This is a genomic window from Streptomyces sp. NPDC001822 (assembly GCF_042892135.1).
In the GTDB taxonomy this organism is placed as follows: Bacteria; Actinomycetota; Actinomycetes; order Streptomycetales; family Streptomycetaceae; genus Streptomyces.
In genome coordinates this window covers 55,772-109,655 of the sequence record NZ_JBIATW010000020.1, presented here as the reverse complement: position 1 = coordinate 109,655, position 53,884 = coordinate 55,772, and the positions used below count along the sequence as shown (strand labels likewise).

43 protein-coding genes (1 of these 43 only partly in view) are annotated in these 53,884 nt (G+C 68.9%); 22 read left to right on the top strand and 21 right to left on the bottom strand.

The window, feature by feature from the left end; all coding sequences use genetic code 11:
* Positions 1-419: 419 nt before the first annotated feature.
* The 5 genes from ACFYY2_RS32120 (at position 420) to ACFYY2_RS32100 (ending at position 5,382) form a co-directional block, all read left to right on the top strand.
* Positions 420-635 (top strand): hypothetical protein, encoded by a 216-nt coding sequence (locus tag ACFYY2_RS32120; protein ID WP_388749565.1) that lies wholly within the window; start codon positions 420-422, stop codon positions 633-635.
* 7 nt (positions 636-642) lie between these two features.
* A complete protein-coding gene (locus ACFYY2_RS32115; RefSeq protein WP_388749563.1) occupies positions 643-2,142 on the top strand; it encodes a helix-turn-helix domain-containing protein in 1,500 nt (499 codons plus the stop codon).
* An 895-nt stretch (positions 2,143-3,037) separates the two neighbouring features.
* Positions 3,038-3,619, top strand: coding sequence for a hypothetical protein (locus ACFYY2_RS32110; RefSeq protein WP_388749561.1), 582 nt, complete (start codon positions 3,038-3,040; stop codon positions 3,617-3,619).
* Positions 3,620-3,632: 13 nt separating this feature from the next.
* Positions 3,633-4,646 (top strand): helix-turn-helix transcriptional regulator, encoded by a 1,014-nt coding sequence (locus ACFYY2_RS32105; protein ID WP_388749559.1) that lies wholly within the window; start codon positions 3,633-3,635, stop codon positions 4,644-4,646.
* A 418-nt stretch (positions 4,647-5,064) separates the two neighbouring features.
* Complete coding sequence (locus ACFYY2_RS32100) at positions 5,065-5,382, top strand: hypothetical protein (RefSeq protein WP_388749557.1); 318 nt, start codon at positions 5,065-5,067, stop codon at positions 5,380-5,382.
* Between the two features lie 403 nt (positions 5,383-5,785).
* Here ACFYY2_RS32100 and ACFYY2_RS32095 read toward each other — a convergent pair whose 3' ends face one another.
* From ACFYY2_RS32095 to ACFYY2_RS32075, 5 genes are all read right to left on the bottom strand, one after another.
* Complete coding sequence (locus ACFYY2_RS32095; RefSeq protein WP_388749555.1) at positions 5,786-6,364, bottom strand: hypothetical protein; 579 nt, start codon at positions 6,362-6,364, stop codon at positions 5,786-5,788.
* Positions 6,365-6,494: 130 nt separating this feature from the next.
* Positions 6,495-6,665 (bottom strand): hypothetical protein, encoded by a 171-nt coding sequence (locus tag ACFYY2_RS32090; RefSeq protein WP_388749553.1) that lies wholly within the window; start codon positions 6,663-6,665, stop codon positions 6,495-6,497.
* Positions 6,666-7,228: 563 nt separating this feature from the next.
* On the bottom strand, positions 7,229-8,038 hold the full coding sequence (locus tag ACFYY2_RS32085; RefSeq protein WP_388749551.1) for a hypothetical protein: 810 nt from the start codon (positions 8,036-8,038) through the stop codon (positions 7,229-7,231).
* A gap of 705 nt (positions 8,039-8,743) precedes the next feature.
* Positions 8,744-9,547, bottom strand: a complete 804-nt coding sequence (locus tag ACFYY2_RS32080) for a hypothetical protein (RefSeq protein WP_388749549.1) — start codon at positions 9,545-9,547, stop codon at positions 8,744-8,746.
* 92 nt (positions 9,548-9,639) lie between these two features.
* Positions 9,640-9,831 (bottom strand): hypothetical protein, encoded by a 192-nt coding sequence (locus tag ACFYY2_RS32075; protein ID WP_388749547.1) that lies wholly within the window; start codon positions 9,829-9,831, stop codon positions 9,640-9,642.
* Positions 9,832-10,344: 513 nt separating this feature from the next.
* Here ACFYY2_RS32075 and tpg point away from each other — a divergent pair.
* Positions 10,345-10,902 carry a telomere-protecting terminal protein Tpg gene (gene tpg, locus ACFYY2_RS32070; RefSeq protein ID WP_388749545.1) on the top strand — a complete coding sequence of 186 codons (558 nt, stop codon included), beginning with the start codon at positions 10,345-10,347 and terminating at the stop codon, positions 10,900-10,902.
* 19 nt (positions 10,903-10,921) lie between these two features.
* Here tpg and ACFYY2_RS32065 read toward each other — a convergent pair whose 3' ends face one another.
* The 4 genes from ACFYY2_RS32065 to ACFYY2_RS32050 form a co-directional block, all read right to left on the bottom strand.
* Positions 10,922-12,124, bottom strand: coding sequence for a hypothetical protein (locus ACFYY2_RS32065; protein ID WP_388749543.1), 1,203 nt, complete (start codon positions 12,122-12,124; stop codon positions 10,922-10,924).
* Positions 12,121-12,870, bottom strand: coding sequence for an AAA family ATPase (locus ACFYY2_RS32060; protein WP_388749541.1), 750 nt, complete (start codon positions 12,868-12,870; stop codon positions 12,121-12,123). Before ACFYY2_RS32060 ends, ACFYY2_RS32065 begins: the two co-directional genes overlap by 4 nt.
* Positions 12,870-14,690 carry a Mu transposase C-terminal domain-containing protein gene (locus ACFYY2_RS32055; RefSeq protein WP_388749539.1) on the bottom strand — a complete coding sequence of 607 codons (1,821 nt, stop codon included), beginning with the start codon at positions 14,688-14,690 and terminating at the stop codon, positions 12,870-12,872. The genes ACFYY2_RS32060 and ACFYY2_RS32055 overlap by 1 nt, the downstream gene beginning before the upstream one ends.
* Before the next feature lie 82 nt (positions 14,691-14,772).
* Positions 14,773-16,059, bottom strand: a complete 1,287-nt coding sequence (locus ACFYY2_RS32050) for an AAA family ATPase (RefSeq protein ID WP_388749537.1) — start codon at positions 16,057-16,059, stop codon at positions 14,773-14,775.
* Positions 16,060-16,416: 357 nt separating this feature from the next.
* Here ACFYY2_RS32050 and ACFYY2_RS32045 point away from each other — a divergent pair, with 357 nt between their 5' ends.
* Entirely contained in the window at positions 16,417-18,828 is a 2,412-nt protein-coding gene (locus ACFYY2_RS32045) for a preprotein translocase subunit SecA (RefSeq protein ID WP_388749535.1), read from the top strand.
* A gap of 494 nt (positions 18,829-19,322) precedes the next feature.
* Positions 19,323-21,122, top strand: coding sequence for a Helicase associated domain protein (locus ACFYY2_RS32040; protein ID WP_388749533.1), 1,800 nt, complete (start codon positions 19,323-19,325; stop codon positions 21,120-21,122).
* A 61-nt stretch (positions 21,123-21,183) separates the two neighbouring features.
* Here the strand turns inward: ACFYY2_RS32040 and ACFYY2_RS32035 are convergent, their stop codons facing one another.
* The gene (locus ACFYY2_RS32035; RefSeq protein ID WP_388749531.1) at positions 21,184-23,229 is read right to left on the bottom strand and encodes an ATP-binding protein; all 2,046 of its coding nucleotides are present in this window, start codon (positions 23,227-23,229) and stop codon (positions 21,184-21,186) included.
* A 191-nt stretch (positions 23,230-23,420) separates the two neighbouring features.
* On the opposite strand from ACFYY2_RS32035, the gene ACFYY2_RS32030 reads away from it, so the two are divergent.
* Positions 23,421-24,302, top strand: coding sequence for a DUF3800 domain-containing protein (locus tag ACFYY2_RS32030; RefSeq protein ID WP_388749529.1), 882 nt, complete (start codon positions 23,421-23,423; stop codon positions 24,300-24,302).
* A gap of 12 nt (positions 24,303-24,314) precedes the next feature.
* On the opposite strand, the gene ACFYY2_RS32025 is transcribed toward ACFYY2_RS32030, so the two are convergent.
* Positions 24,315-24,488, bottom strand: a complete 174-nt coding sequence (locus tag ACFYY2_RS32025) for a hypothetical protein (protein WP_388749527.1) — start codon at positions 24,486-24,488, stop codon at positions 24,315-24,317.
* 530 nt (positions 24,489-25,018) lie between these two features.
* Between ACFYY2_RS32025 and ACFYY2_RS32020 the strand changes: the two genes are divergently transcribed.
* Positions 25,019-25,762 carry an HNH endonuclease family protein gene (locus ACFYY2_RS32020; RefSeq protein ID WP_388749578.1) on the top strand — a complete coding sequence of 248 codons (744 nt, stop codon included), beginning with the start codon at positions 25,019-25,021 and terminating at the stop codon, positions 25,760-25,762.
* 151 nt (positions 25,763-25,913) lie between these two features.
* On the opposite strand, the gene ACFYY2_RS32015 is transcribed toward ACFYY2_RS32020, so the two are convergent.
* Both ACFYY2_RS32015 and ACFYY2_RS32010 read right to left on the bottom strand, forming a co-directional pair.
* Positions 25,914-26,036: a DUF6233 domain-containing protein gene (locus tag ACFYY2_RS32015; RefSeq protein WP_388749525.1), complete on the bottom strand. Its 123-nt coding sequence runs from the start codon at positions 26,034-26,036 to the stop codon at positions 25,914-25,916.
* Positions 26,037-26,166: 130 nt separating this feature from the next.
* Positions 26,167-27,426: an MFS transporter gene (locus tag ACFYY2_RS32010; RefSeq protein ID WP_388749523.1), complete on the bottom strand. Its 1,260-nt coding sequence runs from the start codon at positions 27,424-27,426 to the stop codon at positions 26,167-26,169.
* Between the two features lie 674 nt (positions 27,427-28,100).
* Between ACFYY2_RS32010 and ACFYY2_RS32005 the strand changes: the two genes are divergently transcribed.
* Complete coding sequence (locus ACFYY2_RS32005) at positions 28,101-29,363, top strand: MFS transporter (protein ID WP_388749575.1); 1,263 nt, start codon at positions 28,101-28,103, stop codon at positions 29,361-29,363.
* A gap of 479 nt (positions 29,364-29,842) precedes the next feature.
* Here the strand turns inward: ACFYY2_RS32005 and ACFYY2_RS32000 are convergent, their stop codons facing one another.
* The gene (locus ACFYY2_RS32000; protein ID WP_388749521.1) at positions 29,843-30,016 is read right to left on the bottom strand and encodes a hypothetical protein; all 174 of its coding nucleotides are present in this window, start codon (positions 30,014-30,016) and stop codon (positions 29,843-29,845) included.
* A 572-nt stretch (positions 30,017-30,588) separates the two neighbouring features.
* Here ACFYY2_RS32000 and ACFYY2_RS31995 point away from each other — a divergent pair.
* From ACFYY2_RS31995 to ACFYY2_RS31985, 3 genes are all read left to right on the top strand, one after another.
* Complete coding sequence (locus ACFYY2_RS31995) at positions 30,589-30,816, top strand: hypothetical protein (protein ID WP_388749519.1); 228 nt, start codon at positions 30,589-30,591, stop codon at positions 30,814-30,816.
* 209 nt (positions 30,817-31,025) lie between these two features.
* A complete protein-coding gene (locus ACFYY2_RS31990) occupies positions 31,026-31,880 on the top strand; it encodes a hypothetical protein (RefSeq protein WP_388749517.1) in 855 nt (284 codons plus the stop codon).
* 1,071 nt (positions 31,881-32,951) lie between these two features.
* A complete protein-coding gene (locus ACFYY2_RS31985) occupies positions 32,952-33,650 on the top strand; it encodes a HemK2/MTQ2 family protein methyltransferase (protein WP_388749515.1) in 699 nt (232 codons plus the stop codon).
* A 1,507-nt stretch (positions 33,651-35,157) separates the two neighbouring features.
* Here ACFYY2_RS31985 and ACFYY2_RS31980 read toward each other — a convergent pair.
* Positions 35,158-35,538 (bottom strand): chaplin, encoded by a 381-nt coding sequence (locus tag ACFYY2_RS31980; RefSeq protein ID WP_388749513.1) that lies wholly within the window; start codon positions 35,536-35,538, stop codon positions 35,158-35,160.
* Positions 35,539-36,623: 1,085 nt separating this feature from the next.
* Between ACFYY2_RS31980 and ACFYY2_RS31975 the strand changes: the two genes are divergently transcribed.
* The 5 genes from ACFYY2_RS31975 to ACFYY2_RS31955 all read left to right on the top strand — a co-directional run bounded on the left by ACFYY2_RS31975 (position 36,624) and on the right by ACFYY2_RS31955 (position 41,426).
* Positions 36,624-37,226: a hypothetical protein gene (locus tag ACFYY2_RS31975; protein WP_388749511.1), complete on the top strand. Its 603-nt coding sequence runs from the start codon at positions 36,624-36,626 to the stop codon at positions 37,224-37,226.
* Positions 37,227-37,335: 109 nt separating this feature from the next.
* Positions 37,336-38,022 (top strand): class F sortase, encoded by a 687-nt coding sequence (locus ACFYY2_RS31970; RefSeq protein ID WP_388749509.1) that lies wholly within the window; start codon positions 37,336-37,338, stop codon positions 38,020-38,022.
* Positions 38,023-38,427: 405 nt separating this feature from the next.
* The gene (locus ACFYY2_RS31965; RefSeq protein WP_388749507.1) at positions 38,428-39,336 is read left to right on the top strand and encodes a DUF4394 domain-containing protein; all 909 of its coding nucleotides are present in this window, start codon (positions 38,428-38,430) and stop codon (positions 39,334-39,336) included.
* A gap of 378 nt (positions 39,337-39,714) precedes the next feature.
* Positions 39,715-40,296, top strand: coding sequence for an ECF RNA polymerase sigma factor SigK (gene sigK, locus ACFYY2_RS31960; RefSeq protein ID WP_388749505.1), 582 nt, complete (start codon positions 39,715-39,717; stop codon positions 40,294-40,296).
* Between the two features lie 221 nt (positions 40,297-40,517).
* Positions 40,518-41,426 (top strand): response regulator transcription factor, encoded by a 909-nt coding sequence (locus tag ACFYY2_RS31955; RefSeq protein ID WP_388749503.1) that lies wholly within the window; start codon positions 40,518-40,520, stop codon positions 41,424-41,426.
* A 590-nt stretch (positions 41,427-42,016) separates the two neighbouring features.
* Here ACFYY2_RS31955 and ACFYY2_RS31950 read toward each other — a convergent pair.
* Positions 42,017-42,775 (bottom strand): aminoglycoside phosphotransferase family protein, encoded by a 759-nt coding sequence (locus tag ACFYY2_RS31950; RefSeq protein ID WP_388749573.1) that lies wholly within the window; start codon positions 42,773-42,775, stop codon positions 42,017-42,019.
* 766 nt (positions 42,776-43,541) lie between these two features.
* Between ACFYY2_RS31950 and ACFYY2_RS31945 the strand changes: the two genes are divergently transcribed.
* On the top strand, positions 43,542-43,862 hold the full coding sequence (locus tag ACFYY2_RS31945; RefSeq protein WP_388749501.1) for an STAS domain-containing protein: 321 nt from the start codon (positions 43,542-43,544) through the stop codon (positions 43,860-43,862).
* A gap of 992 nt (positions 43,863-44,854) precedes the next feature.
* On the opposite strand, the gene ACFYY2_RS31940 is transcribed toward ACFYY2_RS31945, so the two are convergent.
* Together ACFYY2_RS31940 and ACFYY2_RS31935 are read right to left on the bottom strand one after the other, a co-directional pair.
* Positions 44,855-45,736, bottom strand: a complete 882-nt coding sequence (locus tag ACFYY2_RS31940; RefSeq protein WP_388749499.1) for a replication-relaxation family protein — start codon at positions 45,734-45,736, stop codon at positions 44,855-44,857.
* Between the two features lie 703 nt (positions 45,737-46,439).
* Positions 46,440-47,069: a TetR/AcrR family transcriptional regulator gene (locus ACFYY2_RS31935; RefSeq protein ID WP_388749497.1), complete on the bottom strand. Its 630-nt coding sequence runs from the start codon at positions 47,067-47,069 to the stop codon at positions 46,440-46,442.
* A 123-nt stretch (positions 47,070-47,192) separates the two neighbouring features.
* On the opposite strand from ACFYY2_RS31935, the gene ACFYY2_RS31930 reads away from it, so the two are divergent.
* Both ACFYY2_RS31930 and ACFYY2_RS31925 read left to right on the top strand, forming a co-directional pair.
* On the top strand, positions 47,193-48,140 hold the full coding sequence (locus tag ACFYY2_RS31930) for an NADP-dependent oxidoreductase (protein WP_388749495.1): 948 nt from the start codon (positions 47,193-47,195) through the stop codon (positions 48,138-48,140).
* Between the two features lie 117 nt (positions 48,141-48,257).
* Complete coding sequence (locus ACFYY2_RS31925) at positions 48,258-49,190, top strand: NmrA family NAD(P)-binding protein (protein ID WP_388749493.1); 933 nt, start codon at positions 48,258-48,260, stop codon at positions 49,188-49,190.
* Positions 49,191-49,729: 539 nt separating this feature from the next.
* On the opposite strand, the gene ACFYY2_RS31920 is transcribed toward ACFYY2_RS31925, so the two are convergent.
* The 3 genes in view from ACFYY2_RS31920 to ACFYY2_RS31910 are tightly spaced (at most 4 nt apart) and all read right to left on the bottom strand, a layout consistent with a single transcriptional unit that may run on beyond the window.
* Entirely contained in the window at positions 49,730-51,181 is a 1,452-nt protein-coding gene (locus tag ACFYY2_RS31920; protein WP_388749491.1) for a TniQ family protein, read from the bottom strand.
* Positions 51,182-51,185: 4 nt separating this feature from the next.
* Positions 51,186-52,457 carry an AAA family ATPase gene (locus ACFYY2_RS31915; RefSeq protein ID WP_388749489.1) on the bottom strand — a complete coding sequence of 424 codons (1,272 nt, stop codon included), beginning with the start codon at positions 52,455-52,457 and terminating at the stop codon, positions 51,186-51,188.
* Positions 52,450-53,884, bottom strand: the 3' portion of a protein-coding gene (locus ACFYY2_RS31910) for a transposase (RefSeq protein ID WP_388749487.1). Its footprint extends 821 nt past the window's final position; 1,435 of the gene's 2,256 nt are visible here — the last part of the coding sequence; its start codon lies beyond the right edge, outside the window; it ends in the stop codon at positions 52,450-52,452. The genes ACFYY2_RS31915 and ACFYY2_RS31910 overlap by 8 nt, the downstream gene beginning before the upstream one ends.

Genomic DNA, 53,884 nt, shown 5'->3' with positions numbered 1-53,884 from the left:
TCAGCCCCAACGAATACGAACGCCGCCACCACGCCGCTAAGCTCACGCTCGCCGCGTGATCAAAGACGCGTGTCCACCACCACGGGGGAAGGCCCAAATGCCCGTCGAAAGGTGGGACGCAACTGCGGAAAGAAGCCCGCACCACCGCGGTTGAGCAGGCACGATCCTCAAGAAGGGGCCGACCTGGGACTGGACCGCCTAAGGGACACACCTGCGGATTGCGTGCCTGGGGGTTAGTGCTGCGGGCCGGGATGCTGCAACATCGCTAACCACCCCGGGGCGGCGGCAACCGTCCCGGCGCACCATCAGCACGGCCCGCAATTCCTGCAGTTGAGCCCGCAGTACGTGTAGTTGAGTCCTTCCGTCCGTGCAGTTGAGCCCTTCCTTGTAGTTGAGCTCTCAAGTAGTTAGGCAGTGAGTTGAACAAGGAAACGTGCGGCACCTCGCGTCCGCTGACGGCGCCCGAGGCAGCCGTCCTCATCGTGATCATTATCGTCGCCGCCGCCCTGGCTGCCGCCGGTCTGCCGGCCGTCAGCGTGCTCGTCCTGGTCGTGGAGGCCGTGTCCCTGGGGCTCCGTCTCCTGGTGAGGCTGCGGCGCGATCGTGCCGTGGCGGTGCGGCCCGCGCAGGCCTGAGCGTCCGATGGCGCGCCGAGAGAATCCGGTTCCTCCGTGCAGCCGGTCACTGCTGGCTCTGGTGACCTGGCTGCGCAGCGGCAGGGCCGATGCTGCTTTGACCTATGGGCAGCTCGCCGCTCGTACCGAGTACAGCGCGGACACTCTCGCGCGCGCCGCTTCGGGGCGCAGTGTGCCGCAGAATCTGACGGTGGTCCTCGCCTACGCCGCGGCCTGCGGTCTCAGCACGAAGGAAGCCGAGCGGCTGTGGAAGCACGCCCGGCGCGACGAGGCCCGCACGCAGAGCGTGCTCAGTGGCCACCGGTCCGGCGTGCACATCAGCGTCGTCAAGGACTTCGCCGACCTGCACGGAGCGATCGTCGACCTCCACCACGACGACGGCAGACCGCCCCTGCGCTCCCTGGACGCCCGTCTGGGCGGTCTGGGGCGGCTGCCGCACAGCACGGTCGGACGGGTCCTCAAGGGCAGCTCCACGCCCACCCGGACGTTCGTGGCGGCCTTCGCCGAAGCGTGCAACGTCCGCAGGAGCGAGCTTCCCGAGTGGACCAAGGCGTGGGACCGGGCGGACGCCGACCGGCGCAGCAGCCGGCTGCGCTCACGCCGGCGCCCGGCCGCGCAGCAGAGCTGGACCGTCCACGACCGGGTCACCCCGAGGGACCTTCAGCTGCTGATGAGTGAGCTGGAGTCCACTGCGCGCAAGGAGCCCGCTCTCAAGATCCTGGTGCACGTGCCCGATCCGTCCACCGCCGACGAGGACGCCGCCGCGCGGATGAGCCGCGAACTCCTCATCGACCAGGCGCAGCGCCGCGGGGAGCTCGCCTGCCCCCAGTGCCGCCGGCCTTCGTTCGGATACGACGACGGACAGGGCTGGGTACCGCAGCTGTGCTCAAGCTGCGCACCCGAAGCCCTCGCGTCCGGATCGCGCGGTGCCCCTCCTTCGCGCCCCGGCACCGGCACTCTCCCGCTGGATCCGCACACCCTCGCCGGCATCACCCCGCCCGTCCCCCCAGTGGACACCCCCACCCTGTCCCTGCGCGTACCCGGCCTCGGCGGACGGCCTCCTCTTCCCCGGCGGACCTCCGGGGCGTGGCCCCGTCCCGCAGCCCCACCGACGGCGCCACCGCTGAACGGCGACTGGATGGCGCCCCGGCGCGGACCGGCAGCGCCCCACCCGCGCGCCCCTGCCCAGACTCCTGCCTTCGCCGAAGGGCCTCCCTCAATGTCCTCCCTTCCGCCAGAGGTCTGCACGATGGGGGCCGACTGCCCCGTGCACGCCGAAGGCCATCAGCCGCAGGACCAAGCCCCCCGGACGGAATCGACCCTGACCACTCGGATCCGCATCAACCTCCCCGGGTCCAGGGTCATCCCGCCCATCGTGATGCGCGCTCCCCCCAAGCCTGGGCCAGGCACGCCTGCTCCCAGCGCATCACCCATGGCCAGCCCGTCCGGCACGGCCCGTCTTGATGGAAAGGAATCCTGCGGCCCGGCCGCGCAGGAGGACGGCTGACTCTCTGGTGCTGTGCGTCGGTGACGTCCGGCCTGTCAGGGACCAGCGGCAGCAAGGGGTGCGGGCACGGAGGGTGGTCGCCTCTCGGCGGAGGGCTCCATGGGGCTTCAGCCGAACGATCTTCCCCATGGGCTATAGGTGAGGCCCGGGGACACTGTCCCCTCCGCACCCACAACCAGTTGAGCCGACAACAGGCCGGGGTTGTTCCAGAGCGTGCTGCCACCGGCCGGTGATCCGGACCACAGGAATGCCGGTAGCCGGCCGGTCATTGACGGGATCGAGCAGCGGGGCGCGCCACCGGTGCCCGGAGCCGGGACGGGAGAGCGGCCGCCGCGCCTCCTCCCGGCCAGGTCGAACGACTGTCCGGCTTCGCGAGGTGATGGACGTGGCGCGGGCGGTTGCGGGCCTGGCGGTGTGTAGCGCTGAGGTGACGGTGCCGGTCGCGGGCGGGGGGCGCTCTGCGAAGTGGACCCGGGTGGTGTGTACATGGATGCGACGTGTCGTCAGAGTGCGCCGGAGCGCCGGTGGTACGGGCTGGACGATGCTGGTCGGGAGGTGGCGCCATATGCATGGTCGCATGGTCAAGTCCAGTCAATTCGAGCCTTGTTCACTCGTAAGTGATCAATGACCGCACTCTGACCTGGCCGTACCGGGCCGTAAACATCGAAGGCGGACAAGAAGCGGCTATCTGGCGTAGTCACGCGCGCCTGCGGTAGTGCAGACTGAGAAGGCCTTCGAACGTCGGGGGCACTCTTTGCCGAGAGTGCCCAGTGAGACCGGTGATCGCTGGCGAGTCCAGGTCGGTGAAGGGGCCTGCGCAGATCGTCGGCGCAGGCCCCCGATCCTCAGTTCTGCATCAGCAGATACGACAACGAGGATGCTCATGTTCAATCCCATGCGCCGTCGCTCTGCCGCGGCCGCCGCCACCCCGCTGCGCCGTGCGTTGCACGCCGCAGCCGTGACCTGCGCGAGTGTCGCGCTCGGGGCGGGCACCACGCTGCTCGGCGCGAACGCGGTCGAGGCCACGGGGATCGGTCTGGCCACCCTCCCGGTGGTCACGACGTTCTTCCCCGTGCCGCCGCGCGGTACCCGTACGGGCCGTCAGATCGCCTCCGGCGTGCAGGACTCCAAGGTGATCGACCAGACCGGGGCCTCGGTGACCGGCGCTGACGGGTCGCCGGCCGCGCCCATGGGCGAGGACGCCAAGGAGGCCTCCGCGCCGGCGCGCCACACCCCTGCTGCCACCGGGTCCCCCGCGGTCGCTGCGGCGGACGCCGGCACCGGCGCCGTCAACCCCGCGGTGGCGGACGAGACGGGGTACGACGCGGTGATGATCTGGGAGCCGAGGCTGCAGATCAAGCCGCGGGTGACGGTCTTCCCCGCCCACATCGAGGAGGAGAACACCGCCTCCCCGGCGCCGGTGCCGCCGCCCGTGCCCGACACCGGCACCGATGCCACGTCCGGCAACGAGAGCTGACGGGGGGATCGTCGTGAGCTCGGCACAGGGCCGCCCGCAGAAGCCGCTCCCGGCGGAGGGCGACCCCCGTGTCGCCGCCGTGGCGGAGACCCTCCGGGGTCTCCGCCACCGCGCGGGGCTCTCCCTGCGCCGCCTGTCCCTGGTGTGCAACTACTCCGCAGCCACCCTGTCCAACGCCGCCTCAGGCAAGGCCCTGCCACGCTGGGAAGTCATCGAGGCCTACGCCCGGGGCTGCTCGGCCACCCCCGCCGACCTGCAGCGCCTGAGGACGCTGTGGGAGCGGGCCACGGCCCCCACGGAATCCGGGGCCGGTGCCGAGGACAACGAGCCCTCCCCCACCGCCGGCGACCGCCTCCGGCCCGCCAAGACCCCGTCCAGGACCTCGGAGGACGACCCCACAGGCGTCAGGCGCAGCTGGCGTCCGCGCAAGCCGCACGCCAGTCCCGAGCTCTCCTTCGCCGACGCCGTCGCCACTCCCGACGAAGCATCCGGCAGGCCCCCCGCCCCGCACACCGTCCCCTCGCAGCAGCGCATTGGCTCCCCGCGCCCGGTGATGAAGCTGCGTGATCCCGGTGACTCCCTCGCCGGTGTGGTGCAGCAGGCGCACATGATCAGCTCTTCGAACCACCCCGCGCTGCAGTACTGCAGCACGCCCAAGCACTTCATCGACCTGATGGAGAAGCTCCGCACGACCAACGGGCTCTCGTTGCGCGAGCTGAGCGACCAGTGCAAGAAGAACGGCTACGCCGTCTCCAAGAGCACCCTGCACGACCTGCTCAACGGCCGGGAACTGCCAAGCACCGAGCTCCTGCACGCCTTCCTCCACGCCTGCGGGTCCGACCCCAACGACTGGATGGCCTGGCACCAGACCCGCACCCGCCTCAAGATCGCCCAGCTCCTCAACCGCCGCCAGGAGCCCCGTCACGTTCGCATGCTCTCCAGAGACCGCTTCACCCGTACCGCGGCCCTGAGCCTGCTCATGCTCATCCTCATAGCCGCCCAGGTCGTCTTCACACTCACCACCTGACCCGCCCGCCCGGAAGGAAAGGTCGCCCTCCGCCGGCGAGGGGCGGGCCGGGTCACCTCAGGGCTGCCGATTGTCGTCCAGGTCGAAGGGAGCGACGCTACCAAGCGCAGGCCAGGGGGCGAGAAACGTCGGACGCCCTGGTGGAGGCAGTTCACGACTGGGTCAGTCAGAAGCATCGCGAGCATGCGTAGGGCGTGTCCACCGGAACGGCAGCCGGGGCAGCGACATGGGCGGACGCCTGGATTCCTACGGACGGACCGGCGAAGCACCCGAAGACTCACGAGGCTCCTGGGTGGTGCTCACAGCACAAGGGAGCGCCCAGTGAACGGAGTTGGCGCGCCGAGAAAGTCTCACCCTTGGGTACCTTGCTAGGGTTAAACCCTTGCGATCAAGGCAAGGGTTACATCACGCTCAGCTCATGACAGAGAAGAAGCCCCGCCTCATCCCCACCGGTACGTGCTGGTGCGGTTGCCAGAAGGAAGTCGGCCTCGGCAAGTTCTTCGCTCCCGGGCACGACAAGGTCGCCGAAGCCGCTCTCGTCGCCATCAAGTACGGGGCCTCCGTACCCGAGTTCCTCCATAACCACGGCTACGGGCCCCACCACTCCGTCAGTGGCGCCGCTGTCGAGGCCGGCATCTGGGAGGAGTGCACCGAGTGCTCCAGCAGGCCTGGGTACCGAGGCACCGCCGAGAGCATCGCCAACCATAAGCGCAAGTACCACCGCGCCGGGCAGTAGGGATCGCAACCGCCTCGGAGACCGCCGCCCGCAACACCGTAGAGGCCGAGACGGCCACGGCCACCGCCGACCGGATCACGGTCGGACGTAGGCCGAGGGAATGGGGTGAGTGGCTCCGCTGGGTCCCTACCAGTGAGGGCTGGACCTCCCAGTAGCCACACACCACGGTGCCCCCGGCCAGGTTCAGTGGGGCCGGGGGCACCGCCGGAACGGCGGTGGTGCCGTCGGCCGGGCCGCAGCGTCATCCAGGTTTGTCCACGACGTGGCCTCCAACAGCGAGGCGAGCAAGTACGGCCAGCCGGACACGAGCTGCGATGCCGGGCTTCGCGTGGCCCTACAAGCCGCTCGGGCGGGCATCGTAGGTCTGATCGCAGCCGCGGCAAGGCGGCGAGAGCCGGATCCCCTACCAGCTGACGGCGCTCAGCCCGTTGCTGAGATCCGTCACGTCGGCTCCGGCCAGGACGTCACCGGGGACGGAGCCGAGCCGGTCCGTCGGCAACCGCACCTGGTCCGGGCGCGGACCGCTCGGCAGCCGGCCGTACAGGACCAGCGCGTCGTCGTCCTCCTCCGCCGTCTCGCCGCCCACGTCGACGAGCAGCGCGAGGGTCACCTCCAGCTCCCGCTGGACCAGTCGCTCGATGGCGTCCTCCACCCGCTCACGCTCCTTCTGGCTCAGCCCGCTGAGTTCGAAGGTAAGGATCTGAACCCCCGGCACCACATATCGGACATGGCACACCACATCCGTGTCGGCCGACAGCCAAAGCTGCAGGAAGAGCGGTCCGACCGACAGGCCGACAAGCTCGAGGATGCGCTCCGGGGGCAGCTTCACCTGCTCCCCCTCGACGTCAAGCAGCATTCCGCAACCCAGTGCCGGGTGTTCGACGCTCATGCCGCACTCGGCCAGGAGGCCGGTGACCGAGCGGAACCCGGACTCGTCCATCCGGCCGTCCCGGTACCAGGCCAGATAGGTCTTCGCAGCCACCGCCGGCACTCCTTGTCGTCATGGCCTCGCCTGCGGACACAACCGGCTCACGGACACCGGTCACCCTTCAAAGGCATCTGGCCGCAAGGGCGGCACGGGCGGCACGGGCCATCATTGCTCAGGCGGACGCCTAGGTCTCGTTCCGGTGGAGGTAGCACATCGAAGGGTCGTCCTCGTCACCGAAGAGATAGACGTACACCTCGCAGCCGTCAGCTAGGAAGACCAGCGACAGAGCAGGGCGAGGACGCAGGGCAGTCCGGCCGTCCCGGGGAACGAGGCGAGCGGAGTGAATCGCTGCCATGGGCGCTCGCCTCCACGTCATCGGCCTGGTCGGCTCCGGATGCGGCGAAGAAGGACCAGCTGCCGGACGACTGGGCCGCGGGGCTTTCGCAGTCCGACGCGACGGGCAACGCGTCGAAGTCCTCGGCGGTGAAGGTGTGATCTTCATGGAAGGTCAGGGACGTGCCCGCCTGGCTGGTCCACCGCCCCTCGACCTGCTCCTCGGACACCTCCGCTGCATAGATACCCGCAGCCCACCCGCAGGACACCGTCAGCACAACCGCCAACCCGAACAAGGCGACCGAACGCCACAACCGCTGGCACACACCAGCCCCTCCCTATATCCGCCGGGCAGCTGCCCACTGATGGTCTCACCGCCCGAACTCTGACCAGCCCCGCTGTGCAGACCTCTTCAGGTGCTCGCGAGGATCGTCGGACTGTGCCCGCAGCCTCCCGAGTCGGGCGGCCGGGAGGGAAGGCCCGGCAGCCGGACGGGGTGTTGTGCCCGCTCCCCGGCAGCCGGTTCCGGGCCGGCCGGGACCAGGGCAGGATCGATCATTTCGTGGAAGACCGCCTGACACCCGGCTACGGAGAGCCCATGACGGCCGGCCTCTCCCTCGTCCAGCAATCCGGCATGGTCGCTTCGCTTTTGCCTGTGGTGGGGGCAAGGGATGCGGGGGTGGTCCAGCACAGGACGAGGAGGTCCTGCTGGTAGCACAGCAGGACCAGGAGGAGGGGGCCTGCGGGCAGAGCCGCGAAAGCCGGGCAGGGCGGAATGCTGTGCGCGGGGGCGCCGGGTATGCGGCCGGCGGCGGGCGACAGGCTGGGCATCGGGGTGCGGCCGGTGCGGTCGGCGGCGGGCGGCTGCCGGCGGCCGTCGGTGGCGGTCGCGGGTGCCGTGTCGGAGGCGGTCGCGGTGCGGGGGGCCCGGCGGGCGGGGGTCTCGTGGGCGGTGATCGCGTAGGCGAACAGCACAATCGCGAAGACGGTGGTCAGGGCAGGGATCTGGCGGGCGAGAGGGCGCACGGTGCCGACCAGCACGGCCGTCCGCGGGGGGCGAGAGGGGCCGGGGCAGGTTCCGAACAGGTGGTGCATCTGGATGGAGTGCAGGCGGCGGCGCCAGTGGTGTGCGTCGAGCAGCCGCGCCGGGGGTGCGGGGCGAGCGTGGGCAGCACTGTGGTCGAGGCACGCCTGGACCAGGAGGGTAATCCGCTCGGCTGTACGCGGATCTGGTTCGCGGAGCCAGCGGCGCAGGGTGGCGGTGGATTTGTTCACCAGGCCGGCCAGAGCGTGGAGGGTCAGGCCCGCGTGCTGGGCGAGCTCGAGGACCTCGTGCCTGACCGTGTCCAGGCTCTGGTGGCATCCGCATCGGGGGACGACGTCTTCGTCGTTCACGTGTCTGTGGTTCCTTCACGCTCTGGGCAGTTGGCGTCGCGTATTGCGGTGCGCCGTCCCAGTTCCCCCGGCGTGCGGAGGTCCTGTTGGATAGCAGAACCCCTGAGCTCCTTCCAGGGTTCCCGGCCGGGGCTTTGGGCGGGAACTCTCAACAACTCCCCTGAGCGGTGCGGTGTTTGGGTGAAGGTGTTGTCCATCCGCTCCGGGTGAACAAAGAGGTGAGCGGGTGAACAATGCCAGGAGCGTAGGCATGTTGGCTGCCGTCACCGCAGGTCAGGGAAGCGGGACTGTTTGTACTGTTCAGAGTTGCCGTTGAAATGTCCGCTTGCCTAGCCGAACAAGGTCTGCGATCGTTCTACTGTTGTCATCACCTCGTGTGGTGCATCGCCGACTCGTTGTCTATTGACCTGGACGCCAGCGGCTCTGAGGCCCTTCGCCGGCAAGCGGAGGGCCTCAACGCTTGTCCGGCCACGGCGAACCGCGGCCTGGCACTCTCGCCGGCCTGGTATGCCCATAGTCGTTGTCCCGCGTGTGCCCCCGATCCGGACGCCCACGCCTGCCCAGCACCCTCTTTTCCCCTTCCTCCCCGGCAATACGCATGCACCCTTGCCTGTGGCCGACTGCGGCCCGCGGGGATGTGCCGAAGGGGCCCGCAGCGTGAGCTGCGGGCCCCTTCGTGGACGTTGTCGTGGGAAAACTGACGGGCTACGACATGGCGGCCACCCGTTCGCCCTTGGAGGTCAGCTCCAGGTCGACGACCGTCTCCTCGCCGGGAGTCTCCTGCATGTCCTCCACCGAGACCAGGCGTTCACGCCTGAGCGTGCGGATCGACTCGCTGACCGTATGAAGACGGCTGTCGTAGACGGCGCGCACATGACCCTCATGGTGGCTGACCATGAGCTCCGCGGTACGCGAGCCCTGGTCCCGGTCCGGCAGCGATGCGCGGACCGGGTCGGACGAGGAGGCGGCCCAGGCCGCCATCAGATACCCCAGCAGCTCCCTCTCCGGCGGAGTGAGGGCGACCGGCTTGATGGGCCTGCCGCCATGCCGGTCCCATCGGGTCTCGAACCCCCTGACCTGGGAGGTCAAGAAGACCGGGCCGGCCTTCAGCTGCGCCACCGCCGGCGGGAAATCCTCACGCTTGGCCAGCTGGGCCGCGCGCTGGCGCCCCACACCGAGCATGTCGGCGATCTCCGAGACCCCGGCGAGCTCAGGGACGATCGGCTCGGCATTACGCCGGTCGAGCTCCGCCTCGCTCATCAGCTCAACCCCGACCACGCTCTGCCCGGCGCCAGCAGCCTTCGCGGCAGCGGTGACCTCCCTAAGAGCGATGTCGATGGCCTGACGGGCGGTACCCGTATCCACCCACACCCGCGCCGACAGATTCCCGTTCGGCGCCATCCCCACGGCGGGCTCGCAGTCGGCCAGGCGCTCGCACAGATCCTCGATCACCGAATCGGCAACGTCGCGAGCAGCCAACTCGACGTAGACGCTCCACGCCTGAGACATTGTGTTCAACTCCTCTTCCTGAATTTCCTGTTCGTCATGGTCGAGGGGTTAACGGTCCGCCGGGGTGCCACCCGGCGGACCCCCCCTCGCTGCTACTCGTGGAACCCGTGCCGCTTCAGCGCGGCCTTCACATTCTTGATGGTGCGCGAACTCGACGGCGTACACGGCAGGTTGACCACCCACACCTTGTCCGCGAACACCGCGTAGTAGTTGCTCTTCAAGGGCCTGACCTCGAAGTTCTGGCGCTCCAACTTCTTGATCAGCTGCTGGATATCCTTGTTCAACAGTACCTCTTTCCCGCGACAACGTCCACCTTAATTATACCACTACCCTTGACAGCGGTAATAGTAAGTAGCATCCTGGCAGTACGGCCCTGACCCCGCCGCTCCCCCGCCCCGCACGCCGTGAGGCACCCGACGACAGCTTCCAGTCGCGACTGCCGCAGTCCCGCCGCGGCCCACGTCCCACCCCGCTCCTTCCCCGCCCGGCCCGGGGCAGGAGCCTCGCTCGCCGGGGCGCCCCGCGCAGGGCCCTGCCCCCAGAGCGTGGGCGCGGATCCGTTCAACAAGCCCCCCCTCCCCCGGCCGGGCCACAGCAGGAGGCCGCACCCCGGGCCGGCGGACGACAGGAAGCTGCCCGAGGGCTGTGGCGCGACAGCGGGGCCGGCAGGGGACGCTCTACCGCATTCGGGCCGCCGCGTCCCGGATACCCCGATTGCGGCCGCCCGGGCCCGCGGGGTGTGGGACTCATGGACCGGCAGGACTTCGAAACAGGTGCGGCAACAGGAGGACAGGAGCGTGGAGGAGATAAGCCAGGGACTGGAGCGGCTCCTGCACACACAGCCGCTTCCCCCGACGACAGCCGGCCGGCTGGAAACACTGCTGCGCTGGGAAGACGGCTCCACCCGGAAGGTCGCCGCCCTCCTGGGCGTCTCACAGCGGACCGTGCAGCGCTGGGTGACCCGCAACCCGGCGCGCCCCACCCGCCCCAGCGCCCGCCACCAGGAGACGATCGCGGGCCTCGTGCGGGCACGGTGGCAGCCCCGGATCCGCGCCCGCCGCCGGGCCGAGGCCGAAAAGCACGGGGTGATCGTCCACACCCGGGCCCGCTTCGGATTCCGCGCCGGTGCCGGCACCTCCGACGACCCCCGGCTGCGGCTCCTGACCGTGCACCTGGCCGGTGCGGTGACACGGGAGATGTTCACCGCCCTGGACGCCGGCGCCGACGAGGAACGCCACCGCCTGGCCCTGTCCCGTGCGCTGTCACACGCCTACTTCCGCAACAGCGGGCAACGCGCCCACCACCTGCACGTCGTCCTCGACGACATCGACTTCATCGACTTCACCCTCCCGTGACCGGGACCCGCACTCCTGGTCAGCGCACGGCCGCGGGCCCCCCGCCTGCCGAGCGCGTCTCGCTCCAGTCCCACACCACCGCCGAACGCCTCCTCGTACACCCGGGCAGGGGCGGCTGGGGCGGGCGCAGCCGGGCCGTTTCGGCCAGGCGCAGCACGGCGGGCCGCTGCCCGGGGGCCGCCAGCAGGTGCGGGGTGTGGGTCAGGTGGGTGTAGCGGGTGGCCGCGCGCAGGAACACGGCGGCCCAGGGCGGGACGGGGTAGGCGGCGCAGCCGTCGGTGAAGCGGGTGCGGTCGTGCAGGGCGAGCGTGGCCGGGTTCTCCTGGAAGTCGCCGGGACGGGCGGTGGTCAGCTGCTGGAAGGAGGCGCCGGTGAACAAGGCGGTGGCCAGGGCCGCGGCCAGCTGCGGGTGGGAACTGGCGCTGTGGATACGCCGGGCAGCCTCGGCGGCCTGTGCGGGCGTGAGCGCCACCGGTGCGGGCCGCTGTGCGAAGTGGATGGGGCCGGGTGTGCAGGGGCCCGGGCACGGGCTCGGACTGTCGAAGGAGACGAGCCGGTCCAGACAGGCCAACGTCATCCACCGGCCCGGTCCCGAGCGCACTGCCGCCGCGGCCTGCAGGACGGCCGCGGCCCCGGCTGCGGCGACAGTCCCGGGCACGGCCAAGGCAGAGGGCCCAGCGGCGGTCCCGGGCAGGGCGGCGGTGGGGGGTGCGGCCGCCGCCTGCAGGGCAGGCAGGGTGGGGGGTGGGGGGCTGCCGTAGTAGAGGGCGCAGGCCTCGGCCAGAGTGACGGCCACCGTGTGCGGCCGGTGGGCCAGGACGCGGTCAAGGACTGATGTAAGGCGGGGGCGGTGGAGGACCAGCGTCAGATGGATACCGGCCGTCTCCTGCAGATGCAGAAGCCGCTCGATGCGGCGGGAGGTGAGCCGGTGGGCGCGCAGCACGGTGAGACGGGTGACGGGCAGCGCACCCATCCAGGCAGTCGCGGCCTCCCAGACCGGCTGGCGGCCGCCGGGGAAACGGCCGGGCAGCTGCGGCGGCTTGCCCAACGCGGCCAGCAGGTCGTGCCCCAGAGCTGTTTCACCGCTCGTGCCCGGCCCCGGATGCAGCGTGACCCGGCCTGCGGCCAGGTCATGGGCGGCCAGCGCACGGTGGGTATGCGCGGCATCATCCGCGGCGTCCAGGACCACGGCCAGCCCGGACAGGTCCCCGGGGCTGTTCATGCCAGACGGCTGAACGCCCAGCGCAGCAGCTCCCGGTCCACCCGCGGGCGCCCGGTGCGAGCCAGGGCGGTGCGCAGGTGTGCGGTCAGCTGCGCCCAGGCACGGAAGTTGCCGTGCGCGGCCCGCTCGTCAGCGAAGACGAGATCAGCCGGATCCACGCCCTCCCACAAGGGGTGGAACAGCGGAATCACCTCCAGGACCTCGGTTGGGGTCAGACGGCTGAACTGCTGCCAGATGAACACGCGGGAGGACAGCATCGGCTCCCGGCGCAGCACCGTGTGCGCGCCGGCACCGCCGACGAAGACGATCGCAAGCTGGGTTGCGGGTTCGTCCCACAGGTAGCGGAAGTACTCGAACGCCTCCCCGTTCAGCCACTGGGCCTCATCCACGAGGAAGGTGCGGGGGCGTTCGGCCAGAGCGGTTTTCAGCAGGCGGTCGAACTCGCTGGGGTGGCGCGGTGGTTCACCGGCCAGGTCGAGTGCGGTGAACAACTCGTAGCGCACCGCACGGGCGGTCGGACGGGCCCGGAAAGTAACCCTGCGGACCTCCTCACCCCCGGACTCCTCCAGCTCCCGCAGACAGGTGTTGACCGCGAGGGTCTTGCCGTAGCCGGCACCACCGTGGATACACATCATGGCGCGGGCGGTGACGGTGTCGGTGATGTTCTCCCGCGCGGTGAGCAGGGCCCGGGTGGTGACCACGGAAGCGTCGGGCAGGTCGACGTACTGGTAGGTGGCCGCGGTCATCAGGCGTCTCCTGCGGGTCGGGAGTCGGGCTCCGGCGCAACGTCCGCCGACGGGTCGGCTGGAGCGGAGGCGGGCGGGGGTGGCGCTGTGCCGGCCGCAAGGGCGGGCGGGGTGCGCCAGTGCGCCGGAGGCGGGGCGGGCGGGATCAGGTCGGGCAGTGCCAGCCGTGCGACGTCGGTCCAGTCGGCGGCGAGTTCACGCTCGGCCTGGGCGGCCGTGACGGCTCCCAGCCGCTGGGCGGGCTCCGCGGTGGTGGTGGGGGCGAATCGCTGGCGGCGCAGGCGTTCGGCGGCCTTCGCGTCGGCGCGCAGGCGCCGGGCGCGCTCCGCGCGTGCCTCGCGCAGCGCCTGCAGTTGCTCGGGGGTGGCCGCGTCCGCGAGGTGCGCCGGGCCGAGGTGGCGGCCGCGGGCGTCGCAGACCTCGATCTCGTGGTCGTGGTGGGGCATGTAGCGCACGCGGACCTGGCGGCCGGCCTGGCCGGTCATCCACGCGGCGGTGTAGGTGCGGCCGCGCCAGCTCACGCCGTGGCTGGTCAGCTTCCGGGGCCGGCCGTCGTCCTCGAGGGTGAAGGCCCACAGGTCGGCGGCGGGGATGTCGGTGACAGGGGTCGGATCGGCCTGCCACGCCTCCAGCGGCGTACGGCCCGACAGGGCTTTCGGGCGGTGCACGGTGTTCCACCAGGTCGTCCACTCCAGGACCTCCGCGGTGAAGTCCTGGAACGACAGCGCGGACACCGCCCCCGCAGTACGTCCGCGCCGCTCCGAGCGGGGCCCGGTGGGCCCGGCGGTGTAGCCGGGCAGGGCAGCGAACAGCATCCGGTCCGCAGCCCGGTTGAGGCTTTCCACTGTGCCCTTCAGATGCGGGCTGTAGGCGGGCAGGTCCTTGACCGTCACGCCCATCGCGCCGAGCGCGGTGGTGACGGCGGCCGACAGGAAGTCCTTGCCCCGGTCCATCCTCACCAGTTCCGGCACTCCCCCGGCCGGGCCGTAGGGCTCGTCCCGCACCACTGCGGCGCGCAAGGCGGCCAGTACCGACGCGCGGGAGGGATGGCCCGGGGTGACAGCGGTACCGGTGATGACCTTGGTGGCGGTGTCGATGAACCAGGTGATCCACGGGCGCACCAGGTCGCCGTCGGCGTCGACCAGCAGCGGGGCCTGAACGTGGTCGGTCTCCCAGGCGTGGTTGCGCCATGACGGCGGCCGCTTGCCGAACACGTCATGGGCGCGTGCTGCCTCCGGTCCGATGGCGAGACCGGCGCGCTCCCCCGCCGTCAGATCGCGGCGCAGCGCGCGCAGGAACGTCGACAGGGACGGGACCGGATCCAGCAGCGGCACCTGCGACAGGGCTGCCCCGCCCGGAACAGCCACCAGGTCCGGCGAGACGGACACGCCAGTACCGGACGTCTGCGCGCGTACGCCCCCTGCCTCGGCCGCGGCACGCTCCATGAGCTGGCGGTGGACCGCGGAGGCGTTGCCGTGCCAGTACGCCAGCAGCACCCGGATCTCCGCGGTGATCTCGAACCTGCTCGTGTGGCGGGCTCCGGGGTGCGCAGCCGCCGCCGGGCTCCGGGACGCCTCGGCCAGCCACCGCCACACCGTGCGCTCCGACGCCCCCAGGCACTCCCCCGCCAGCCGCACGTGCTGCCGCGAAAGACCGCCCCGGGCCCGCAGCGCCAGCAGGCGGCGCACCGCAGGCGCCCGCAGCGCAACCAGCGACTGCTTCCCGAGCACGCCGGCCGGATCCCCCGGCGGCGGCAGCCGCTGCCCTCCCGCGTCAACGCCGAGGCCGCCGTTGATGTCCTGCGGTCCGCTGTCCGTCATCGCGCCGCTTCCCCTCCTCGCCGAACGGAGTGAGGTTGTCTGCCGTCGGAATCGGTGCGTCCCGGGCGCGTGAGAGGGGCGGTCATGAGTACGGGCCGAGCCTGGCGCAGGCCTGGTCGATCGCGTCCCGATCCGCACCCGCACCGGGATCGCGGCCCCGGGCGGCGCAGACATGCGAGGTGATCTTCGCCCAGGTACGGAAGTTGCCGCGGGCGGTCTGCTCATCCGCCCGCCCCAGGTCGGCCGGGTCAGCGTCCTCCCACACCGGGTGGAACAGACCCAGCGTCCGCGGCACATCCTCCGTGTCGAGGCGGCTGACCTGGTGCCAGGTCAGGACCCTCGAGCGCATCGCCGCTGCCCGGGCCAGCGCCCGCTCACTGCCCGCCCCGCACAGCACCAGGGCAGCCGCACAGCCCGGCGAGTCCCACAGCTGCCGCAGATAGTCCAGCACCGGCGGCGACAGACGCTGCGCGTCATCCAGGAACAGCACACCCGGCTCGGCCAGCGCCTCCGCCAACGCCTGGTCGGCCGGTCCGGCCCGGTGCGTCAGGGACCCCGACGGCAGCCCCAGCGCCTCGCACAACGCGGCCCGCACCTGCGGCAGCCCAGGCCCGACCCCCACCACCGCCCGCCACACAGGCACCCGGCCCGGCAGCAGATGCAGAGCCTGCTCGACCGCGACCGTCTTCCCCAGCCCCGTATCCCCGTACACACAGCCGATCCCCCGCGCGGCGACCGTGTGCCCCACCGCCTCCATCACCCCGGCCACCTGCCGCGTGGACACCAGCCGCGCCCCCGGCGCGTACAGGCGCACCCCACCCGACACCCGGGTACGCGAAGCGGTCTTCACCGCGCCGGGCCGCTGTTCACCGCCCGTGCCGGACGGCATGGCATCCGGGCCATCCACGACCGGCGGACCGTTCGCACCCTCTGCGAAGCCGAGTTCGGCCAGCGCCCGGTCGTACCGGCTCGGCTCCACCCGGCCCGACGCCGCCCGGGCGACCTGAAGCACCCGGCCCGCCCGCAATTCGTCCTTGATCGCACGGTGCAGGGTCGCCAAGGACGGCACAAACTCCGTCCCCCAACGCTCCAGCACGCCCTCGTCCTGCGCCCGGAGCATCCTGCGGCGCAACTCGGCGACGTTCCCGCCCACCTGGGTCAGCACCTCCCACAAGGCGTCCCCCACCACGAACCCGCCCTGCCGTGGCCGCGCCTCCAGCCGCCCCTCGCGTCCCTCGGCCAGCCACCGCCATACCGTCCGCTCCGTCACGCCCGCCAAACCGGCCGCGATCCGCACGTGCAACGACGACAGACCGCCCTCACCCCGGTCCACCACGAGCAGCCGCCGCACCACCACAGCCCGCACCACCCGCCCGGCCTCCGCCGAACCAGGCGGACCCGGCGCCGTCTCCCCCACCGGGGTTCCCGAACCCGTCACAAGGCCAACCCCACCGCCCCGGCCACCCCCTCCACACGAAGACCGGCAAACCCAACACAGCCGGGCCGCGATCTGCTAGCCGCACCGTGACAGCCACCCGGTCACCCCATGACAGCAGCGGTCTCCCACCCGCGACCGCCGACCACCCGGCTAACCGCAGACAGCTGTCGAAGGTGGCTGCTGTGCAACGCCAAATCCTTTGCTGGCCGCCCGTATTGTGTGGTGAAGTGCTCCATGGGCTCCCGTACGAAGCGACGCGAAGCGCGCAACAAGAGACATCGCCGTTCCGTGCCGGAGACGCTGGTGCTCGATCCGCACGCGCAGGTCATAGCGGATTCCTTGACCACCATGACCACGCTCATGGCCTCCTTCACTGGCGACGACCCTGCATCTGAGGCTGACGTGGCCTTCGCCACGGCGATCGAGGAGTTCGTCGTGGAGGTGCGGCGTTTCGACGCGATGCGGCTTATCGAGGTGGCTCGTCAGCGATTCCTGTCGATGGCCCGCGAGGGCGAGATACCTGTCACTGCGGAAGCGGGCGCGGTCCACGTCGAACTGCTGGCGCTGATTGCTCTGACCGCCCGGCAGGAGGCAGGGACGACGGTCGGGCCCGAACCCGGATTTCAGGAGATGAGCCACTTCGTCTCCAGCGCGAAGGAAGAGCTGAGCAAGGTCCTCCACCTTGCTCAGCTGCGTTCATTCGCACGTGCTGACCCGACCGACAAGCTCGCCATGGTGTCTTTGCTCATTCGGGGCGCCGAAGTATGGATGCGCAATCCGTCATATCCGGAAATGGTACAGGAAACCGATCTGGCGCTCCTTGACGGCGTGGAGAGCGTCCGCGCAGCCCTGCAGGCGCAACTGGGCTTCGACGCCGGGGATGCAATAGCCGTCCTCAACGCCTGCCACGACCTGCAGCAGGACAGACTGAACGACCGTATTGAGGCGATGGGCAATGCGGTCCTGGACGCGATGGCGGCGGAGGACGAAGGCCGGGCGGACAGGCAACTGACGGAGCAGGCCATGCTCAGCGTCACGTCGATGTTCGAGCCACCTGCCGAGCAGGCCACTGTCACGATCGACGACATCGTTGCGCATACGAGCCTGCCGGAAGAATGTGTCCGGGCCGTTGTCGACCGGTTCCGCCTGGACCTGGGGACGGACAGTCCGATAGATGTCGTCGAGGCGTTCACCAGCGGAAGGAACCCGCTGCGAACACGGCCACTCATCGTGGGCGCAGACGGGCGTCTGATGCTGCCGCACCCGGCGTTGAACGTGTTCGCTGTGCGGGAGAACCTCGAGGAACACCTGAAGAAGACAGCTCCGGTGTGGAGCCAGTACGCCAAGCATCGCGGAGACCTTCTCGAATCCCGCACACACGCCGCGCTGGAGCGTGTCCTTCCCGGCGCTCGTTTCCGGGACGGACTGGAGTACTACCTACCCGCGAGCGATGATGAAGCTGAGGCCGCCGACCCGTCGAAGTACACCAAACGGGCCGAGGGCGACCACCTCATCGTCCTCGACGATGTCGCCATCATCGTGGAGGACAAGGCCGTCGCTTTGAGCGCCCTATCCCGCGGGGGCAAGGCGGCACGGATCCGTACCGACCTGACCGGCATCATCACCAAAGCAGCCGACCAGGCCGGGCGCATGCGCGACGCCATCGAGCGGGACGGCGGCCTCCGCACCAAGAACGAGGGATGGATCGACCTCAGCCAAATCCGTGAGATCCACACCATCGCCGTCAGTCTCGATGACCTATCAACGGTCCTGACTGCCACCGCCGAGCTGGTACGGGCCGGCCTGCTGGCCGAGGGCAACATTCCATGGACGGTATCTCTGCACGATCTCGAGCTGATCACCGAACTGGTGGCACGTCCGGCCGAGTTCCTGCTGTACCTGCGTCGGCGCCGCAACCCCGACGTCACCGTGATGTTCCACGCGCCCGACGAGATGGATCTGTTCCTGTACTTCTTCGAGGCGGGCCTTTGGGTGGAACCCGACCCGGTGCAGGTGCGTGCGGCGTTCCCCTTCCTGCCCGAGCCGGCCACAGCCGAACTGCGCCGCTACCGAACAAGAAGTCCTGCGTTCCTGACCAGCCGAACCGATGCGCTGGACCAGTGGTTCCACACCCAAGACCGCGACGGCGCACGCTCAGCACTGACGCCCAAGCCGGCGATGGTGCCATCACCGCTCGCGCCACTGGTCGACGAGTTGCAATCCCGCAATGTCACTGGATGGCTGAGCATCGGCGCCACGCTGCTGTCTGGGGCAACCGACGTGCAGCACAAATTCGCCCGCCACGGCAGCGAACTCCTCGACAGTCCGAGCTCCAAGGGCCGTAGCCTGACCGTGCCGCTCACGGCCAGCGTCGACCCGGCAGAGGGCTGGCTGTTCGTGTGGGCCACCCATCCGGCTGGAGCCGATTCCGAAGAGACGGACAGGAGGCTCCGCAACTACCTCCGAGCTAAGAAGCACCAACTCGGTCTGCCGCGAGGCGTCGTCTTCCTCTACGACCAATCAACCCGCAAGCTCCTCGATATTTGTTACGACGGGCACACCGGACCGCTTGATGCTGCTCAGACGGCCATCTTGTCGTCCTTGCGGCCGTCCTCAGAGCTTCATCGCTCGATCCACCCGAACGCCAAGCGGCCGCAAGGCGGCACGAGGAACGCAACACGGCACAAGCGGAAGCGATAGGAACAGCCCTCGCCAGAAGCCCCTCCGGCGACACCAGCGCCGCCGATCATGGGCCTACGCCACATCTCGACGCACTGCGGCGTCGGTGAGCAGCCGGATCCGTAGGACAGGCTTGTGCGCCTTCTGCGGCCCTCGACTTCGTCCACGAGCGCCTGAAAAGATCTCCGTCGCGGTATGCCGACAACATCGGCCTACGACAAACCCCGACAGGAACAGCCACCCCCACGACAGCGAACCTGCCCCACCCCAGCTGCTCAACGGCAGCCATCTGGTCACCTCATGACAGCAGACCAGCACACATCCACAGCGCATAACCAGGCAATCAACAACCGAACACCGCTGACGCACAACCCCTGCCACTAACACGCCCACTCACAGAGGCCATCGAGCGGGAGATCCTCGCCGGGTTCGAGATCGACGTCCTGGAGATCCGCGACCCCTCCCCCGTTTTCGGGGAATCGGAGGAGGCCCGGCGGGGCCGGCGCCTGGCCCTGTTGCAGACCGCCCTCCTGGAGCACGCCGCCGCGTACAACCTCCGTACGGTCATGACCTTCCACCAGAAGGTCGAAGAAGCCGCCGCGTTCGCGGACAAGCTCCCGGAGACCGCAGCCGCGCTGTACGTCAACGACGCATCTGACGCCGACCTGGCCGCCGCCGACAAGCTGCCGAAGTCCTCGATCGACGCGGAGTTCTACGAGCTGGAGGCCGGCCGCCACGTACCCCCGGACCGGGTGTGGTCGGCGTGGCTGTGCGGCGACCACCTCGTGTCCGAGCGCCGCGAGGTACTGCGCCAGTTCGCCAACGGCATCGACGCGGCCGGGCGCCGGGTGCACCGGGCGTTCCTCGCCAGCGTTCGCGTGCTCGGAGAGGGCGTGGACATCACCGGCGAGCGGGGCGTGGAGGCCGTGTGCTTCGCGGACACCCGCGGCTCGCAGGTGGAGATCGTGCAGAACATCGGCCGGGCTCTCCGGCTTAACAAGGACGGCTCCACCAAGGTCGCCCGCATCATCGTGCCGGTGTTCCTGGAGCCCGGTGAAGACCCGACCGACATGGTGGCCAGTGCCTCGTTCCGCCCCCTTGTAGCGGTCCTCCAGGGCCTGCGTTCGCATGACGAACGTATGGTCGAGCAGCTCGCTTCCCGGGCGCTCACGAGCGGGAAGCGCAAAGTCCACGTCCGGCGCGACGAGGACGGGCAGATCATCGGTGCCGGCGGCAAGAGCGACAGCGAGGACCAGGAGGACGACGACACCCAGGCCGCCGCCGAAGCCGCCCTCCTCCACTTCTCCAGCCCGCGCGACGCGGCAACCATCGCCGCCTTCCTCCGGACGCGGGTGTACCGGCCGGAGTCGCTGGTGTGGCTGGAGGGATACCAAGCCCTGATCCGATGGCGGGCGGAGAACGAGATCACCGGCGTCCACGCCGTCCCGTATGACGTCGAGGTCGAGGTGGGGGTGACGAAGGCGTTTCCTCTCGGCCGCTGGGTGCACCAGCAGCGGAAGGCGCTGCGGGCCGGTGAGCTGGAGGAGCGGCGCAAGACCCTGCTGGACGCCCCGGAGGCCGGGATGGTCTGGGAGCCGGGCGAGGAAGCGTGGGAGAACAAGCTCGCCGCGCTCCGGTCCTACCGGCGGGCCACCGGGCACCTCGCGCCGCGTCAGGACGCGGTATGGGGCGAGGGCGAGACAATGGTGCCGGTCGGCCAGCACATGGCCAACCTGCGCCGGAAGGGCGGCCTGGGCAAGGACACGGACCGGGCCGCCGTGCGCGCGAAGCAGCTGGCGGCGGTCGATGAGGACTGGGACTGCCCGTGGCCGCTGGACTGGCAGCGGCATCACCACGTACTCGCGGACCTCGTCGACGCTGACGGCGTTCTGCCGGCCATCGAACCGGGGGTGCTGTTCGAGGGCGACGACCTGGGCAAGTGGCTCCAGCGACAGAAGAACCCCGGCACCTGGGCGCAGCTGTCGACCAAGCAGCAGCAGCGACTGTCTCTGCTGGGCGTGCAGCCCGACCAGGCATCGCCCCCCGCCCCGGCAGCCGCTCGTACGACGAAGGGCCCGGGCAAGGCTCAGGCGGCGTTCCAGCGGGGCCTGGCGGCCCTCACGCAATGGGTGGAGCGGGAGGGCGTGGACCGGCCGGTGCCGAGGGGGCACAGCGAACAGATCGCGGTCGACGGCGAGGCGGAGCCGGTGGTCGTGAAGCTGGGCGTATGGATTTCGAACACAAAATCGAGGAGGGACCGGCTGGATGCCGAGCAGCTCGCCGCACTGCGGAAGCTGGGCATCGACTGGGCGTGAACCGGCTACTGTCCGAGTTCTGGGTCAGATTGCATGAGGTCCCAAACCACGGCTCGGGACCTCACTCCTCCTCTTGTGTAGTGGCTTCCGGGCCGGCCTCGTCTGCTCCGTCTTGCGGTGTTGCCAAGGCGTCAGGAATGAAATGCGAGTAGCTATCACGCAAGTGCTGAGTGACGCGGTCGTCGGTAGCCTCGTAGTTCAGCTGCTCCTGGAAGAAGCGCAGCTTTCTCTCTCCAGCGTCGAGGATCTCGCCCCAGCTCTTGACCCAGACTTCGTACTCTTCCTGCACGATGGCGAGACCTGCGGGACGGTCCTTCTGCCGGATGTCGCGAAGGATCTTGTCGGAGTAGTCATAGGTGACGAGGTAGAAGCGCCACTTGCAGCCAACTCCGCTGTACTGGGGATCGTCGATGATGGCTTGGGCGTAGCCCTTGATCTGCGCGAGTTCCTTCGGGCCAACTTTCACTGTGGGCCGCTTGAGCTCGATGACAAGGCGTTCGGTGGAGTTGTCGTCCCGGCGGCTACGGAACATCAGGATGTCGACCCGGCCGCTGCGCCCGTCCGGCTGGGTCACGGCCTCGAGTTCGTGTTCCAGGACGACGTCCTCACCGAGGTGGTCCTCCAGGTGGGCTTGCAGGACGTTGGTGAGCCCCATCTCGCTCCTGGTCATGTGCCAGTCCTCGCCGAACAGCCACAGGTTCTTGTTGACCATGGGATGGAGCTGGTCGACCTCGCGCAGGTTCTTGCGCAGGTCTTCGTCGGCGAGAATCTTGCGCAGTGCCTGGATGAAGTTCAAGCGGTTGGTGACCGTGGTGGCCGCGCCGATGACGTGTGTGAGATCGGTGCTGTCGAGCAGGTTCTTCAGGTGCCGGCGGTCATCGTCGCTGAGCGCCAGGACCTTCTCAAGAATGGTGTGGAGGTCGCCGGGGCTGCTCTCCAGGGCGGTACGGATGAGGTTGACGGATAGATTGCGCGCCGGCCCCCTAGTAGGCAGCGCATGGCGAGCTGCGGTGACGACGACATCGAAAGTCTGGCGCTCTATGGCGAGTGCGCCGGCGGCCGGCTGGTCGTCGTAGGGGTAGATGCCTTCAGTCTTGAGCTGCCGCACAACTTCTGCCGAGATCTGGGCCCCGCGAACCGCCAGGTGCTGCTGGACAGCCTTGACCGCTGCGTCCAGGAGTCCGGAGTGGGACAAGGTCAGGCCGTGCAGGTCATCGACCGATAGCCCATTGAACAGATTGGCACGCAGGTAAGGGGTGAAGCTGATGATGCCGTCGGACCAGTCGCTGCCATGCTCGCCCAGGGCGATACCGTCGGCATTGCAGAGGAGCATCTTGCGGTCGCCCATCCGCTTGTTCCACTCGACAAAGGTGACGACCGGAGGCGGGTCTTCACCTGCGTACTCCTCCGGCAGGTCCAACTGCAGGTCCACGGGTTCGCCCACGATGATGTCGCTGGGGTCGAGCCGTCTGCCGTCGAACGTGACCTGCACGTGCGGGTAGGCACGGAGGTAGAACGCCAGCTTCGCAGTGAGGTTCGCGGCGGCGTCGTCGCGTTCCAGACGGCTGAGCGGCTTGCCTTGGGGCACGGAGATCCGGACAGTCGTGCCGGGGCTTTCCCGGGGCGGCGCAGTCTCCTCCACCTGCCAAATGGTGGCGTGGTCAGCGTTGCCACGCGTCCGAACCCCGACTAGGGCGTCGTGGACTACAGCCGCCGACTCCCAGATGAGCTGGTCGCCCAGGGCGAAGGCGAAGAGGCGACCTTCACCGTTGCGGCCGTGCAGGATCCTCTCTCCGCCCTCGGTGTGTGTCCTGCTGGTCTTCCAAGTAGTGCCGTATGCCTGGAAGGCTGTACGTGCTCGATCGGGCGTCATCCCGTGACCGTTATCGGTCACCACGATGTCGGTGATCGCCTTCATATCGGATCGGCGCAGTTCGACGTGGACCTCGGTGGCGTTGGCGTCCAAGGCATTCCAGACCAGTTCGGCGACAGCCGTGATCTGAGGTTTCCTCTTGAAGTGGAGGATCTTGCGCTCGCCGACCGATAGCTCGAACTCCGTCAACGGCGGCCTGCTCTGCGTCGGCAGCTCAGTGCTGACCACGCCCACGCCAACTCCCCCGCGAGCAACGCCCTGTGTGTTCTGCTCCCCAGACATGCGGCGACCGTACCGGTTGCGCACAGTTCGGTACACATCGCCGCGTGTAAGTGGAGCTTGCCCGGACTCAGATCTGCCGTACGGCCGGAGGTTGCACAAAATCTCGGCCCTGATCCACTCCCTCGCTCATAGGCTCTACCACCATGTACTTCGCATTCATGGACGACAGCTCACGTAAGCAAAAGGACGTGCCGAGGCAGGATCTGGGGGCACTGCACGCCTACGGAGCGGTGATCTTCCCCCAAGAGTCGCTGCAGCCCTACCGCGAGGAGCTCGCCCAGCTGCGGCAGGATCTGGGTGTCCCGGCCGGGACCGAATTCAAGTGGTCGCCGGATGGGGGGCCTCTCCACAAGAAGTGGACCGAGTTGCATACCGCTCGGGTAAGGATGCTGGAAGCCGCCGCGTCACTCGGAGTCCGGGCCTGCGTCGTCGTATGTGCGCCCGAGCTGATGCCCGAGTGGTACTCCGAAAGCAAGTTGAAGAGCGAGATGCTGGAGTACCTCTACGAGCGGGTCACCTACATACTCGGTGAGAACCAGGGCGTCCTGATCGCCGATCAGCCGGGCGGCGGCCGAATAGACGAGACCCGCTGGCTGGCCGACGCACTGGCGTTGGATACCGATGGAACCCAGTACGTGAAGCCAGCGGACAAGCAGATCCTGCTGCCCATCATCACCACACGCTCCGACCACGTTGACCACCTACAGCTCGCGGACCTCGTAGCAGCCGCCACCACTGCCCTCATCGCTGGCGCCCCCGCAGCCGATCGCTACAAGGACCTCGTTTACAAGCTGCTCGCCAAGAACTACCGCGACTACGCGGGCGGGGCCGGCCTGAAGTTCATGCCCAGCGCCACGTACAACTCGAAAGCGCTGATGAACCTTGCCCACTGGGTGTTCGGCGAGGACGCGTACGTACTCCCTGACACCGCCAGCTCGGTGGGCACAGTGCTACCCCACGGCGGATGGCTCTTCGCGAGCAGCGGCGGTCTCCAAGCCCCGAACACCGCCGAGACACAACAGTGAGCTGTCCGAATTTCAGGTGCCGAGCTGGCAAGAGCGCCAACCTCGCCCATTGCGGCTGATCAGTCCAAGGTCTTCCAGTCGACCGAGCTGGTAGGCGCCGGAGCTGGTGCTGGACAGGCCGACCCGTGCTCCGATCTGCCTGATCGAGGGCCCCTCGCCGTGATCCGCGATCCAGTTTCTGATCACCGCGACTGACCTGCCGATCGGTCGGGGCGTCCATACTCATGCCGCCCTCGCTACGCGACGGTCACCGCGGGCCTGACGGCACAGCTCGGTCCGGTCCGCCAGCCTGCCGGACGGTCGGGTGTTCCAACAGGGGTGCCACCAATTGCGGGCGGGCAGGAGGAGCAGACGGTGGCGCAGTGCCTCCTGCACCGGAGACATCTGGGTGTAACAGTGCCCCAGTCACCCGCGCGCGGCATGGTGATCCGGTGCCACGCGCTACGTCGAAGCCTCCGAAGCCAACCGGCCTCGGAGGCTTCGGTGCGAGCAACACCTGAGTCGCGACCCAGCCGCGGACACCCCATGGAGTGGTAGCGCTGCTGGGGCTTGGCCGTTGAGGAGGCGGGCCCGGGTCAGGGGCGGCGGACAGCCCACCCTCCCCCGGGCCGGAACAGATGTGCCGTTTCTTCAGGTGAACCCGTGCCCGCGACCGGGTGACAGGGCATCATGACCGCCCATTCCGGCCGGGAGCGGCTGCTACACCACGTCCCGTGATGATCTCGCTGATGCGGCGCAGCCTGCCCGCGCTCGCCCTCGCCGTCCTGCCCCTGCTCGCCACGACCGGCCCGGCCGGCGCCCTGATGGCGCCCACCCCGGTGGACGAGCTGCCCTTCACCTCCTACGCCCCCGCCCAGCCTCCCGCCGGCGCACCCGGTGCCCGGATGGCGCTGCCGCTGTTCGACGCGATCGACCGACTCCCGGTCGCCGCAGAGCACCGCGCGGGCTACCAGCGGACCCTGTACAAGCACTGGAACCGCGGGCTGAACGCCACCGACGGCTGCGACACCCGCCGGGAAGTCATCCTCGCGGAAGCTGTCGACGCACCCGGGGTCGCGGCCGGCTGCAAACTGACCGGCGGGTCGTGGCGCAGCGCGTACGACAACCTGGTGGTCACGGACGCGGGCCGGCTCGATGTGGACCACTTCGTGCCGCTGGCCGAGGTGTTCGACTCCGAGCAGACGCCATGGAGCGCGGAGCGGCGTGAGGCGTACGCGAACGACCAGGACAGCCCCGACACGCTCATCGCGGTGTCCGCAGCTTCCAACCGGTCCAAGTCCGACAAGGACCCTGCGCAGTGGATGCCCACCGACGGGACCTACCACTGCACCTACGCCGCGACCTGGGTCGCAACGAAGCTCCGCTGGGATCTCGCCGTCGACGAGAACGAGCGCCAGGCCCTGCTCGGGGCCGCGGAAGACTGCGGCGACACGACCGTCACCTACGCACCCGCGCCGTAGATCCCAGCCTATGCGGCTTCCCGCCGGGCCGGAGGTGTTCATACGGCGGCGCCGGCCCCGGGCTATCGCCCCGGGGTCCGGAGCCGCCGTCGGTCAGGCGCTCCGGGCGTGAGCGCCTGCAGGAAGCGTTCGGTGTGATTCGTGTACTTGCTCAGCCCAGCAGTCCGGTCTGCGGCCGGCAGGCCTCGCACGGCTCGATGTCAGGGCCCGCCAGGGCCACCATGGCGTCCTCGCGGGACAACAGTCGCTGTCCGCCAGCCTGGTCGCCAACCACCTTGCGACACGGCAGCGGGCCTTCGTTCGTGCGGTGAGGTCAGGGAGTGGACCGACACGCGGCCGCGTTGACCAGGTGATGTTGCGTGCGCTGGGCCTGCAGGGGTGGGCCGGATCATGTGCCGGGCCTCCTACCTCACGTCGCTTTTGTCTGCGGGCGGTTCAGCGTGCGCGGCCTCGAGGGCGAGGGTCCTGCGGCGCAGGACGGTCATGACGGCGATCGCGGCGACGACGGCGAACGCGGTGGTGACGGTGAGGGTGGGCCCTTGGAATTCGAGGAGTACGCCTGCGGCGGCGCTGCCAGCGGCGAACCCTCCGTTGTTGGCCGTGGAGACCCAGGTGTTGGCCTCCGTTGGCGCCGTCTTCGATGTCGTGACCAGGTCGTTGACCAGTAGGTAGGCGGTGATGAACAGCGGGGCGAGGCACAGCCCCACGAGGAAGGCGAACACCCCGACCAGTACGGGACTCTCGGTCAGGCACAGCGGCAGCACCGTCAGGGTGAACCCGGTGACGAGCACGGCGAATCGCTGCACCGGTGTTGAGCGCCAGCTGATCCGCCCATAGGTGAGCCCGCCGACCGCGCTGCCCGCCGACAGCAGCGCCAGCAAAACCCCGCCGGCACTGGGCGAACCCGCCTGGTCGGCGATGAACGGCAGCGCGACCTGGAGCACCCCGATGACCAGGCCCACCCCCGCGAAGGACATCACGATCGTGCGCATCCCCGGCAGTGCCATCGGCCGGCCGGTCGGCCGGTCCTCATCGAGCTCGTCCGAGGCAAGGGCAGCGGCGGTCGCTGCTGATAGCACGAAGCAGACCGTGCCGGCCGCGACCAGCGCCATGACCGCGATCATCGACGCGAGTGGTGCCGCGACCGCGATAAGACCGCCCGCCAGCAGGGGTCCGATGGTGAACACCACTTCCTCGGTGACCGAGTCGAGGGCGTAGGCAGTGGGCAGGAGGGGCTGGCGGGCTTTCAGGATCTTCGCCCACAGGACACGCATAGTCGGCCCGAGCGGCGGTGCGAACATTCCCGCGACCGCAGCAGCGCCAAGGAGCGCTCCGGTGGGTGCCCCCGTCTCGGCCAGCGTGATCAGTACGGCGAGCCCTAACAGGTAGGGGGCGGTCAGCCAGATCAGTCCGGTACGCGGGCCCTTGCGGTCGATCAGCCGGGCGCGGGCGGGCGCGAACAGGGTAAGCGTGGCCGACAGCGCACCGGAGGTGAGCCCGGCAACGGCGAAGGATCCCGTCGCACTGCGGACCGACAGCAACAGCGACAGCGGCAGCACAGCGAAGGACATGCGGGCCAGGCAGCTACCGAGGAGCGGCATGCGGGCCTCGCGCACGGCCAGCACCGCGAGGTAGGTCGGTTTCGTGTCGACGTACGTGGTCATGCCACCACCGTTTCTCTAGGTGCGACCGTCGGATTTCACGCCCACATCAGGAGTGCCATGACGGGCCATTCGCCGCGCAGGCCACTCACTTGGACGGGACGCCCCTGCCCGTCCCGGCAGGGGCGAGTCAGCGCAGGAAACCGAAGAGGCCGTTCCCCCTGGCCTCTTCCCGGCCTTCCCCCTCCTCCTCAGCGGCCCGGGCCGCGGCGTCCTCCTGCTCACGCCTTCTGATGCTGGTGCAGACACTGCAGTCACTGCCCGGGGGCCGGGGCTCCCAGCCGTCGTCGGGCCAGACATCGCGGCCGCAGGTCGGGCACGGCCACCCGGCCGCCTTCCGCCGGCGCTCAGCCTCTTCCTCCTCCTGGCGCTCACGTTCCTCCTGGGACGTTGCACTCGAGGCGGCGTTGTTCTTCGCGGGTGTGGTGGGCGCGGGAGTCGTCGGGGTTGTCGAGAGCGTGCTCAAGGCTTTCGAAGGCGGGGTGTCCGAGAGTGTCGAAGGCGGGGTGCCCGAAGCGCCAACAGACCGGGCCGTGGGGTCCGTGCTGCTGGAGGAGGCGGGTCAGTTCCCGCTACGGGCACGGCCTGCCTTCGCCCTGGTGCTTGCGGACAGAATGCTTTTCATGCGCTGGGCGGGGGTGCGCGTGGGTCTTCGTGGCGGTGGAAGGGGCAAGGGGATGGGCTGGGGCGGGGGGCGGGTCTTACGCGACCGCAATGTGGTGCTCTACCTGAGCGGTGTGGTGGTTTCGGGCTTCGGTAGCTCGGCTATGGCCCTGACAGCCGGTGTGTGGACCAAATCGCTCACCGGATCGGACAGTCTGGCTGCCCTGACGACCTTCTGCGTATGGGCACCCATTCTGTTCGGCCCGCTGATCGGCACACTGGCCGACCGGGCGCGCCGGCGGCCGTTGCTGATCTGGACCAATCTCGGCATGGCCGCTGTGCTGCTGCCGCTTCTAGCCGTGCGTTCCAGCGACCGGATCTGGATTCTGTTTGCTGTACTGATCGTGTACGGCACCAGCTCGGTGCTGCTGGATGCGGCGGAGGCCGCACTGGTAGCGACCGCTGTACCGGAGACACTGCGCGGCGACTTCAACGGCCTGCGGATGACGGCGAACGAGGGCATGAAACTGGTCGCCCCGCTTCTGGGCGCGCTTCTGTTCGTTCAGTTCGGCGGCACCGCAGTGGCCCTGCTGGACGCGGTCACCTTCGTGCTTGCCGCGATAGCTTTCGCCCTCATACGCGTGTCGGAACCCGCGCCCCGCCCGGCTGAAGTCCAACGATGGAGCGCCCAGGCCGCCGAGGGAATCCGATATCTGCGACACCACCCGGTTCTGTGGCGGCTGGTGCTGGCCGGGGCCGCGACCATGGGCGTGGCCGGGCTGAACGGAGCGTCGGTCTATGCGGTGGTCGATACCGGTCTTCACCGTTCGCCCGCCTTCGCTGGGGTCCTCTACGCCGCGCAGGGCATCGGCTCCGTGGTCATCGGGCTGTTCGCCGGTGCTCTGCTGCGGCGGATGCCCGAACGGGTCTTCGCCGCAGCCGGGATCATGCTGTTCGCAGTGGGCGTCGCCCTGCGCGTCATCCCCTCGGAGCCAGTTGTTCTGCTTGCCAGCGCGATGATCGGCGCGGGGCTGCCCTGCGTGCTGATCGCAGCTCTGACGGCCGTCCAACGCGAGTCCCCGGACAATCTTCTGGGCAGAGTGGCGGCCACCGCCAACACCCTCCTCTATGCCCCCAATGCCGTTGCCCTGGCTGCCGGAGCGGGTCTGCTTGTGCTCGTGGACTACCGCGTCCTGCTACTCGTTGCCGGGGCCGCAGCAGCCACCGCCGCGATCGGCTGCCTCCTTGGTAGCAGTGGGCGGACACCGGTAGCAGCCCCCGACCTCGGAGAATCAGATCGCGTCGAGGACCGGGACAGCGATGACGTCACCAGCTGACGGGTGTCGACAGCTTTCTCGGCGAGGCTGGTGGTGGGAAACGATCTCTGACCATCTGGGAAGCGATCTTCGGGCTGCTTCTTCGATGCTGGTCAGACCCACTCGTGAACACCCCTGATCCCGGAGCAGCAGAATCGGGGCGTCGGCACAGCCGCGATACGGGAGGGCAAAGGCTCATGGGGGTGCAGGACGTGTGGGTACGGGCGCAGAGCATCGTCTCCGGCAGCCGGACCGGGCGGGCGGACACGATCGTGCAGGTCAAGTGGGGGCGTCAGTCCTCCCAGTAGCTCACGCTCATCGTCAAGGGCGGCGGAGGGGTCCACCACCAGGTGCGTCCCTACGGATCGGGCGCAGAGCCGCTCACGGAGGAGAACGGCACCGCGCTGGCCGACGGTCTGCTGTCCGCCATGGCCAAGCTCGCCGACACGATGCACACCCGCCCCCTTGACCGAAACATAGGGGCACCCCCCGGGCAGGGCTCAGTGGCGGAAGCGATCCTTCGCACCCTCCTTGGTCGCCCGGGCCTTCCCCCGTGCCTCCAGAGCGGCCCCCTTGACTGCGGTGGTGTTCTTACCCATCGCGTAGGCCAACTTCCTCACAGCCTTCCCGACAACCTGCTCGGTCGTGGCCTTCGCCTTCTCTCCGGCGCTCATGTCAGCCCTTTCGCCGATGCTCTGCGATACGCCTGCCCCGTTGACGGGTAGATGCGTGTGTCGTGAGATCACTAACCTGGCCTTGCGGCGAGCCGCTGGACCGGCGACCCCGCTCGAAATGATCTTGATCCCCGTCCCGCCGCCCTTGCATAGCCGTTCAACGTCCTTCCCCGCGGCACAAACGGTCGCTCCCCTCGAAACCTTGCGTCCTCACCCGCAGGGTTTCGATGCCGTACGGCGACTGGTCGTCGCCAAACTTGTAGGCAAAATGTACTATTTATAACCATACTAAATATATCGAATACAATTCGAATAAGAGGTGCAGGATTTCTCGTCGAAGGGCCACTCGCTCTCCGCCGACGGCATCACTAAAGATCGTTTTGACGGCATCACGATGTGACCGTGCGGTGCGGAAGACGTGGGCTTCGCTCCGGAGCCGATGACGGTCTGGAACAGAAGACGAGATCACGGTTGGCGACGCGAAGCCGGCCCCATCAGGAGGACGAATGGGGAAGAGCGGCAGCCGGTCCGGTGGAAGGGAGTGGACCGCTGCTTGAGCGAAGGAGCATGTGATGAGTAGAGCTATGGTCGGCTTGATGGCCGGAATGGCGCTGGGTTTCGCCGCGTACTTCGGAGATTTCTGGGCGTTCCTGCTCGTGCTGGGGCTTGGTGTCGTCGGTCTTGTGGTCGGGCGTTTGCTGGAAGGCGATTACGGACCGGGGGACTTCGTCCGCCGCCGAGACCGACAGGAGCGGATCCGCGACGACCGCCGACGGACGCGGGGAGACTGGCGGTCCTGACCCAGAAAGTTCCCCAGCGAGGGCGCGTGCGATCAGTTGAATAGAGGTGATCGTCACCGGCAGCGTTGTGGGTCCGGAGCGAGCGACTGGGGGTCGCGGGCCATCACTGCGTGGCGTGGCCTACGCAGCGGGCGTAGCGTGGGGCGGGGGCGAGATACGGCACGCGGGGGTCTGCGTGCAGCAATCCGATTCCGCCGGGAGGTCACGGCATGGGACGGGGTATCCGCAACACCATTGGACTGATCTTGGCGGTCATCGGCGCTGCTGCAGCGCTCTGGGCGCCCTTCCGTAGTTGGTACAGCGGTCGGCTGGGTGAGGACTTCCGGGTCGGGGAACTCTTTACCGGAGCCGGGGTGACGGACGCCGGCGCGGGCCTGTTCGCGTCCATGTTCTTGCCTCTCCTGGTCGCCGCGGTCCTCACGCTTCTCGGCGTGGTGTTCCGATCGAGATTGCTGGTTCTTGTCGCCGGAGTCATCACCCTCGGGTTCGCCATCCTGTGGATGATCCGACAGGGTCAGGCACAGGGCGGCCTGACTGTCTCCGGGGAGAGCAACGGGCTCGGCATCGGAATAGGACTCGCCCTTCTCGGCGGTGTCCTGATGCTGATCGGATCGGCCATCATGGAGGGCCGCGAGCGCCGGGCCGTTCGTCAGGAGCGCCACGGGCAACAACAGCAGGAGCGCGACGCGGTGTACGACGACGACCGGGATCGCCGCGGCGTCGAGGCCGATCGCCCATATGGCGTGGCGGCCCGGGACCGGAGCATGCCTGACTCAACTGGGCGGGGCAACGCCGAGGATATGCGGCCCGTGGACACGTCCTCTGCCGGACAAGACACAACTGGCACGGGCACGCCGCGGGGGTTTGCCCGGAAACCGCAGCAGCAATCATCGGCGCCGCTCGGCCGGCCGGTCCCGGCCAGGGAGGCGGACGGCGAAGCTCGCGGGCACGGTGATCGCGACCGCACCCAGTACGAGGAGAATGACGATGCCAGGGGCGGCTCCCACCCCGCCGACGAGCACCGCTCGGGCCGAGGGTCCACGTACCGCGGGGACCAGTTCTGAGGGTTGCCGGTCCCGGCCGGAATTTAGGCAGAGGGCCTGCGCGAGGTCGGAGGGACTGGTGCCAGTCCCTCGAGGCGGGGAGCCGCACGCGGACTCCTTAGCCCTGGACGAGGTCGGTGCATCCTGCTTTCCGGCTGCGGGACGGGACGCACGACTCGCCCACTACGGCCGTGCTGGGCATCGCCCGCAGCATCATCCGCTTCATCAAGAACGTCATCCCCGACCCGATGACCACTGAGACACCCACGCCACCCTGGAGACCATGCGCGACGGACAATTGGAGTGTGCCCGCACCGTGCAGTTCATGACCGCGCGCCTGCAGCCACTCCGATGCGTGGCGAACACGCGGTCAGCACCGTGGAGTTGTAGCGGTTGTCCCTGCCCCGCGACCCCGGCGATGTCGCCCACTTCCTGCGCACCCGCATCCTGCACCCCGGCTCCGAGGTTTAGCTGAGCGGCTACAACGCCCTGCACACATGGGTGCAGGAAACCGGCGACGCCCAGGTACCGCAGACGGAGTCGCGGAACGCGAGAACGGCATCGCGTATGCACTGAACTCATGGGTCAGCGAGCAACGCCGCGCCTGCCGGCTCGGCACGCTCAGGGCACTGGCAACGCCACTACGCAACCGCCCGCATCCGGCCCCACAACACGATGGTCCGTGCCCACCGGGGGGTGGTGGACACGGACCATCGTGTTCGGTTCATGAGCGGAACCACTTTCAGGCTGCGCGCCCCAGGCGGTCTCCGCAACTGGTGCTGCCGCCGGTGGTGTGGTGAGGTGCCGGATCGGAAACTCACCACGTTTCCGTGCGGGACGAGGGGCTGGTCAGCCCACGGTTTCAAATTCCGGCCCATGTTCAAGCCCCGGCGCCGATGGGGTGGCACAGCGGTCTTTCACATTCCCGACTCACCCGCCTGAGCCTCACCGCTTGTGAGACACGCTCAAACGCCCTGGTTTTCGGGGTGGTCGCATCGGTCAACGGGAAACCTGCTCATCGACGAGGCTCCAGTGGCATGTTGCCCGTGTGCGGTAAAAGTGGTGAGGGGTCATTGAAAGGGTGGCGCAAGCATGCGGGTCACTGCAGCGGCGAGGACTGAGGCCTGGGCACGGCCCAGCAGAGTTCTGAGACTGCCCGGTGTCTACCGGGCGCAGGCAGATAGTTCTTTCCTCGCGGCCGCTATGCGACGTGAGGGCATCGGGTCGGGCATGGAGGTGCTGGATCTGTGCACGGGCAGCGGGTCCGTGGCTCTGCACGCAGCCCGTCTCGGTGCGCAGGTCACCGCGGTAGATATCAGCCGCCGGGCGGTGATCTCCGCTCGTGTGAACGCTTCGGTCGCCGGGCTCCAGGTCGCCGTTCGAAGAGGCGACCTTTTCTCGGCGTATCCCGGCCGTCGCTTCGACGCTGTCGTCAGCAACCCGCCCTACGTTCCCTCACCTGATCCGCGAGTACCTCGGCGGGGGGCGAGCAGAGCGTGGAACGCGGGCTGCGACGGCCGTGCTCTGCTTGACCGGATTTGCGATGCCGCCCCGGCTGCCCTCCGGCCTGGAGGCCTTCTGCTGCTGGTGCACTCGGAACTCAACCGCCCTGAGGAGACTGTGCGTCAACTTGTCATGGGTGGGCTGAAGGCTTCAGTCATCGACCATGCCTCCGTCCCCTTCGGGCCGATTATGCGGACACGGATGAACTGGTTGAAGGAACGGGGCCTGGTCTCTGCAGCCGAGCGTAGGCGTGAAAGGCTCGTCATCATCCGTGCAGACAAGCTCTGAGCTCGTCTTCGCTGGAGCAGGGCGCCACCGGGAGGTCGCCGGGTGGCCCCGTGATGCCGACTACTCCAGTTCCGGGGGCGCCGAAGAGTAGCGAACACCCGCGCGGAAACGATTGCCCGATGACAACTGATGAACCCCCACACCCGGTCCACGGTGTGCTCGTGCTCTCCCCCACCGGTGAGCTCGACATGGACTCCCTGCTGCCGTGGAGGCTGAAATTCGATGCTGCTGTCGCTCAGCACGCCGGCGTCGTCCTGGATGCAAGCAGCATCACCTTCGGCGACTCCACGTTCCTCAGGCGCGCCATCTGCCGCCGCACCGACCTGCGCATCACTACGTCGTCGCCCGCCATCAGCCGACTGTTCCGCAGCATCGGCAGCTGCGGATCTGCCCCACCCTCAACCACACCTCAGAGGTCCAGAAACATCAGAAAACGTCCTGGCGCGGCACCATTACAAAATCGGCGCGGGGCGGGAAAGTGGGAGCCAGCTGTGCCAATCCTTTCGTCCCTGGCGCAGTCCTCCGCGGTCTCTCCGGGCGGTGTTCGCACCACTGCCCGGAAGCCGCGGTGGCCGTGGCAGGCCAGGGAATGACCGGCGAAGTCACTCCCTGACCTGCCATCTGGCCCGCCCTGAACGCACCCGGCAGGCCGGGGAAGAACCCCTTCACTGAGGTACGTCCCATCGACCTGCCGTGGCGGCTACAGGGGAAGTGGTCTGGAACACCGGTCCGGTAGCCATGAGCTGACGCCGTTCCTGACCGCACGGCGCAGCTCTGGTTCAAATCTCGCACTCTCGCTGGGAGGTGCTTCGGTGCCACGCGGGAAGGTGGGCCGGGATCACCTCATCGGCTGCCCGCGGTCCGCGCAGGAAGCCGACGACTTCCTCTTGGCGCCTCTTCCTGGCCTTCTGCTTCTTCGGCGGGGTAGGCGTGTCGTGCCCGGATGGCAGGACCGCAAGTGGGACATACTGTCGGCAACCGCCATTTACTCGGTTGGCAGAGACCAGCGTGGTGCGGTGTTCGCCCCACGGCCCGCGCCCGCTGTACCGGCCGGCGGCCTCGAAGCCTGCCCGGCCACTGAGGCTGCCGGACCGGCGGGTCTTGTTGGTCCCCCTTCCGGCCCGGCAGCCTCCCGCCGCAACGAACGAGGCCGTGGCGTCGTTGACCTGGTCGTGGGTGGGTACACCTGTGCGCCCCGACGATGAACGGGTGGACCGACGGCCGGCTCGTGACGGAAGCCGGATAGACGGTCCATCGCCGCATCGTCGGGGCCGTGCCCAATGAGAAACAGCTCTCAGCATGGACGTGGTGATCTGGCTGTCCGGCATTCTCGACCCTGTGGCGGAGCCGAAACGCCGCACAGGGCGGCGACTGCCTGTCGGCTGATCAGGCGCCCGCAAGTAGGTGCACGGTACGGACGCCCTGTGAGGCATTAGCGTTCCGCCGCCCGCCCGGCTGAGCCCCGAGCAGCCCAGCCGGAGGGGAAAGGGACCTCGGCAGGTGCTACTTACTTGTCGCCCTCGGAGTAGCCGTAGTCGTCACCCTTGTCGTCCTCGTGGCCCTTGCCGTCGTCGTGGCCCTTGCCGTCGTCGTAGCCGTCGTGGCCCTTGCCGTCGTCGTGGCCCTTGCCGGCGTCGTAGCGGTCGTAGCCGCCGTTGATGCAGGTGTTCCCGAAGGTCGGGTTCAGCAGACCGATGACGTTCACGGAGTTGCCGCACGCGTTGATCGGCACGTGGATCGGGACCTGGACGACGTTGCCGGACAGAACGCCCGGGGAGCCGTAGGCAAACCCCTGCGCGCCGGCGTCGGCACTGGCCGCGCCCGCGCCTGCGAACACCAGGGCGCCTGCGGCAGCGGTCAGAACTGCCGCGCTTCCGAACTTGAACATGAAGTCTCCCGCAAAAGGTGAGTGCCGCCGCCTAGATGCGACAGCCTTCTTTCACCATGCGGTTTCATCTCCCTCGAGCCCATCGACGCGCCCACCCATCGCCACGAGTCCCCTGAACGGCCTCGCTCAAAACGTGGTTGGACGAAGCCAGGCGTGTATGCCGCAGCCCACGGCATCGTCACAGCGGGGAGGCAGAGACTGCTCCGCAGGCACAGTGGCGTCCTGAACCACGGAGAGCGGCAGCAGTGCTTCCCAGCCGTGCAGCCTTATGGCGATAAACGCCGTCCCATCGCTGCGGACCTCCAGGCCCCGGACGTCGGTGGGCTCCCAGCCAGTGCCGTTGTCATCCATGCCTCATACTGACGCCCGGATCGCCCACGTCGGCCGTGACACGGCCGCGACCCTCTCCAGCCCAAGCGCGCAGCAACGAAATGAATGTCGGCCGTGCATTTGGCGCATGGGCCGAGCAGGAGTTGCACCTTCTGCATGCTGTGAGCGGGCTCCGGCCTCTGCGCAAGTTCGAAGCAGTGGTCAAGACTCTGGCACCACGCCTGGGCCGGTGCGGCAAAACCAGACCTGGAGTCCCGCGCGCCTCTCCGCCACGGGGCCGATCGGAGTGAGAAGGTGACGTCAGTTACCACCCAGTCCTGCCTACCGCTGGACAGTGCTGACAAGCTGCGACCTCCGGGACGGGAACCCTTTCACCTCCCGGAAGTCGCGGCAGCACAAAGAGGTCGGCGACGACCGCCCTCACCCGGCTCATTCGCCTGACACGCCCCGACACCGCGGGCAGGACGCAGGTCACGGCAGGGCTGAGCATGCCCGTGCTTGTCAGAGTGGGAAAACCCACCCCCTGCCGCCGGGATCAGCACGGTCGCGATGCCGCTCCCGCCCAAACCGTCTGCGGTGTGGAATCAAGTGTGGTCAGCCCACCGCCACTTTCCAACCGGCGTAGGCGTCTCCTCGTAAGCACCAGTCCAAGTGGCGCAGCGAATGCGGGGCACTGACGGTTGTTCACGTTGCCGTTGTGGACGCACAAGCCGACAACTCGTCAGCTGACACAGCCGCGACGAAAGGATTCAACGATGCGCTCTGCTCGCATTCTCCTCGCCACGGCCACCGCCACGGCCGCCCTCGCGATCGCCGCACCCGGCGCCTGGGCCGGCGACTCGGACAAGGACGACTCCTCGTACAGCAGCGAGCACCACGACTACGACAAGGGCGGGAAGTACGACGAGCCCCGCGGTGGGATGCACACCGGCGGCGGCGCCCTCGCGGCCGTCAACGAGGACGACTGGTCCAAGGACAAGGACGACGAGTCGAAGAAGGACGGCTACGAGAAGGACCACGACAAGGACGGGGAGTACGACGAGCCCCGCGGCGGCATGCACACCGGCGGCGGCGCCCTCGCTGCCCTGAACGAGGACGACTGGTCCAAGGACAAGGACAACGAGTCCAAGGACGACGAGTCGAAGAAGGACGGCTACGAGAAGGATCACGACAAGGATGGCTATGAGGAGTCGGGCGGCTACGGGCACGAGAAGCCCCGCGGCGGTATGGACACCGGTGGCGGCGGGGTGGCTACGTCTGCCAGCGGGATGGCGGCCGGGAGTGTGCTGCTGCTCGGCGGCCTTGGAGCCGGCGCCTACATGCTGCGCCGCCGCGGCATGAACGCCCCCACGGCCTGACCAGGACAGTGCGCGCACACATAGCGAGGTTGTGACCGCCTCCGGCTCCGAGGCGGCCACAACCTCCATGGATTACAGCGCCCACACATCAAGACTGAGAGGAGGGTTCGTGCTCCCACGGTTGCCTGGCCTGCGGAAATACTGGACCAGCCGGGTCTCCCATGGTGTCGGACTGGTACTGCTGTGGCCCGTAGCGCTCGCGGTTGTGCTGGTCAGCCTGATCACCAGCCTTTCGCCCCAGACCGTCTCGGCGCCCGCCCCGCTGCCCAGCCAGGCCCACTCCCCCGCCCTGCCACACACCTCACCGAGCCCACGACCGCCGGTGGAGCTGTCGATGCTGCGCGCGGAGCCCCTCCGTCTGCAGATTCCTCAGCTGCAGATCGACGCGCCCTTCACCGACCTCGAGATCGGCTCATCGGGGGCTCTGGACGCGCCACCCGCCGACGACGTGAACCTCGTGGGCTGGTTCGCGGATGGCCCTTCACCGGGAGAGCGCGGTACCTCAGTCGTGGCCGGCCACGTCGACACGGCCACCTCCCCCGCGGTTTTCGCCGAACTCAGCGAGCTGGACACCAACAGCCGCTTCAACATCCACCGCGACGACGGAACCACCGCCACCTTCCGCGTGGACAGCGTCGAGACCTTCCCCAAGGACGACTTCCCCAACGACCGCGTCTACAAGAACACCCCCGACGCGCAGATCCGCCTCATCACCTGCGCCGGCGACTACGACCGAAGCGCCAAGGACTACACCGAAAACCTCGTCGTCTTCGCCCACCTCGCCGCCACCTCCTAGACCTCCACGTCCGGGACCTCTACACGCTGCTGTCCACCGGAAGCGGCCGCGGCGAGGGCCACCACTGAAACGGACCTACCAGCTGAAAGGCGGCAGAGGGCCGGTCCGGTCGCCGCGTCAAAGCTGTAGTAGTGATTACCGCCTCGCAACCGTGACTCCGAGGGCACTGAACCGTTGGTCCTGACGGTGCGCGAATCCACCTCCCCGGACCCGCAGCGCCATGTGGGGCCCTACGCCGCTGCCGGCCAAGGGCCCCACGCCGTGCCCCTCAGGATGGCCTTGGTCGACAAACCCGTGGCACAGGAAACGCACGAATGCCGTCCGTAACGTGCTGTGATCGCATAATTATGTTTACGTCACAGGGTGCCTGGCGTTCGGTCCGGGCGTGGATCCCTGGAGCAGCACATGCGTACAGCCATACTCGCCCCTGCCCTGGCGCTCGCCCTGGCTGGGACCGCCGTGTCCGTGGCGGCGGCGGACGAGGACACCTCGGAGGGTCTCCGGGCCGTGGGGCTCACCGTCGACCAGCGGCTCGTCAGCTTCTCCGTCGACGCACCCTCCTCGACACGTTCGCGCGGCCAGGTACGCGGCCTCCAAGGCGACCGCAAGCTGGTCGGAATCGACTTCCGGGTCCAGAACGGCAAGCTGTACGGGGTCGGCGACAGGGGCGGCATCTACACCCTCAGCAACGACGCGAGGGCCAGGAAAGTCTCTCAGCTGACGGTGGCGTTGCAGGGCAAGGACTTCGGCGTCGACTTCAACCCGGCCGCCAACCGGCTGCGCGTCATCAGCGACACCGGCCAGAACCTGCGCCACAACATCGACGACCCCGCCGCCCCGCGCACCACCACAGTCGACGGCACACTGACCAACCCCGCAGTACCGCCGTCGACGACGCCCACCACCGCGCTCGGCGTCACCGGCGCCGCCTACACCAACAACGATCTCAACACCGCGACCGCGACGACGCTGTTCGACATCGACACCACCAACGACCGCGTCTCCCTGCAGTCCCCCGCCAACGCCGGCACCCTCGCCCCCACAGGCAGCCTCGGCGTCAACGCCGGGCCCTCCGCCGGCTTCGACATCTACTACACACCCAAAACCGGCACCAACCAAGGCTTCGCCGCCCTGAAGACCAACGGTACCTACGGCTTCTACCGCGTCAACGTCCTCAACGGCACGGCCAAGCGCCTCGGTACCTTTCCCAGCGGCCGGCAGGTCTTCGACGTCGCCCTGCCCCTGGACCAGGGCCGGCCCACACCCCGGGGTGGCATGGACACCGGCGGCGGCATGATCGGCAGCCTCAAGTAGCAGCGGATGTGACCCGGCTCGCTTGGCCGATGGCGTGAGCCTGAGGCGTAGCGCAGGGCGAGTTCGTCACGGCGGATCTGCCCTAGCCGGGCTTGGGGTCGAGGGCGGTGCGCTTCCCGGCTGCACCCCAGCACCAAGCTTGATGTGCGCCCGATGCTAGCGCCGTGCTCGCTGACGTGGTCGAGCTGGCCCGTATGCGCTACCCGACCTCTTACCGGGCGGTATCCACCGTTTGGCTGGCCATATGAAGTCCGGCCGCAGGCACGGTGTCTACATTGGTGAGGCGGCCCCAGCCTTTCGGCCGTGTGATCAGTGCCGTGCGCCGCGGCCTGGCCTGTCGCGGTGCCCGTACCGTCGAGAAGTCAGCGAGGACCCCGGGTGCGTTCCGTCGACCGCGGAGAGGACGTCCGGCACCAGCCCGACCTGGACCAGCTGATGGTCTCCGCCGCCGCGGGCAACCGGGACGACTTCGCGAAGGTGTACGACACCGTCGCCGGTCCGGTCACGGGCCTGGTGCGCCGGGTCCTGCGGGACTCCGCGCAGTCGGAGGAGGTCACCCAGGACGTGCTGCTGGAGGTGTGGCGCACCTCCAAGCGCTTCCGGCCCGAACGCGGCAGCGCGATGACGTGGATCATGACCCTGGCCCACCGGCGGGCCGTCGACCGGGTGCGCGCCTCGCAGGCGAGCCAGGACCGCGAGCGCAGAGCCGCGGCCCTGGTCACGGCCACCCCCTTCGACGAGGTGAGCGAGCAGGTGGAGGCCCGCATGGAGTGGCAGCGGGTGCGCCGCTGCATCCGCGGACTCACCGACATCCAGCGCGAGTCGGTCGTCCTCGCCTACTACGGAGGGTTCACCTACAAGGAGATCGCCCAGTTGCTCTCCGTGCCGCTGGGCACGGTCAAGACCCGCCTGCGAGACGGAATGATCCGGCTTCGCGACTGCCTGGGAGCGAGGGCGTGACCAACGGCCTGTCCCCACATCTTCTCGGGCGCCCACGCCCCGCTCCAGCACACCGTGCCGGAACAGGGGCAGGGGCCGTAACCGGCCCTTCGCTATGACCAGCAGCATCGAGCCCTACCTCCGGCGTTGCTCCAGAGCATTCCTCAGCCTGGTGCGGTAGCAATGAAGGCGCGGCCACGGATGGCCGATACGGATGTGAATGCCAAGGTGATGACACGCAGATGACTTCGCCCCCACTGTCGCCCGTCCCCGCCGGTGAGGCATCTCCCGCCCCTCCCGAAACGGCAACGCACCGCGGACGCAGTCACCCCGGGAGTTGCTGCGCTACCGGCTGTGGTGTCACCGCAGACACCGCCGCCTGCGCATGGCCCCCCGCCCGCAGCTACGTACTCGTTGTCGACGACGACCCCACAGTCGCGGAGACAGTTACGGAACACTTGACACGTGCCGGGTATGAAGTGGCACTGGCAGCGACCGGGCCGGCCGCGCTTGCTCAGTACGCCGCTCGCCGCCCGGCTCTGGCCGTCCTGGATCCTCTGCTCCCGGGCCTGGACGGATTCGAGGTCTGCCGCCTCATACGGCAGCACGGGCCACCGTTGCCTATCATCATGCTGACAGCGCTCGACACCGAAAGTGACCGCCTCCGTGGCCTCGAGGCGGGGGCCGATGACTACGTGACCAAGCCGTTCAGCCCCCGCGAACTCGTTCTGCGCGTCAATGCCGTTCTACGCCGCGTGGGAGCGGCTGCAACATCCCCGAGACGCCCCGCACTTCTCTCAACAGGGGAGCTCGTCCTCGATCCCACGGCCAGACACGCAACGCTGCGGGGCCATGCCCTGACCCTCACCGCACGAGAATTCGATCTACTGGAATTCCTCGTACGCCACCCAGGACAGGCATTCACGCGACAGGAGCTGATGTGCGGGGTCTGGGGCTGGACTTTCGGAGACCTATCGACCGTGACCGTCCATATCCGCCGCCTCCGCGGGAAGGTAGAGTCCGATCCGGCCCACCCCGAATTGATCCGCACGATCTGGGGCGTCGGCTACCGCCTCGACTCGACCACCACCATTACCCCCCGCATCGCTTCTGCCACAGAAAACCGTGGCGGGTGTCCGTCAAAGGGCTGATAGCCCTCTACGCAGGTTGACTCACGGGCCAAGCCTCGTGGCGAGCCACCGTCCCCAGCAATCGGCCCCGGTCTGGTGGAGTGATTCAAGCACCGCAACGGCGCGCGTCGCTACCCGGGTAAGGATGAGGAAGCGAAGGTTGCAGCAGGCACCCCGCCCGTCCGGCCCGCCACTGAATATCGATAACAATCACAAAGATTGGGGCACAGATGCCGCTCCCGATGGAACCCTTCCTCGACCACCTTTCCTCGGACAACCGGAATTGGGTGGAGAATCTACCCAAGGAACAGCAAGCGCAATTGTTGAGCGCCTGGCAAGAGGAGGGAGGACAGTCAGCAGGCTTGAACCCGCAAACCGCCCCATCCTACGAAAATGCCGACGCGCTGATTTCTGAATACAGGCATGGGCGCAGGAAATTTCGCCGCGACTCCTAACCTCAAAACGCGGCTGATGACATCGCTGTGAATCAAGCCGGGAATTCGCCGGCGGCAGCAGGCTCGCCGCGCGCGTCCAATGAGGTGGCGCGGCGCCTGTGCAGCCCAGGGGCCGTGTGTCGGCTGTCGACCTCGTTGGCACGGCCTGTTCCAGGGCTAGCCTTCGGCGGCGAAGTCGGCGAGGGTATCGGCGATCACTTGCGAAGGTTGGCGCACAGCGTCAGGGTTCCGCTTCCGGTAGTACGGGATCGAGATCAGCTGAAGAGAAAGGGCCCAGCCGCGTCCGCGGGCCCAGGTGTCATCACCGACACCCAGTCCGTCGCGGAAAACCCGCCGTGACTCGCCGGTGAATGCGTACCACGCGGCCAGCAGGTCGCCGGCCGGGTCGGCGGCCCGCAGCGTCGCGAAGTCGATGACTGCGGACAGCCTGCCCTTGGCCACGAGCAGGTTCCCCGGCAGCAGGTCGCCGTGGATCCACACCGGAGCGCCGCCCCAGGGTGCGGCCGCCAACGACGCTTCCCACGCCGCGAGCACCAGCCCGGTGTCGTATTCGTCCCGGAGCTCGTCCAGCGCCTCGCGGAACAGGGCATCGCGCGGTGCCAGCGCAGTGCCGCGGCTGAACGGATCCTCTGCCGGAGCCGGTGCCCCGGTCGTGTCAACCGACTGCAGGCTGCAGATGAACCCGGCAAGATCCGCCGCCGCTTGAGCGGGATCACTTAGAAGATCAAGCTGGAACGCCTCGCCGTCCAGCCACCGGTACACCCCCCAGCTGAACGGATAGCCCTCGCCGGGATTCCCGATTGCCACCGGCTCGGGAACGGCCAGTGGCAACTGAGGGGCCAAGCGCGGCAGCCAGGTTGCGTCCTGTTCCACCTGGCCTGCCGCCCATGGGGTGCGCGGCAGGCGCGCGGCCAGATCGGTGCCGCTGCCACTTGGTCACCCGAGGCTCAACCATTTTTCTCCGGCATGTGGCACCGAAGGCAAGCTGGTCCTATCCCCGCGACGGTTCGAACGCGTCATCGTCCCCAGGCTCACGGCGACGCACCACCGTCAGGATCTCGAACCCGACGGGCCCGTGCGGGCAGAACGTGCAGGGACCTGCCGGCACCACGGCGCCGCCGGTCTTTGCACAGACCTCGCGCGGTCGGAGGTTTCGTAAAGGTCACCACGGCACCGACCGGACCACGCACGTCCTGCCCAGGCGAACACGCCGCCCTGGGCCCGCCAGAGATCCAGAACCTCCAATTGCTTACGAATTAGAGGTGTCGCTGTGCGACATCCATCGGGCTTGCCCACCCAGGTGCCTCTTACAGGCAGCGGCGGGCCGACCGGGCGTGAGCCGCACGCGACTTCTCGCACCGCGCGTCCGATGAGGTGGCGTGGCGCCTCTGCCCTGCATGGCACCCCCGCGGTCCGGGCGTGGGGCTAGATGGTTGGGGTGCTGGTGTCCCGAGTGGGCCTGGGGCGCCTGCGCTGCGGTGTGTCATGGGAGACACCCGACCACGCAGGCCGGCGGGACGTCCGCGCAAGGGTTCCCCCCCGCCGGCCTGCCGTGGGCCACACGTTCAGCCGCCTCTGGGCCGACGGGGGCGTGGGGAGCGCCTGCCGACGGTTGCCGGGTGGCAAGAGTTGGGCCACGGGTCCACTGTCTGCCTGGGGTGTGAACTGGGACAATGACCGGATGACCTCTGATGCTCCCGACTGTTCCCGGGCCGGACCGCCGCCGGTGATCGCTCCCACTGGTGAATTCGACATCACCACGCTCGCGCCCCTGGAAGCCGAGATCGAGACCGCGGTCGCCTGCCACACCATCGTCGTCCTGGACGCGAACGGCATCACGTTCGCCGACTCCATGTTCCTGAAACTCATACTCGCCACCCACCACCGCACCGACCTGCGGATCGCCGCGCCCTCCACCGCCGTCAGCCGGCTGTTCAGCATCGTCGGCGCCGACACCATCCTGCGGATCTACCCCACCCTGCAGACCGCGCTCGCCGCGTAACCACTCGCGGGCCTCCCCGCCGCCGCCAGCTCAGACCCGACACGGCCCCCGCCCACCGACGGCCGACAGGGGACCTCGGGCGCGCCACCACCATCAAGTCAGCGATCGACGGCACATTGGTTCTGCTGCGTCTTCACTCGCTCTGCCGGCGTAGCGCCCCGCGGTGCCCTGGGTCGGTGCGGTGACACCACCTTCCGAGCGGCTGCGGAGGTCAGCGGCGGGCCGGCGACTGGCTGGCGAAGACAAAGCAGGCCCGCCGCCTGGCCCCACTGACAACGGCCTGCGACAGCAGCCGAAATGCGGATACGCGTCGTGCCCGCGCGTCATCGGCCCAGGCCACTGCGGCGAGCGAAAGAATGGGTGCGTGGACGCTCAGCTGCCGGACGGTAGAGCGCCCGCCTCGCTGTGGTCGCCGGGCGGCACCTCCCTCCCCCGGGGCACACAGCGCCTGGTCCGCCGACGGTCCGACTGATCGGGCGGACATCTGCCGTGGTGAGTGGTCCAGACACTCACCACGGCAGACCACCAGCACCGACCCGCCCCTCCCGCGTGCCGTGCGTTCGGTGGCCGCGCGGCCGGCTGGACCTCTCCAGCCGGGCAAGCCTGCCGCGTCATGGCTTGCCCAACGGCCCTCCGGCTTGCCCGGCAAGGTGACCGAGTGCCTTGACCGGTCATCTGCTGACCGACCGACGCCATCGGTCAAACCGCACGTCAGCAGCGTGACCGATCCATGCAACCCCCTGCCGACCGGTCACCGGTCACCGGTCATGGCCATCGGTCATCGGTCAGGCGCAGCCCTCGCCGGGAGGCTCCGGCGAGGTGACCAGGACCGACGCCGCCCGGCCCCGGCCGGGTGGGCAAGCCACCAGGCGGGGCTTGCCCAGTGTCCCCTCAGGCTTGCCCGCTCCCCCAGTGGCGGCAGTGCGCTGCGCTGAGGGGCGGCGGGGCTTCAGGAACGGGCCCGGCCTGGCCGGAAGCCGGGCCCGCTGCGCTCACCGCGGCTTGGGCAATGAGGTCAGCGCCCGCCGGTCCTCACCGTGGCCGACGACCCGCCACACGGGCCGGTCGGCCCCGTCGTGGGTGAGTCGGTGCAGGGTCGTCGTCGCCACGGTGATCCGCCAGTTCGGCCAGGCACGGTCGTGGAAGGTGGCCTCCCTCGTGTCCGGGGCCGCGCGACGCGGGGCGGGGGCGAAGACGAACAGCAGTGGTGGGAAGGGCCGCTCCAGCGACGGCCCGGCGTAAGTCTCCTGCCAGTGGCTGCGCGGGGCGCGGGCTGCGTTTCCGCGCCCGGACGCGGGGGCGCCGCGGTAAGCGTCGTAGCGCTCCAGCTTGGCGAGCAGGCGGGCGTAGGACATGGTGCGGTCGATCTCCACGAACGCGCTGGAGCCGTCGGCCAGGAGCGCCACGGCGTCGGGCAGGAGGTTCCCGGCCAGGGTGGGGTGGGGAACTTCCACCCTCCAGTCGGCGTGGTCGGCCATCTCCGCTTGGTGGAAGGCGGTGACGGTGTCGACCAGGGCGAGGCCGTGCTCGCGCAGGCCCGTCTTGCTGGCCGCGATGCGCTTGCCCGTGGTCCGGCCGGTCGTCGGCGCGAGCTCACCGGAGGCGGCGGCTTCGGCGAGACCTGCCGGGGTGCAGTACCAGTAGCTCTGCTGGGCGCGGTGGGTTCGGCCGACCAGGGCCGGGGATTCGGCGAGCAGGTTGCGCAGCGCGCGGCGGACATGGTCGGTGTCCAGCTGATGGGGCAGCAGCAGCGCCTTGAGCTGGCGGGGTGTGGCCAAGCGCAACTGGGCGAGGGTGAGCAGGACCTCGCCGCAGAGGTCCGCGCCGGCCTTCGTCGCCGCGGCCTTCCGGGCCCGGGACGCTTCTCCAGGCACATCAGTACCTGCAGAAGAGGAGTTGCAACCGGCCGGGGCAGGCGAATCGGGGGTCTGATCAGCAACAACCGTCAGTCGGCGGCTGGAAGCTGCGGGGCTGGGAGCGGGGCTCGTCGCAGGGCTCGGAGCGGGGCTCGCCGTCGCAGCGGTGTCCGCCGGGGCCGGCGGGGTGTGCGGGTCGGGTGCGGTGGTCATCGTGTCCTCGGGTTTCTCCGGCCGTACGCGGCCGGGTCGGCGGTCGTCCGGCCCGCGCGCGGATGTGCGCACGAGCCGGAGCCACCGTGAGGAAGCGCCCCTTGACCGTGGTCTGACTGCCATCGACGACAAGCGCCCGATTCCTCCTTGCCAGCCCCTTGCAGTCCGAGTTTGTCCGTGACTGTGACTGGACACGCTTGTTGGCGGATGAGCGTCGGCGTTCTGCCCAGTCGCGGGCCTTCTGGCCAAGGCGGTTGGCGGGTCCTGGCCGCAGTAGTCGGCGGGCCCCTGGCCGAAACGGCCGATTACACGGACGAATCCTGTGACGGAGCGCTTCAGTTGCCACACTGAACTTCATAGTTGGCCGCAGGGTAGCGACCGTTTCTGCGAGACAACGAAGCAACTGGCGAAGTCGATCGAGCGAATCCCGCATGATCAATTAGCCGACGCCGCGTCGAAGTCGACGTCACGGCTCACTGGCGCGCACGGGCACGGCGTGGTCCAAGGACTATCGAAGCAGGGGCATGAGGACGCCGTCGACGATCTGGGCGATGTCCTCGTCGCCGAGCGGGCGGTCGTGGATGGATCCCCAGTGGACGAGGAGGGCGATGGCGGCGGAGACCGCGATCGCGTGCCCGCCCTGTGGGTGGTCGGGTCGGGAGGGCAGGTCGCCACGCTGCATCGCCTGGTCCAGCACGCCGGCGAGGGCCTGGTGCAGGGACTCGACGTAGCGCACGCGGATGAGGCCGCACAGCTCCGGCTCCTGGCGGGCGGTGTCCAGCAGGGCCGAGACCAGGTCGACCCGGGAGGTGTCCTGGTTGCCGATGGCGCTGGCCAGGGTGGCGAGGAGTTCGTCGCGCAGGTGCCCTCTGCCGAGGATGACCGGCGCGACGTCGTCGGTGAGTCCGGCGTGGCCGAGGGCTTCCGCGGCGAGTTCGGCGCGCGAGGGCCAGCGTCGGTACACGGTCGCCTTGCCCACCCCGGCCCGCGCCGCGGCCTTGTCCATGGTCATGGCCGGGTAACCGCCCTCGGCGAGCAGCTCCGTCGCGGCGTGCAGGATCCGGGCGTCCCGGGCGGGATCGCGGGGCGGTCCGGACAGGCCGGAAGGCCGCCGCAGCTGTGCGCCGGGTTGTGGCATGGGGCTCTCCTCGCAGACTAGGACCAATTTGTTTCGAGTATGCCAGGCTGTTAACGTCGCTACATACCCGGAACATCTACGTCTCGGGTTGGGGGTGCTTGATTCCGACAGTGAGGTGGCGCAGTGAAGGCCGTAGGTTTCACCGAGTTCGGCGGTAGCGAGGTCATGCGGGTGCTGGAGCTGCCCGAACCGCACGCGGGACCGGGGCAGGTGCGGATCAAGGTGGCCGCGGCCGCCGTCCATCCGGCCGACGTCAACATCCGCACCGGGCTCTCCGCCAAGTACAGCCCGGAGATGAACCCGCCCTCGGACGTGTACGTCGTGGGCTGGGAGATCGCCGGAACGATCGACGAGGTCGGGCAGGGCACACGTCCGGAGCTGGCCCTGGGCACCGAGGTGGTCGCGATCACCGAGCCGAAACTGGACCAGGGCGGACAGGCACAGTACGTGGTCGTACCGGCGGAATCGGTGGTCCGCGCACCCAAGGGCGTCGACCTCACGGCCGCCTCGACCCTGCTGATGGCCGCACTGACCGCACAGATGGGCCTGGACGCGCTGGCCCTGGCACCGGGAGCGACCGTGGCGGTCACCGGCGCCGCCGGTGGGATCGGCGGCTACGCCGTGCAGCTGGCCAAGGCGGCCGGGCTGACGGTCATCGCCGACGCGGCCGACAAGGACCGCGACCTCGTCACGAACCTGGGCGCCGACCACGTACTCCCGCGCGGGGACGACTTCCCCCACGCGGTCCGCCGGCTGCGCCCCGACGGCGCGGACGGAGTCATCGACGCCGGGTCGGTGGGCGATGCGGTGGCCGCGGCGGTGCGCGACGGCGGCGCCATCGCGACCGTCAAGGGGTTCACCGGCGCCACCGACCGGGGCGTGCGCTGGTTCCCCGTCTTCGTCTACGACCGCATGCGGGACACCGCAGCACTGACGCGGCTGCGCGACCAGGCCGAATTCGGTGCGCTCACGCTCCGCGTCGCGGGAACCTACCCGCTCGAACAGGTCGCCGAAGCGCACCGGCTCATCGAGGAAGGCGGAGTGCGGGGCCGCCCCGTGCTCGTGTTCTGAGACGAGACCCCAGACCCCGGGCCACGCCCGCCCTGGCCGGCATGGCGATGCCATGCCGAGTCCGGCACTCCCGTATCCAGATCCCAGAACGCACGATCAACCGAAAGCAGGCTCGCCATGACATCCAACGACAAGGCCAAGGTGCTGGTCACCGGGGCGACCGGAATGCAGGGCGGCGCTGTCGCCCGCGCGCTCCTGCGCGCGGGACACCCCGTCACCGCGTTGGTGCGCAACCCCTCCTCCGCTCCCGCCCAGGCCCTGGCCGCACTGGGCGCCGCCCTGGCCACCGGGGACCTGGAGGACGCCGCCTCTCTGGAAGCGGCCGGCGCCGGACACGACGCGGTCTTCTCGGTACAGCTGGCCAGTATCGACCCGGCCGACCCCGCCGAGAGCCGCCAGGCCGGCAACATCGTCACCGCGGCCCAGCGCGCCGGCATCACCCAACTCCTGCACACCTCGGTGTCGGCGACCGGGTGGCGTGCCCAGCACCCGGACTTCGAGATCAACGATCCGGTGATGAAGGAGTACTGGGACCAGAAGGAGGAGACCGAGGAAGCGATCCGGCGCTCAGGGCTGCAGCACTGGACCATCTTCAAGCCTGCCTGGTACATGGAGAACTTCCTCCCGCCCCGCCGGGAGTACATGGCCCTCCAGCTGCCTGACGGCAAGCTGGTCACCGCCATGAGCCCGCAGACCGAGCTGCCGCTCATCTGCGCCGACGACCTGGGTGCCGCTGTCGCCGCCGCCGTCGCCGACCCCGACAAGTTCCACGAGGCCGAGGTCGACCTCGCCGGCGACGCGCTGACCTACCCGCAGATGGCCGACGTCCTCTCCCAGGCCACCGGCCGAAAGATCACCACCGACTTCATCTCCCTCGAAGAGAAGACGCAGCGTGAGGGTGTATCCGCGGCGTTCGGCGACCGCTGGAACGACCGTGTCGGCTACCCCGCACGCCCCCACCACGCCGCCGCCCACGGCCTGACCACGACGACCTTCGCACAGTGGGCAGCACAGCAGGACTGGAGCACCCTGACCGCTGAACGCAGCTGAACCGACGCAGCCCTCCAGCGGGCAGCCGCGGCGTCGGCGAGGTAGTCGCAGATGAACGCCGTACGGACCGCGCGGCCCAGTTCCTGGCTCCGCCGCCGAGACCTGTGCCGCGAGATCATTGACGGGCAGGTCGTGCAGGGGCGCCGATGCTTCAACGGCGCCCCCTCACGACTCGAACCGAGATGGTGCGCTTCAACAACACCATCCGTGAACTCCTCCCCGGTCTGATGAACGACCGCGGGACTGGATCTTCTCGATGAGGTCCGTTGCGTAGTCCTCGACCGCGTGCGCGAGGCTCTCGTACTTTCTGGTCTTCTGCGGGTGAGCCAGGAGGTGGATGACACGCGCCTCAGCCACGCGTTCGGTGTTGGTGCGGTCCGCTCGCATGGCCGGTGCCAGGACCCATTCACTGCGGGTGGCCCTGGACCAGACGCGTGCTGAGACGCATGCGCGTAGTAGGTCCTCTGATTGGACGGAGCCCGGCCATCGTGACCTGTTGTGGCCGGAGCGGTCCTTGAGCGCTTCCCAGTCCTCGCCGCTCAGATCCCAGACTGCGAGGTGCCGCCGTCGTGCGTCGTAGTCAGTCGGGTGAGGATCTTGGGCGATGTGATGGGCGAGTGCCCCGAGTGCGGCTGGGCTTCGGCTCTGCTCACTCCGGTGGCTGCCTGGACCAGTTGCAGTGCGGCAACACGCCGGAGAGAGCGGCTGGTCGGCAGGGGTCTCGGGGAGGAACCCTCAAGGAAGACCTTGAACCACTCCTCGGGCAGTTCCTGCGGGATCTGTTCCGCGCGGTAGCCGTGTGACCGGCCCTCGATCAACGGGTCGGTGAGCTCGGCAGGTGATGCGAGCCGAGGAGGGAACCGCCGTTGAAGCGCTTCTTCTGTCTCCCTCCGGAATCCGGGTGAGCAGTTGCGGAGCAGGTCCCAGGTCGGTCCCCAGCTGGGATGTTTCCGCTCGGTGGTTCTCGCAAGGAGGCCGGCCAGGGCTTCGCGGAGTGCGTCCGGGGACAGCCGGACGTAGTGGTCGGCCATCTTCAGCATCGCCGCCGTCGCGACGGCGGATTGCGGGGCCGCGCTCCAAGGGACATGCCTTCGCTGGCCGTCCTCGACACGTCGCTGACGCTGATCGATGTGCTCCTCGAAGGCGTCCTTCAGCATGCCCGCGGGGAGAAGGCTGGCGCTGTGCGGCCAGGTGGCACTGATGATCGCGGACATCACCCGGATGTCCGAGAACCTGGCAAGGGCTGTGCCTGGGGCGCGATCGCCTTCGAGTAACTCCAGCAGGTCACGCTGGAGGGACGCGGATACGGGACTGAGCTCGGCTCCAGACCGGCCGGAGGCGTCCAGGCGGGTGCTGCAGAGGGGACTGTGCCGACGGCCTTCCGCAGCGTTTCGGCACTGGGCGGGATGGAGCCCGCGGGCGGCGGGGGCAGGCATCAAGGAGCGAGGGGCGCCCGGAAACCCGCTCTGCAGCGGCTGGCGACAGCCGTGGCAGGTGTCCTGCAGGAACAGGTTGTGCTCCAGGCAGGCGAAGACGACGGGGAGGTGCCATCGGCGTTTCCAGGCACCGCCGTGACGCTCCTGGATCACCGACCCGTCACCGCGCAGGCAGAGATGGCAGCAGCGCGTCGACGCTTGAAACAGCCAGGGCGGAAAGACACCGCGGGGACGTGCCGCATGGCCAGGGCGGACCAGTGCCTCCGCGACCGGTGGATAGGAGCGGACGTAGGAGCGAAGGGTGAGGCGGTCCGCTTCCCTCTCCGAGAGCCTGGTCGTCCGGGCGAAGCGTGTGAGCTGGGCGGTTTCGAGCATGAACAGGTGCTGGGCGGGGGCCTTGGAGGTCTTGAAGTGGCCCGCGGGAGTGAGCCCCGCCCGCCAGAGGAGCTGACCGGGAGCCTGGTCCAGGCGGTGGCCCAGTCGCAGCAGGTACCCGATGATGCTTTCGTCGGGCAGGGCGATCAGACTGCGCGGCAGGGGCCCGATGTCGCTCATCGGCTCAGCTCGCCTCGTCGGCTGCCTGGGGGCCCCGGTCGTCGAACACGGTGTTCCGGCCGCGTGCCCGGGAGGACTTCACCTGCCCGCGGGAGCGCTTGGGCGGGGCCTGGGGTTCGGCCTCGGCTGCCTGGTCCGACGGTGCCGCCCGGCCGATGACGATCTTGTCGAGGAGGGCTTCGTCCAGCATCTCCCGGCCGCTGTCCATGGCGATCTGACTGCCGTTCTTGACCAGCCGGCCCAGAATCCCGACGACGCCCTCGCTGCGGCGCATCAGGTATTCGGGCATGCCGCCCGAGGTGAGCATTCCCTTGTGCGCGTTCAGCAGTCTGAGGTGGTCCTCGATGCCCTGCAGATGGTTGGTGAAGTCCTGCATCTCGGCGGGAGTGGTGTAGCGGAACCGGTCGAGTTCCACCAGCTCGAAGCGGCGTTCGGTCTGGGTGACCTCCAGACCGTGGACGCGGGTGCTCTCCAGCGGCGGCATGACCCACTGCCGGCTCGTGCGGTCCCATCTGGCCTCGCGCAGGAGCCCGGTCCCGGGAATGTTGACCCCGGCGAGGATCAGCGTCACGTTCAGGCTCATCAGGGTCCGGATCAAGTCCAGGACGTCCTGGTCGTCGGCCCGGTGCATCCGCAGCCGGTTGACATCATCAATGATCAGAGCCTTGACGCCATGATCCGTCAACGAGTCGGCGACCTGCTTCAGCAGCTGCGGCAGCGTCATCTTCCGGACCTCGGGCGAGAAAAAGTTCAGAATGGTCTCGCAGACGCTCTTGGGACTCGCGGTGACCGGCAGCGAGACATAGACGACCGGAGCATGCAGGTCCGCGGTGCCCGCGACGGCGGTGGGGTGGAGGAAGTCGTGCAGTTCGAGCCAGCTGTCCTCGAACTGGGCGGCGATGGAAGAGACCGTTGCGGTCTTGCCGTGGTTTCCCCAGCCGCTGACCATCACCCCGGGAAGAGTCGGGTCCTCCTGGTCGAGGGTGTTGCCGTTCAGACTCAGGTTGATCACCTGGGTGACCGTCCTGAGCATCGGGGTGTCCTGGAGCGGCAGATTCGCGTTCGTCAGCCGACGGTAGAGGTCGTAGTCGGTGCGGCGGTCCGCCCCGAGCGACTGCCGCTGGGCGGGCGTCAGCCTCGGTGGGGGAACGAGGCGGCCGCGGGTGCGACGGTAGTGCTGCCAGCCGGCGAAGGTGTCGCGGCGGGGCCTGCTGCCCAGGATCAGCTCGGCGATCCGGCTGCGAGGCGGCAGTCCGGCGAGAAGGTCGTCACCCACGGTCCTCCTTCGAGGGAACATCGTCGTCTTCCGGCCTGTCCAGCACCAGGAACAAGCCCTGCCTGCGGCGCAAGGACTCCGCCAGCAGCGGTGGGGCCACCGGTTCCTCCGCCCCGGCAGCCGCTTCCCTACGGCGGCGCCGGTCGGTGTCGACGGCCCGATCGACGCTGCAGACCTGCTCAGGCCAGGGCTCGGGTTCCGTACTCGCGTGGGCCGGCTCCCGGTCACGGGCGGCGGCCTGTGCGCGGGATGCCTCGCGGGACCGGGCGGCACGGTCCTTCTTCGTCTGCTGGGTCGGCCAGTCGGTGACCGGGATGGTCGAGCCCAGGATCGCCAGCAGGGTCGGCAGGAGCTGTTCGTCCGTGCGGGGATCGAGGTTGTGCTCGCGAATCGCGGCCAGCAGGACCGTGGCGGTCTTGTCGGAGAAAGCGGGGCACTCGCCCGCGGGCGGCAGGCCGGTCCAGCGCAGGTCGTGCCAGGTGTCATGGTCGACCGGGTCCTGGAAGAACACGGTGCGGCGATCCCGCCGGTCGCTGCGGACCACCCAGGTGCCGGCGTGCTTCCCGCCGCGTTCCGACGGCCGAAGGTAGCGCGGCTCGTCCAGCACGTCGGCGTAGTACCAAAGCCCGAGGATCTTCACCCCGCGGCGTGGGTGGATCTTGACGTGGTGCTTGCGCAGGCACTGGTAGTAGAGCTCGGGCTCGGGGATCTGCATCGCCCACCCGCCCTGTTGCATCGCGGCCGCGAACAGCGAGTTGGGGCTGTGGCTCTCGCCCGGACCCCAGGCCGGCGCGTACTCGCCGAGGACGTGATGCTGCCAGACCGAGACGATCCAGGTCGCGATCACGTGTTCCATCTGAGTCAGCGTCAGCACCGCGTCGCGTTCCGGGTCCCTCCCTCGGTCCGCGACGTCCGTGCCGGTGAACCCCAGCAGGTGCTCGAAGAGCATCGTCTTGATCGCGGAGAATGCGCGTTCGACGGCGAACTTGTCGGTCTGCCGAAGAACGCGGGCCGGCAGGATGTTGCAGCCCAGTTCGCGCTCCGCCTCGACCACATCGTGGTTTCGATAAGGTCCGCCGTGATCGGTCGTCACGGTCTCCGGTGCGAAGAACGGCAGGGCCGCGGCCTGCCCCCCGGCGAACTCAGCGATGACCTCGGACGGGACGCCGGGGTAGGGCCAGGCCATCTCCTCGCCCCAGCCCTGGCGCATCGGCAGGGGCAGCATCACGTCCCGCAGCAGCATCGCGACGTCCACAGAGGTGTCCGAGGCCGGCGTCAGCCGGAACGCGGGCAACGAGTGCGTGTAAAGGTCGATGGCCAGGGTGAGCGTCGCGGTGACGGGCTCGCCGAAGACCGTCTCCCGCAGCTTGACCGGCAGCGGAGTCGAGTCCAACGCCAGCACCTGGCCCGGCCGGTGCACCACCAGG

Excerpts from the sequence above, each read along its gene's own strand:
- ACFYY2_RS32100 (WP_388749557.1), top strand. The coding sequence starts at position 5,065 with ATGACAGAGAAGAAGCCCCGCCTCATCCCCACCGGTACGTGCTGGTGC.
- ACFYY2_RS31920 (WP_388749491.1), bottom strand. The coding sequence starts at position 51,181 with ATGAGCGACATCGGGCCCCTGCCGCGCAGTCTGATCGCCCTGCCCGAC.
- ACFYY2_RS32000 (WP_388749521.1), bottom strand. The coding sequence starts at position 30,016 with ATGAGCGCCGGAGAGAAGGCGAAGGCCACGACCGAGCAGGTTGTCGGG.
- ACFYY2_RS32005 (WP_388749575.1), top strand. The coding sequence starts at position 28,101 with ATGGGCTGGGGCGGGGGGCGGGTCTTACGCGACCGCAATGTGGTGCTC.
- ACFYY2_RS32010 (WP_388749523.1), bottom strand. The coding sequence starts at position 27,426 with ATGACCACGTACGTCGACACGAAACCGACCTACCTCGCGGTGCTGGCC.
- ACFYY2_RS32065 (WP_388749543.1), bottom strand. The coding sequence starts at position 12,124 with ATGAACAGCCCCGGGGACCTGTCCGGGCTGGCCGTGGTCCTGGACGCC.
- ACFYY2_RS31945 (WP_388749501.1), top strand. The coding sequence starts at position 43,542 with ATGACCTCTGATGCTCCCGACTGTTCCCGGGCCGGACCGCCGCCGGTG.
- ACFYY2_RS31985 (WP_388749515.1), top strand. The coding sequence starts at position 32,952 with ATGCGGGTCACTGCAGCGGCGAGGACTGAGGCCTGGGCACGGCCCAGC.
- ACFYY2_RS32110 (WP_388749561.1), top strand. The coding sequence starts at position 3,038 with ATGCGCCGTCGCTCTGCCGCGGCCGCCGCCACCCCGCTGCGCCGTGCG.
- ACFYY2_RS31935 (WP_388749497.1), bottom strand. The coding sequence starts at position 47,069 with ATGCCACAACCCGGCGCACAGCTGCGGCGGCCTTCCGGCCTGTCCGGA.
- ACFYY2_RS32090 (WP_388749553.1), bottom strand. The coding sequence starts at position 6,665 with ATGGCAGCGATTCACTCCGCTCGCCTCGTTCCCCGGGACGGCCGGACT.
- ACFYY2_RS31925 (WP_388749493.1), top strand. The coding sequence starts at position 48,258 with ATGACATCCAACGACAAGGCCAAGGTGCTGGTCACCGGGGCGACCGGA.
- ACFYY2_RS32030 (WP_388749529.1), top strand. The coding sequence starts at position 23,421 with ATGTACTTCGCATTCATGGACGACAGCTCACGTAAGCAAAAGGACGTG.
- ACFYY2_RS32055 (WP_388749539.1), bottom strand. The coding sequence starts at position 14,690 with ATGACGGACAGCGGACCGCAGGACATCAACGGCGGCCTCGGCGTTGAC.
- ACFYY2_RS32060 (WP_388749541.1), bottom strand. The coding sequence starts at position 12,870 with ATGACCGCGGCCACCTACCAGTACGTCGACCTGCCCGACGCTTCCGTG.
- ACFYY2_RS32020 (WP_388749578.1), top strand. The coding sequence starts at position 25,019 with ATGATCTCGCTGATGCGGCGCAGCCTGCCCGCGCTCGCCCTCGCCGTC.
- ACFYY2_RS31955 (WP_388749503.1), top strand. The coding sequence starts at position 40,518 with ATGACTTCGCCCCCACTGTCGCCCGTCCCCGCCGGTGAGGCATCTCCC.
- ACFYY2_RS31975 (WP_388749511.1), top strand. The coding sequence starts at position 36,624 with ATGCGCTCTGCTCGCATTCTCCTCGCCACGGCCACCGCCACGGCCGCC.
- ACFYY2_RS31980 (WP_388749513.1), bottom strand. The coding sequence starts at position 35,538 with ATGTTCAAGTTCGGAAGCGCGGCAGTTCTGACCGCTGCCGCAGGCGCC.
- ACFYY2_RS31965 (WP_388749507.1), top strand. The coding sequence starts at position 38,428 with ATGCGTACAGCCATACTCGCCCCTGCCCTGGCGCTCGCCCTGGCTGGG.
- ACFYY2_RS31995 (WP_388749519.1), top strand. The coding sequence starts at position 30,589 with ATGAGTAGAGCTATGGTCGGCTTGATGGCCGGAATGGCGCTGGGTTTC.
- ACFYY2_RS31990 (WP_388749517.1), top strand. The coding sequence starts at position 31,026 with ATGGGACGGGGTATCCGCAACACCATTGGACTGATCTTGGCGGTCATC.
- ACFYY2_RS32115 (WP_388749563.1), top strand. The coding sequence starts at position 643 with ATGGCGCGCCGAGAGAATCCGGTTCCTCCGTGCAGCCGGTCACTGCTG.
- ACFYY2_RS32080 (WP_388749549.1), bottom strand. The coding sequence starts at position 9,547 with ATGTCTCAGGCGTGGAGCGTCTACGTCGAGTTGGCTGCTCGCGACGTT.